Here is a 57,671-nt window from a genome sequence, read left to right on the forward strand (position 1 = left end):
GCTTCGGACTGCGCAGCATCGCCGAGATCAGTCCTTCGACCTTTCGCGCGACGGATTTCCGATCATAGAAATAGTTGTCGTTCTTGTAGAACTGCCAGGCATTGTGGAGCGTGGAAGTTGCAAGCTCAAACCGCTCCTTGCGGGCGAACTCGTAGACATCGACGAGCTGATCGACATTTTCGTCCTGAATGACCATCGCAAAGCCGAGATCGGTGCCACCCGCCTCGCGAAGCATGCGCAGTCCCGCGACCTTGGTGCTATAGCCATCCTTCTCGCCGCGGATCCTGTCGCTCGTCTCCTGATCGCCCTCCAGCGAAAAGCGCACCTTGATATTCGGATACTTCCTGATGATCGGAACCAGACGCTCTGGGTGAAGACCATTCGACGAGATCTCTGTCACTCTTGCCTTGGGATAGAGAATATCGATCATTTCCCCGAGGTCTTTGCGAAGCGTCGGTTCACCGCCTGACACATTGAGGTTGTCGAATCCGGCAGGAAGTTTCGATAGCGTCTCGAGCGACACCTCTTCCCTGGGCTCGGTCGGGTTCTGCCAGATGTAGCACATCTGGCACTTTGAGTTGCAGCGGAACGTCGAAATGACAGTAAGGTCCATTTTACAATCCGACTCTCTTTGAGTTCGCCGATCCAACCAGGCTTTCGTACAACGACAGCAACGCGGCACCGTGCGCCTGAAGTGAATACTCGGCCTCGACGATGCTTCGTGCACTCCGGCCGAGCGCCGCGCGTCGATTGCGATCGGCGAGAAGCGCCCTGACGCCTTCTGACAGATGAGAAGCGCTGCCAGGACGGACCAGGAGTCCCGTCGTGCCGTCCCTGACCAGCTCCGGGATTCCGCCGATACGTGACGCAACAATCGGCTTTCCGTGGGCCATCGCTTCAAGAATCGAGAGCGGATTGTTTTCGTGCCATTCCGAAGGGACCGCGATCAGCGCCGCACCTGCGATCGTCCTCGCCAGGTCGACACCCGTCAAATGTCCTTTAAACTCTGCAGCCGGGTACTTTCGCTGAAGCTCTTCCAGCAGCGGCCCCGTACCGGCGATCACAAGCCGCCAGGCTCCGTGGTCGGCCGCATGCGCTCGGAGGAGCGTCTCAACGCCCTTTTCCGCCGACAACCGTCCGAAATAGAGCACGTACCCCTCATCGTGCGTAGCAACCTCGATACGAGAGGCGTCTATTCCGTTCGGTATATGAACCACCTTGTCTGCAGCAAACCGGCGAACGATGGCCTGGTACATGAATCTGCTCGGCGCGATGAACTTGTCGACGCGATGGTAACTTCCCGCCAACGCGTGATAGCGCGCCTCCGCCCAGAGCAATGAGCTACGGCCGAGTGACCCGTCGGCGCAGCGTTGCGCGAGAATCGCCTCGAAGCCACCATCCGCACATCTCGTGCAAACCTTTCCATTGCTGAGCTGCGTATAGACAGGACACACGGGCTTGTAGTCGTGAAGCGTAAGGACGACTGGAACGCCCAGCCGGGCTGCAGCCGTAATGATAGAGGGAGTGAGCTGGTGGTAGATGTTATGGCAATGCAGGATGCTCGGATTTTCGTCCCGGATCAGACGAGTGATGTTTGCGACAGCCTCAGGCGAGTGAAGAAGGGAGAGCGCAGACTTCAGCTTGTCGCTTCGCGATGCAGTGCGGTATGATTTTTGCGATACGAAATAGGACCGAAAGCGCGACGGAACGTTTCGGTCGTCGTTCATGGAGAATTCCACTACGTCGACGTTCCGCCTTCGCATCAGCTCCATCTCGTCGAACATGACGACTTCCGAACCGCCGTTGCGAAAGAGGAATTTATTCGCAAACAGGACTTTCAGGGTACGCCGATCCGGATGGCCGACCTGACGCAGGCTGGCGTGTTGAACATCTTGTTCGCGCCTTGATCGCTCGGTCGAAAAGGCGACTTGCCCTTCCGCGCTGAAATTGAATGAAGATTCCGTCATTGCCGCGTTCCCAACCGAGAGGTCAGAACGAGCCAAACTGCGGTGCAAATGCCAAGTGCAGTTGGCTGGCGTTCGGTTGAGCGGTACGCGGCTGCTCTCGTTATGACTGTGACCATGCAAGAAATGATAAGCGACCGCCTTCTGCCAATATTGACAGCCGTCAACTCGCTTTCGAGGCGCTGCATTAAATGAGGTGATGGCCCGTTATCGCGTCGGATTGCTGCCCTAATCGGCAGATACCGGATTGCGTCTGGCGCTACGCGCAACACCGGAACGACGCACCTCATGATGGAAATGCTCTGCTACAGAGATTGCCGGGCCGCAACTGCGTGATGCAGCGCGGGGTGCAAATGCACGAGCAACCTGGGCCAATTGGCGCAACCCCCGATCAGGGATTGATCGCACTGGTCATGATCCTCCGATTTCACGGGGTCGCAATAGATCCAGAGCGAATCCGCCATCAGTTCGGGGCGGTCATCAGGATTCCCGAGATCCTGCGCTGCGCCAAGGAGCTGGGACTGAAGGCCCGCGTCCTTAGAACGCATTGGTCCAGACTTCCCGGGCTGCCCATGCCGGCACTCGCGATCCTGCATGGAGACAAGTTCCTGATCTTGGGAAAGGCGGGTGAGGACAAGGTCATCGCTCTGGAGCCTGGCCGCCCACAGCCGGTTATGATGTTGCGGGCCGAGCTCGAGACCACTTGGGACGGCTCGGTCATCCTGATGACTCGCCGGGCGTCTCTTTCCGACCTTGCACGCCGCTTCGACATCACGTGGTTCCTCGGTGCGATTCACAAATACCGCCGATTGCTGACCGAGGTACTGGCCGCATCGCTCGGGCTCCAGCTCTTTGCGCTGGCATCGCCCCTCTTCTTTCAGGTGGTGATCGACAAGGTCTTGGTTCATCGCAGTATGAGCACATTGGACGTGCTTGCTGTTGGGCTCGTCGCGATCGCGTTGTTTGAAACGATACTTGGCATCCTGCGCACTTATGTATTTTCTCACACCACGAACAGGATTGACGTAGAACTTGGCGCCCGGTTGTTTCGTCACCTGTTGGCGTTGCCGATTGGATATTTCCAGGCACGGCGGGTCGGCGACTCCGTTGCAAGAGTGCGGGAGCTGGAGAACATTCGCAATTTCCTGACGAGCTCCGCACTAACGCTCGTCATCGATCTGCTTTTTGCGACGATCTTCATCGCGGTGCTTTTCTTCTACTCGCCAGCTCTGGCATGGATCGTTCTCCTTTCGCTTCCCGTCTATGTCGCAATATCCGCAGGCGCCACCCCCCAGTTTCAGCGGCGGCTCGACGAGAAGTTTCAGCGCGGGGCCGAAAACCAGGCTTTCCTGGTGGAAAGTGTGACTGGCATAGAGACGCTGAAGGCGATGGCCGTCGAACCTCAGATGCAGCGCCGTTGGGAGCAGCAGATCGCCGGATACGTCGCCGCGAGTTTTCGGGTCACCAGCCTCGCGAATGTGGCAAGCCAATCCGTTCAATTTGTGAGCAAGCTGGCGAGCGCAGCAATCCTCTATTTCGGCGCGAAGCTCGTCATAAGCGGTGACCTTACCGTTGGAGAACTTGTTGCCTTCAATCTGATCGCCGGTCGCGTGAGCGCGCCAGTGCTTCGATTGGCTCAAACTTGGCAGGATTTCCACCAAGCCAGGCTCTCAATCGCGCGCCTCGGCGATATCCTGAATACGGAGACCGAGCCGCTGTACAGTCCCAGCAAGATGGCGCTGGCTGCGGTTCGAGGTCACATCACCTTCGAGCACGTGACCTTTCGCTACCGAATCGACGGCCCTGAAGTGCTGCGAGACGTCCACCTTCATGTTCCAGCGAACCAGGTCATAGGAATAGTGGGGTCCTCGGGATCCGGAAAGAGCACGCTGGCAAAGCTCGTGCAACGACTTTATGTACCTGAACGCGGCCGGGTGCTGGTCGACGGGATCGATGTGGCCCAGGTCGATCCTGCCTGGTTGCGCCGTCAGATCGGCGTGGTCCTCCAAGACAGCATTCTCTTCAACTGCTCGATCAGGGACAACATTGCATTCGCAGACCCCGCCACATCGACGGAACGCGTGATCGAGGCGGCCACAATGGCCGGCGCACACAACTTCATTTTGCAACTCCCGAATGGTTATGACACGACCGTGGGGGAGCGCGGGAGCAGCCTGTCGGGCGGACAGCGTCAGCGCATTGCGATCGCGCGCGCGCTGGTCACCGACCCCCGGATTCTCATTTTCGACGAAGCCACCAGCGCCCTCGACTACGAGAGCGAGAGCATTGTTCAACAGAACATGACGAAGATCTCGCAAGGCCGAACCGTACTGATCATCGCGCATCGACTATCAGCCCTGCGAATAGCCGATCGCATCATCACGATTGAAGATGGCCGCCTGATCGAGGACGGCTCCCACCAAGACCTGATCAAGAGCGGCGGGCGGTATTCGAATCTCTATCGTCTGCAGGCAGGATTCCATGACCTTCGATAGCACGTCCTGCTTTCACGACCGTGCCAGGACGCGATGCGACCTCGCCCATTCGCCTCCAACGCTCTATTGGAGCCAGTGAATCCCAATGGAGCGGACAGCGCCGCAGTATATCGAGGACCCGGGGCTTTTCGTCCTGGACGTGCTGCTTCGCTTGCGCGGCGCCGAAAGCAATCTCGATCAAATTCGCCGGTGGTCAGACTACACTCCGATTGGCATTTCGGAAATGCTTGCTTATGCCAGAGAGGTCAACCTCTCCGCGCGCTGTGTGCTGACCGATTGGGACGGATTTTCCAAGCATCCACTCCCCGGCATTGTCCCGCTTCGCGGCGGAAGCTTCGTGGTGCTTGGAAAAGTGCACGGCAATGAAGCGGTAGTTCTTGCTGCCGGCGCCGAACGACCCTCCATCATCCCCAGGTCTGAACTGGAGGCCAACTGGGACGGACGGCTGATCTTGATCGTCCAACGCCGCGCGATCACCGCCTGGCTCCTGCGCCTCTCTCGGAACTGCCCACGCCTGGTTCGGGATCTCAGGGCTTACTCGCGAGCCTCGACCTCTCGACTGGCCGATTTGTTGTCCAGTCAGGCCGGTCGAGTGCTTGCAATAGCCAAGCGGTGGTCGGCGGAGCCGACGGAGGCGGCGCCGAGCGGCAGCACCGGAAATGCGGTGATTGTCTTCGCAGATCATGCACGCAAGCTCGGACGTTCGGTTGCAAGGCTCGGGCCGACCGATCGGGTCCGCCCGAGCGACGAGCTTGCTTTCCTTCCCGCCGCGCTGGAGATCATTGAAACTCCTCCTTCCCCGGCGGGGCGCGCCATTGTCGTCAGCATTCTGGCGGGGCTGGCTATCGCACTGGCCTGGGCCTGCGTCGGCAAGGTCGACATTGTTGCCATTGCTCCCGGCAAGATCATTCCAAGCGGCCGTACCAAGACCATTCAGCCCTTTGAAACCGGCGTTGTCCGCGCGATCTACGTCCGCGACGGACAGGCTGTAACAGCCGGCGAGCACTTGATCGATCTGGACGCGACCATATCGGAGGCCGAGCTGAGCCACTTGAAGAGCGATCTGATGAGCGCGCAGCTCGACGTTGCACGTTCCAAGGCGCTGCTCGCAAACAAGACCGACCCCGTCTCGGCCTTCGAACCGCCAACTGGTACGCCGCCTGCCATGGCCGAGATGCACCGTCGCTTTCTTCTCAGCCAAACGACCGAGCAGAACGCGAAGATCGCCGCCATTGATCGCCAGATCGCGCAGAAGGAAGCCGAGCGAGCAACCTCCAAGGCGTCTATCGACAAGCTGATGGCAACCATTGGGCCCCTTCAGCAACGCGTCGAGATACGAGAGCAACTGTACCAGAGGGAGTTGGGCTCAAAGCTGCTGTACTTGACAGAATACCAGGAGCTGCTCGGCCAACGTCAGGAGATCCTCGTTCAGCAGAGCCGTTTCGGCGAGGCTGACGCCGCCATTGGCGTTCTCGTCGAGACCCGGAACAAGACGATTGCCGAGTACGAGCGCAACCTGTTCGAAGAGTTCGCCAAAGCGGACCAGAAGGCCGCCGGGTTAACCCAGGACGTCATCAAAGCCGAACGCCACACTGGTCTGCAGAGCCTGACCGCTCCAATTGGCGGGGTCGTGCAGCAACTCGCCGTTCATACGGTTGGCGGCGTCGTCACACCTGCGCAACAATTGATGCTGATCGTGCCAACCGACAGCAACCTCGAGGTCGAAGCGATGATCTCGAACCAGGATATCGGTTTCGTCGAAGCAGGCCAGGAAGCCGCGATCAAGATCGACACCTTCAACTTCACCCGCTACGGGCTGCTGCACGGCACAATTATCAGCGTCTCCCAGGATGCCATCCCCCGCAACAAGCCTCCGGACAGCAGCAATACAAAGCCTCTGGGCGCGGACACAACCAGCAGCGAACCAAAAGGTCAGGAGCTCGTGTACGCCGCACGGGTATCGCTCGACAGCAGCTACATGGACATCGACAACAGGCGTGTCAATCTTTCCCCGGGCATGGCCACCACTGTTGAAATCAAGTCGGGTTCGCGCAGGATCATCAGCTATATCCTTTCACCAATCATGAGGTACAAGCAGGAAAGTCTACGCGAGAGGTAGCCGGAAGCCTGCCTATGCCACCCGAGACTATGGCCGGCGCTGATGGAAAGGTCCTTACGATCAGCCAGGAGGCTTCGCCAGCAGCGCAAGACGGACTTCGATCCGATCTAGCCAGCTCGCGGCCAGGCGGCTGAGGCCGACGCCGCAGACTCCTCCGATGGCCTTCACAGATGCATCGAGCACGCGGGCATGCCGATCCGGTGTCAGTAACTGCAGGCTTTCGAGAACGACGGCAGCCGTGATCGTCATGACAGCGATGGCTATCGCATGTCGCCGCGCACCCGAGGCGAACGCGAATCCCATGAAAGCGAATGCCGCGAAATGCTCCAGTTGCAGACCGGCAAGCGCTGGACGATTTTGGATCGGAGACAGCGTAACAAAAGCGATGAAGGCAAGAGCCAGCCAACCGACAGTGAAAAACAGCCGCTGGATCATGACTACTCGCCAGTCTGTATCCGTTTCAATTCAAGCCTCGCAGCGGCCACCTCCTCGACGATGGTAGCTCGCCATATCCTTGGGAGTCGCATTCTCATCACTGTCCGATCCAGCAACGAGCGTGACTTTCGAAGCGGTTTATCCCCCACGGGTCTGATCGCACCAATCGTCCGTTCGCTGGGCTAACGTTCAGGCGAATATTTTCGACTATGGAGACCGCGGACGGATCGTCGCCCGTCAAATCCGTGGCCTAGTACGTTCCGGCCCCAAGCGCGCGTGTGCACACCTCCATTGCACCCCATCTAGTTCGGCTGGCTCGATCTTATGAGGCCAGCTCCGCTCAGCGCGTCCGCCGCTTGTTTGATCGTTCCCCAAGGTAGGCGAGCCCGCGCGGCGATATCGAGAAGCGAGTTCGCTCCGTCAGACATATTCAGAACCCACAGCAACCCCATCTGGAAGTCTCCGGCCGCAAGTCCGCCGAGTCCACTGTAAAGGCCGTAGTCGCCCAGCCTCGGCTCGCAAAATGGCTTCTCGTTCTGGTAGTACACATTGTTCTCGATGATATCGATGGTCGCAATTGCCTTCGACAGCGTGTCGCGCAGGGAACGGGGACGAACGAAGTCCAGGTTGTCTGCCGAGCTATGGTACTCCGCGAATTTGCCAAAGGGCGTTCGCATCACGGTCCCGATCGGAAGGTCGAAACCAGGCGAACAGTACTGCCGTTCGTCGTAGCCATAGGGTGAGAAGTCCTCGATCTCATACGGCTCGCCACTCTGTTCGAGGACGTAAGACCATGCCCTGTCGATCTCCGTGTTTCCGCGGCGGCTCCTCTTGTAGGTCATCGTCCCCGGATCTCCGACGCAAGTCAGTACAAACCCATGTTTCACTCGCCCAACGCGGGCCTCGTTGAGCGCCAGCCAGGTGATCGAACCGATCGTGCCCGGGACAAAGACGAAACGATAGGTGTACCTGAGTTCCATCTTCGAAAGGTATTGCGCAAGTGCCGTTGCAACCGCAATGCCGGACAGATTGTCATTGCACATCGACGGATGACAAATGTGACAGGAGATCAATACCTCTTCCGAAGTTCGACCAACGACTCTCAACTCGCCGTATGTAAGATGACCCGGACCGAGACTGGAATCGACACGCACCTCATAGTCGTCTTCCTGCATTGCAAGCAATTGATTGTGCGGCATACAGAAGCCCCAAGTCGCCTTGTAGTAGCTCGTACGATAGGGCGTCCAATCGGGCTTCTCCGGATCCGTGTAGAGATGCGGCCTGAGCTCGTCGAGCGTCATCTGCGCCCGTACAGGAATGCTGTAGCCGAGGAGATGCAGGTTCGATTTCTTGAAGTCGACCACGCGCTCTCCAGCGCTATTTTTGATGTATGCGTCCCGAACATTCCATTCCGGCGGAACGGTCCAATCGAATACCTGCAGGCCCGATGGCACCTCACAGGTCGTCAACGCAACGTGGTTTCTGATCAAGTCGATCGTTCTCCGAACCCCGTCGCCCGTGATGCTTCGACAGATCGGATACATTTGAGCAACGAACTGATAGAGCGCCTGTCCGCTTTCATCAGCCGATAAATCTACCACTGCCTCGCTTTCCCTGAGGCTTACGACGTCTACATTCCGCGCAATGTCGTCCATATCTCGCCTCGCCGAAAGACTTCTATCCGGTCATTCCACAAGCCTTGGCTCCGGGATCGGCACCACGAACTGAGCTCCCCAGCCGCGGGCGAACGACAGTTGGTTGACAATCTCCCGCTTCAAGTTCCAGGGCAAGATCAATATGTAATCTGGTTTTGTCACATTGATCCTCTCGGGCTCGAAGATCGGAATATGGCTGCCCGGCAGGAGACAGCCCTGCTTGTGCGGGTTTCGATCAACCGTATACTCGATGAGGTCGGTCGTAATGCCACAGTAATTCAAGAGGGTGTTGCCCTTGGCTGGAGCGCCGTATCCCACTACTCGTTTGCCTTGACGTTTTGCCTCCTCGAGAAACGCGAGCAGCTTGCGTTTGATTTCCAGCGCACGTTCTTCAAACGCATTGTAATGATCAAGATTGGCGTACCCGGCGCCGATCTCGCGCGCCCTGAGATCGTGCACCCGGTGCGAGATTGGATGCCATCCCTTGTTGCTATGCTGAGCATAGATCCGCAACGACCCACCATGCGTCGGAATCTCTTCGAGATCAAACAAGGTCAAGCCGTGGGCCGCGAAGATCTTCTCCGCCGAGACGAGCGAGAAGTACGAGAAGTGCTCGTGATAGATCGTGTCGATCTGACATTCGTCAAACAGCCGCATCAGATGAGGGAATTCCATCGTGATGACGCCCTGGTCGTCGAGCAGGATGCTCATGCCTTTGACGAAGTCGTTCAGGTCCGGCACGTGGGCCAGGACGTTGTTTCCAATCAAGAGAGACGCCCGCAATCCTTCACGTCTCAAGGTACGGGCCGTGCGTTCGCCGAAGAACTCTACGCGGGTCGGAATCCCCTTTGCCCGCGCCACAGCGGCGACGTTTTGCGCTGGCTCGATCCCCAAAACTGGCACCTCCGCCTCGACCAAATATTGCAACAAATACCCGTCGTTGCTCGCGATCTCCACAACCTTGCTGTTGGGGCCAATTCCAAATCTGTCAATGACTCGGGCAACGTAAGACTTGACGTGTTGCAGCCACGACTCGCTATACGATGAAAAATACGCGTAGTCGCCGAAGATGTTCTCCGGCGCTTCCCACTCCTCCAACTGAACAAGGAAACATTCCCCGCAAACATACGCACGCAAGGGAAAGAATCGCTCGTCCGCTTTGGCTCTTTCATCACGCAGATAGGAATTGGCCAGCGGCGACAACCCGAGATCGAGGAAGACGTGCTCGAGAGGCGTATTGCAGAAGCGGCAGCAGCTCGGCTCCGCCTGTGCGGATGGTGCTGCGGCGCTGAGGGGGTGAGCGGCTTCCTTCAACATTTTACGGCTCCTGGCGGGTAAGCAACGATGGTTGCCTACACGCTAACTTCCGGCGGCGCCGAGCTATTGACGATCGTCAAGTTACGTTTGAGCTTTCGGTGCGGCATCTCGTTGAGCAAGTGGTGCGACTTCGTTTTCAAGAACTCGAGCCGCCGGTCTAGACACCCTCACGCGCGGCGAGGCTCATTCGCGCCTTCAACTCGGCGCCGATCTCGCTATGGCGCTTCCATCCCCTGTCGCGCTTCGAGATCACGCGCACCGCGACCGGCCAAGTGATTGCGAGCGCCGGATCATCGTGCGGCAGCCCGCCCTCCGCGCCCGGTACGTAGTAGTTGCCAATCAGATAGGTCAGCTCGGTATCGTCCGTGAGAGTGATAAAGCCGTGCGCAAAGCGCTCCGGTATGTACAGCCCGCGCCCATTGTCAGCCGACAGGTTGACGGTGATATGGCGCAAATAGGTGGCTGACTCCGGCCTTAGATCAACAATGACGTCGACGACCGCGCCCTTAGTGCAGCGCACATACTTGGTTTCCGCCGCCGGCGGATACTGGAAGTGCAGGCCCCGTAACGTGCCGCGTTTCGCATTGTAGCTGACACTTCCTTGCGCGACCACCGGCTTGAGACCGTGCGCCAGAAATGTATCGGCGCAGAACATTCGGGCAAAGTACCCTCGGTCATCCTGATGCCTGTCGATGTCCACGGTGTAGGCGCCGGGAAGGATCGTTTCCAAGAATATCATGCGGGAGGAACGGTTATGGGTCCGGCTTTCTAGAAGAGCACGATTCGGCAAAGTTGAACTGCAAGCCACAGTAGAACGAGATCCCACGCGAGCACGCAAATCAGCGCAAGCGCGATACCGAGAACGGGCCAGCTAACGGCTTGCGTCACCGTTTTAGCGGTGCCGATTACCGATATGTATCTTGCGGTCCTGAGTTGATCGACTTCGGACATTGTTCGCCTTTCAACCTGAGACAGTGACGCCTCTCAGGCTAGCTGACGCCGCATTCAACAATCTGACGAATCTCAATAACGACGGTTGCTCTCCTTCGCCCGCGCCTCGAAATGATTTCGCAAACGTTTGCAGCGCGAGAGCCCGAAATTTGAGAATCCTCAACTATGCGGCATTTTGGCATCATCAAATGAGCTAGCACGCACCACGCAGGTGCGGGCCGTTGATCCTTAGAAGTGCGCACAGAGAGTGTTGGTCATGAGGATGAGTTCTCGTCGTTTAGGTGGGACTGTGCGGGCGGGTCTCGAGACGTTCAAGATGTCCGATGAACTGCGATTTCGAGCACGCTGCGCAATCCCTGGTGGAGCACACACCTACGCGAAGGGCGATGATCAATATCCGCTCCGAGCGCCTGGCTTTATCTCGAAGGGCCTAGGCTGCCACGTCTGGGATGCGGATGGCAACAGGTTCATCGAATACGGAATGGGATTGCGTGCGGTGTCGCTGGGGCATGGTTTTCCCGCCGTGGTAAAGGCCGCAATCGAGCAACTGGCGCTAGGGACGAACTTCACACGGCCCTCACCGCTGGAAGTCGAATGCGCGGAGCGCCTGATCGAATTGGTACCCGGCGCCGAAATGGCAAAGTTCACCAAGGACGGATCGACGGCGACGACGGCTGCAATCCGGCTTGCCCGTGCCTTCACCGGCCGGGACATGGTGGCACTATGCTCCGATCACCCCTTCTTCTCCTACGACGATTGGGCGATCTGCACGACACCGATGGACGCCGGCATCCCTCAGGATGTGGCGCGGCTGACGCTCGGCTTCCGGTACAACGACTTGGCTTCGGCCGAAGCGCTTTTCGCTCGGTATCCCGGCCGGATAGCAGCGCTGATCCTCGAAGCCGAAAAGGATGTGCCGCCCGCCGTCGGCTATCTGACCGGCTTGCGCGAGCTCTGTCATCGCAACGGCGCTCTCTTCATTCTCGACGAGATGATCACGGGCTTTCGATGGCCGAAGTGCTCTGCGCAGCGCTATCACGGAATCGAAGCCGACCTCTCGACGTTCGGCAAGGCGCTGGGCAACGGCATTGCCATCTCCGCACTGCTGGGCAAGCGTGAAATCATGCAGCTCGGCGGCCTCGAGCATAATCGTGACCGTGTTTTCCTGCTTTCAACCACGCATGGAGCCGAGACCCACGCCTTGGCCGCAGCATTGGCGGTTATGCGCACCTATCGTGACCAGCCTGTCGTCGAGACGCTTCACCGCCAGGGAAAGCGCCTGAAAGTTGGGGTTGACGCTTGCGTACGTCGTCGCGGGCTGACCAAGCATTTCAAACTGGCAGGCCGTACGTCCAACTTGATCTACACGTGCTACGATGGCGACGGCGTGCCGTCGCAGATCCTTCGCACGCTGTTTCTCCAGGAAACAATCCGCCGCGGCTTGCTGGCGCCCTCGCTGGTCGTGAGCTACTCGCACTCCGACGATGATATTGACCATACCATCGAGGCCATTGATGGCGCACTCGACGTATACAAGAAGGCTCTGGAGGACGGACCAGAAGCTCACCTGATTGGGCGACCGGTTCAACCGGTATTCCGTCGACGAGCCACCGGATCGCAGAAAAGACCGGCGCGTGCATCAGGCGACGCAAAAGCCAGTGAACCGATCAAAACCTGACGCTTGGTACGCAAACAAACCTCGTGCGATCGCCAGTTCACCACGAGCAGACCCGCCGCTGGCTGACAGGGCAGTCACAGCGAGACGCTCGCAAGGTGATATCGAATCAATCGATAGCCCGCCCGTTGGAAACCCGCGCCAGACCTTCCAGATTCGTGAACCTGATGGTCTTGCGATTTGGAAGATCAATGAGCTTCTTCGCTTTGAACTCGGCGAGCGTGCGGCAAACCGTTTCGAGCGACGTTCCGACGTGATCCGCGATATCGGCTCGGGGCAACTGAAGCCGAAGCGCCTCCGGACGTTTGGAGTCGGCCGGCAGGTGCGGTCGAATGCGGAGTAGGAGCCATGCGATACGCGCCACGCAATTCTTTTGGCTCATGGTCATCACCAACGTGAGGGTGTCCGCCAAGACCTGGTGCGCTCCGCAGGGTTGGTCGCTGCGGCACACTCCGGACACCTTCGAACGAACCACGCGGCAATCTGTCACAGCCTCTGCTGTAAATTGCTGGTGGGTCGAATGAGTCGGCATGACCACATCACCAGGCCAATAGAAGGCCAGGATCTGGCGATTTCCGTTCTCAAGAAGTCGGACTGCCCGAACGACGCCTTGGACAATTTCGATCTTATGAGCTTCTTCCTCTCCCTCCCAGAAGAGGGCCCTGCCGCGAGGTATGAAGGAAGCGGAGGGTCGTCTGATTTCAGAAACGTCGTTGCGGGTTAATCTATTGTTTAAAGAAAGTAATTTACCCTCATCGAGGGAAGCAGATTCCGTAAGCATGTCTGATCACCTCAGCACGTAATCAATACACCGAAGTGTAAGCGCTCCGGCTCCGAGCGGTATTCAGGCTCTTGCGTTAGGATTTTGCGAGTTCCGAATAAGCCGGCCGATCTAGTCCATCTGACGACAAAACTATTCGCTGCACACGCCGCGCCCAACCGGGCAAAATATTCGTGCAAACTGTTGAGCAAAATGCTCATGCGGCAGGCGCCCTAGTTCTGCATCAAAGGTCCGTTCGCGATATCCGCGATAGCATCGGCCCACCACTCGAGGTGGATCATGCAGAAATGCAACCCTGCCAGTAGATCTTGACGGACGAGGTGTCCAGATGGGCTCGCGGCACTATCCACATCAATGGGGAGTGATCCTGCGATGCCGCGCATCCGGAAGAGCGGGGCTCCAGACGCATCCATGAGGCCTTCGTCTCGACAGCCGTGTGGGCGCGCTTCACCGCAGCGTCACCTCGGAGGCTGTTCTTGCCGACGGCTCACACCCGGACCAGCTTCAGCTTCGGAGAGTTCCGTTGATGCTTCCGGGCGCAGGGTAGGTTCATCTGCGTTCACTTCAGGAGACGGCGATCGCTCCGCAAATCGTCCAAAGAATGGTTCGACCAACGAGGGCTGGACAGATGACTCAAACCTTGGGCGCCATTGGGTCCGTCTATCACGAACCTCTTGCTCTTAATTCTCGTCGCCAACCGGTCCTTGGACCCGACCAGTTTCGCGGCCATGAATGCCGCCTCGGTTCGATTGCGAGCACCGAGTGCGCGCAGAAGCGCAGCCGTATGAATCTTGCTGGTTCCCTCTGCGATATTGAGTTCGCGCGCAATCTCCTTGTTCGACATCCCCTGAGCCAGCAGCGGAAGAATCTCGTTCTGCCGGCGCGTCAATCGCAGCGCTTCAAGGTCAAAGTTGACCGACTGAATAGGCTCCGGTTGCCCAACATCGTCATCAGCCAGCCACCGCGGAACGTAGATTCGTCCCGATAACAAATCCCCAATCGCGGACAGCAATTCCTCATCTGATTGAAGCTTGGGGACGAAACCATGGAAGCCGGCTGAAAGACAGCGCAACACGTCCGCACGGGTGTTCGAGGTCGACATCACGGCAATACGAGTTGTAGGCCTTATGTCGAACAGTTCGGCAAGGACGCCAAGCGAACGCTGAGTGAGACAACCATGGTCGATCAATATCAGATCGAAACTTATCGCCAGATCGAAACCTTCGAGCCGTGAGGCATCCAAAACTCGAGACTTCTTGAACCGGCTTTCGATCACATCTCGTAGGCCGCTCCGATAAACACTGTGCTCGTCGACTACTAAAATAGCAGACACTGCTCAAACCCCGAGCAATCCCGTACTCTTACCCCGGGATTCTCATATCCTGGCAGCGAGACAGATACAAAAGCGAGCAAACATCGCTCGTAAAAAGCTTCTCGATGTTGCTCTTCGTTATCGCCGCCGGGCATTTTGCCGCTGGTACAACCAATCTGAATATCGCAACGCAAAAAAAGATATCGCGGGCGCTGGAAAAGTCAACAGTTTGAAGCAATCTAGAATGGTTCTGCGGTGGGGGTCGCAGCCCAGGAGCGTCACACGGGCGACACATCTTGCCGCCGCTTTTCAGCGGCGGCCAACGATTACGCGTTGGCAATCGCTGAAATGAATTCGCGAATTGGCGTCCATCGTAAGTGGGAATCCAACTGCTCCGTGTTCTGCAAGTGGCGGAGCTCGGAAAGGCGGGTAAAGGGCGCAGCATTGAACGTGGCTTCATCCAGCCGAATGCGCTCGAACACAGTCCTTAGTTGCCCAGCGCCTCGCTCTGCATTCCATTGGCAGCGGAAGCTCGGCATGTGCGCCTTGATCTTCGCGAAGGACACGCGGTAGCTGCGGTTGTCGGGGCCGCTCTGGCCGAATGACAGCTCACAGCCCGGGAAGGTGTCGTTCACGATTTCTGCGATTTCACGCACCGTATAGTTCTGAGTTTCATCGCCGACATTGAACGCCTCGGCACAGACCGCCTCGCGCGGCGCCTTGAGGGCGCACAAGATGGCCTGGCAGATGTCCTCGATGTGAACCAGCGGACGACAAGGCGTGCCGTCGCTCATGACGCGAATCTTCCCGGTCGTGAATGCCCAGCCAGAGAGATTGTTAAGTACAAGGTCAAAGCGCTGTCGCGGCGATGCCCCAAAGGCCGTCGCATTGCGCAGAAACACCGGCGTGAAGCGGGAGTCCGTCAACTCGAACAGATCACGTTCGACCAGCACCTTGCAGCGCGCGTAGGCGGTTTGAGGATCGCACGACGACGTTTCGGATTTCAGCTCGGCACCGCCGGCCGCACCATAGATACTGCATGACGATGCATAGACAAATCGCTCGATGCCGGCCGCCTTGCATTTGCGTGCGAACTCCACCGAACCGCGATGGTTGATCTCCATTGTAATCGCGGGATCGTTCTCCCCGAGCGGATCATTCGACAATTCCGCCAGGTGAACCACGGCATCGAAGCCCACCAGGTCGGATCGCAACAGTTGCCGCGTATCACGCGACAGCACCATGGGACGCGTCCTGACGTCATCAAACAGCCAGCCGCGGCGGTACAGACCGGTGTCGATGCCGATCGCATCGTATCCGTTTTCGAGCAGTTTCGGGCCGAGTACCGCTCCGATATAGCCGTCGGCTCCTGTGAAGAGAACGCGCATGTGATCATCTCCTCAAAGCGTGGCTCGACCGGCAAAAGCTGGCTCAGGTGCCTTGGCGATCGCGCCCGCCGCAACGCCATCCTTGCTCCACACGCACCAGGGCGGATCTCCCCTGTCCCAGAGCTCCTGCAGCACCGTCTTGTCGCGCAGCGTATCCATGTTCTGCCAGTAGCCGCGGTGCCTGTAGACGGCGAGCTGGTCCTGCTCGGTCAGCCGCGCGAGTGGTTCGCTCTCCCAGCTCGTGCCGTCGCCATCGACCAGATCCAGGGCTTGAGGCTCGATAACAAAGAAGCCTCCATTGATGATCTGGCCGTCACCCGCGTCCTTCTCGCGGAAGCCCGCCGCTCGCGGCCGGTCCGAGGAGAGATTGATCGCGCCGAAGCGGCCGGGCAACTGGACCGCAGTGACCGTCGCGAGTGCGCCCTGCTGATGATGAAACCTGATCAGTTCGCGGATGTTGACGTCGCTGACACCATCCCCGTAGGTCATGCAGAAGGTCGAATCCCCCAGATGCTCGCGCACCCGCTTGAGCCGGCCTCCGGTCATCGTCTTCTCGCCAGTATCGACCAGCGTCACCTTCCATGGCTCGCAGCCGTTTCGATGCATTTCAACGCGATTGCGTTGAAGATCGAGCGTGAAATCTCCCTGGTGAGACAAGTAACTCATGAAATAGTCCTTGATCACCGTGCCCTTGTAGCCACAGCAGATGACAAACTCGTTCAAGCCGTGATGAGAATAGAGCTTCATGATGTGCCACAGGATCGGACGACCGCCGATCTCAACCAATGGCTTTGGAACCACCGAGGTGTGCTCGCTCAATCTCGTTCCGTAGCCGCCGGCGAGAATGACAACTTTCATGGGACTCTCCTGTCACAAGGGCACCGCTGGCTATCCACATTCACAATTTGCGGATGGGTGGGTCACATCGAACCGTAAGCCGCCGCTGCAGGACCAAGTTGATAACCGTCAACTCGACTAGGTGCATTTAGCGAGCGGCCGCCGCGCCATCACGAGCGCTCGCGTCGACGATTTGACACCTGTCAACTTGCCTGATCCTCACCGCTCATAATCAACGATCAAACGCGTCTGACCGTGGCGAGACCGAACGATGACATCGATCGATGACAAGTGGAAAGCGTCGAACGGCAGGCCCGCAGGTTTTGACCTCCTGCGCATCACATTGGCGATCGCAGTAATCCTCTGGCATTCCGTCGCGGTCTGCTATGGTCTGCCTGCCGAGCAGTGGTTCTATGGCGGCTCTCTGAAGCCGCTCGTCTGGCTGATCGTCCCGGCCTTCTTTGCACTGAGCGGCTTCCTTGTGGCGGGAAGCCTGGAGCGCAACGATCTTCCGTCATTCGTCACGTTGCGCGTCATCAGGATTTTTCCCGCCTTGACTGCGGAAGTCGCCATTTCCGCAATACTGATTGGTCCGTTCCTTACGAACCTTCCACCGGCGCGATATTTCTCGGATCCGGACTTCTTTCGCTACTTCCTCAACGCGATCGGCGACATCCACTTCTACCTGCCGGGCGTCTTTTCCGATCTGCCCGTGTCGAACATGGTGAATAGTCAGCTCTGGACCGTCCCACATGAACTCGAATGCTATCTGGCGATAAGTTCCGCCGCGTTGATCGGCCTGGCCAAGCGCCACCGGAGATTCTTTTTCGCGGTACTGTTCATCATTCTGGCGTTTGCGATACGCGACATGCTCAGCGGCAAGCCAGGCGCGCCGGCGGCACCGCCGGGCCGCCTGCTCGTACTCGCCTTCCTGTGCGGGGTCGCGCTGTTTCTCAATCGAAGCCGGATCGTGTACTCGCACTGGCTCCTCCTGATCAGCGTCACCGGCTTTGTCGTCGCCGTGCTCACATCAACCCGAGCCGGCGAGGATCTCGCCGCCATCTTCATCGCCTACCTCACGGTGTATCTCGGACTGCTCAATTTCAGCATTGGACCGATCACCAAGGTGGCCGACTACTCGTATGGCGTATATCTCTACGGATTCCCCGTTCAGCAGACAGTGGCTCAACTGATGCCGGGCCACCGCATATGGTACATCAACTTCGGGATCAGCCTCGCCGTGACATTCGTCTTCGCGATGGCGTCCTGGCATCTGCTCGAATCCAAGGTGATGACGAGAAAGAAGCGGGTTCTCGTTTTCGTCGCCGCGCTCAAGGTTCGCTTGCGAAATCTCGTTGCGCTCTCTCGGGGCCCGTTGGTTCGTCGCTCCGCGGAAGCGCGCGCAGCGCCTCCTAGGTGAAGCAGCGCCTACAACTTCTCTCCCGCAACAAGGTCCGTGCCGTTCGACGTCCAGCGCAAGGCTTGAGGCCCATCGCGCGGCGGTCGAACGTCGCTCAAACTCTCGAGAAGTGACGGGCCAGCCGGTGCAGTAAGCGCATCCGCCCGTAGGCGGCCGGATCGGGGCCAATCCGTCCATCAGGGCGGTCCAGCCCCGCAATGACGGCGTGGTCATGGCTGGTCAACTCAAAACCGAACAGACCGATGTTGTCAGCCATGCGGGTCGGGTTAGCCGATTTCGGTATCGCGATAGAGCCACTCTCGAGGTGCCAGCGAAGAATTACCTGCGCGGCGCTGCAGCCACAGCGCTCGGCAATGGCCTGGATCCTCGGATCGTTGAGAGCCCTGCCCTGCCCCAGCGGGCTCCAGGCTTGGGTCGCGATACCATACCGCTCATGGACGCTCCGCAGCGCGCGTTGCTGGAACGCGGGATGTAGTTCGATCTGATTGACCGCGGGTACGACACCTGTCTCGCGCACGATGCACTCCAAATGGTCGGCCGTAAAGTTGGACACCCCGATCGACCTGACGCGCCCCTGTTTCTGAAGTTCAATGAGCGCACGCCAGGTCTCGACGTAGGCTCCACGTTGAGGGCACGGCCAATGAATTAGGTACAGATCGATGACGTCCAACTGCAGCCTGGTTGCGCTCGCGTCGAAGGCGCGCATCGTCCGATCGTATCCTTGATCTTCATTACGGAGCTTCGTCGTGACAGAGTACTCGCTTCTCGGCAGGTTCGCCCTCTTCAAGGCCACGCCAAGCCCGGCTTCGTTCCCGTAGTTCGCAGCTGTATCGAACAAACGATATCCCGCATCGATCGCGGTGGCGACGATGTCGGGTGCATTGGCATTGTCGATCTGCCAGACGCCGAAGCCAAGTTGGGGCAATGAATGACCGTCATTCAGCAGCACCATCGGGACGTTTGCAGCGGCCGCCCCATGTCGCGCCTGCAGAGACGCGACTTGCATCGTCAAAGGGCTGCCGGCGTCGGAAGACTGCAAGAGAGGCTTTGCTCCTGCACCTGGAATCGTCATCGCTGGATCTGATGTAGGCGAAGGTCTCATGGCGGTGCCGGCAATCGCTTCGGGACGAAGCATGCGACCGCGTCCCGCAATGTCGCGCAACATGGTGCCGTTCAACCAATCACGCGCCGCCGACGTGCGGCTTTCGAACACGAAATAGAAGACGCAAGCGGCGCTCAGGCAAACAAGGATGAAGCTCGCGTCGAGTCCGACCGACGCGAGCGTGAAATCCTGACGACCGCTGGCAACAGTAACGTTGAGAAGCAGCAGGATCGGATAGTGAATCGCGTATAATGAAAAGCTGAATTTCGCAAGCTCCCGGCCGGCGCGTAGCCATGAAGGTAACGGCACCTTCATATAGTCTATGCCGACGACGAATGCGGCTGTGACCAATCCAATGGCCAGACTGGATGCCGCCCACTGAGGGGGCAGGCCCTTGGACATGAGAACATACAAGCCAGCTACGCTCACGAGAAAGCCGCAACACCACGCCCAGATTGGTGCAATCACGGCATAGGCGATCACACCAAGAGACCAGATGGCAAAGAAGAATAGGAGCTTCATGCCGATGTGCGTGCCGCTCCTGTCATGAAGTTCCGCCAACACGAACAATCCGAAAACTGCGACGATCAGCAGAAGATAGGCCGGAGTCCTGCGGACCGAAATCAACGCAAAGAACAGCACGTAGTACCAGAACTCGTTCGATAGGCTCCATAGGGCTGCATTGCCGGCGAATTCCGGACAGACGATGGTCTGGAGGAACAGGCTGTTGCAGATTGCGGTGACAGCCCCGATGGGCGCGTGGAAAATCGCTGCGCCATCGTAGAGGTCCTGATGAGAGGACACATAGGGCTGCCAGCCTGCAGATTGCCGCGCTGAAATATAGATGCAGAACGAAAGTGTCAGCGCTGGCAGGAGCACAACATAGAGGCGCGCCAACCGCGCCGAGAAATAGTCCACCGCATGCAGCCGTCCACGCAGGCTTCTGACCAGCGCGGGGCCACCCACCAGGTACCCGCTCAAGACGAAGAAGACCAGAACGGCAGCGGGACCATGCGCGCTCAATGTCCAGAGGATGGAAAAGACCATCCTGGTCGCCGGGCCATGGCTCTCGTCCGGGAGCTTTTCCATGAACATCAACTGATAGGAATGGAAAGCCAGAACCTCGACGGCGGCAAGTCCACGCGCGAGGTCGAGCCAATCCGACAAAACGGTAGACACTCCCGTGTCTGCGCGAAAAGCGATCACGACATACCTTCCGTTTCGATCAACCGGTTAGCCCGAGAGAGGTGAAGTCTTGTGCTTAGTCTTGATTTCCGCAGTCGAATTGACGCCCCTCAATAATGCGAGTGCAGGACGTTTAGCGACGAGGTGCTTCACAGGCGCTCATTGATGTCGCGCGGTTGCCGAAGGGACTGAAACGCCGATCCGCAAGATCGTAGTCTCGGCGACGTGCACACTTCCGACGGCAGCGGGACAATTCGACGCAAGCTGCCGAATGCATGATCACTGCACCAGAGGCCAAAGCAAAATATGCTTACAATTCCGAGCTGTAGCGATTTCTGCGACCAAGTGACTTTGCTTTTCGCAAGGGCAAATGTGTTTCATCCTCCGCTTTCATCGAAGAACGCCGCACTCTCGTACCATTCGGCAACTTCTCAATCACATTGGCGACAAATTCTGTTGCAAGCGTCGGCTCTCGTAAGGGGACGCTTGCACTGCACCGGTCGTCTCGATCGACGGCCATCGCACAAAATTCGCGCAAGTCCGCAGGCTCTATAACGAGTTCGATGCAACAAGGTCGATTGAACTTTGCGTTGGCATGGTTCATCTTTTGGGGAGAGGCGCAAACGTGATTCGACAAGCTTGATTTCGGTGGCGCTCGGATGCTGGCTGCATGACGCGCAGCCCATACTTGCGAGTATCTCGTCTTAGCAGAAATTGCGTTCAGTTGGCGTGAGCCGCATGAAGTCGGTCATGCTTCGAGGGACTGGGCGATGGCCTCGCCCAGTGAGCGCTGACTGCTGTCTCACGACATCAACCCATACTGATCACCAGGAAAGTGAAATGGCAATTTCGTTGTCGGAGCTGATCAAACAGAACACGCTTGGGCAAAGCGAGGCATTCCCTGCCGGCGTGCCGCATAGCTATAGCTGGTACCAGGGCTGGAATCCCGGCGGTCAGTTGACTCCGCCTGCGGACTTCACCGCTCTCGAGGGCTGGGGGCAGGTCTACACAGAGGAAGGGGCTCCGGCCTCCCCGAACGCAGACGTCGAGGTCGCGAACGCGAAGACCTATGTACACATCAAGGAGACCGGCCAATGGGTGCTGGTTCAGGACCAGTCGAAGCTCGGACTGGGAGGGGGGCATTTCGTCGCTGATTTCGCAGGCAATTCAGCCTATCCGATGTCAGTGACCAATCTGTCAAATGGGACCGCGAGTTTTGATGCTCCCGTGGACGGGTACAATGATCATTTCTGGTATGGGGCACGAGGGACGTACGCCGCAGGAACGGTCGACGGCGTCTACGTCCAAATGGACATGAGGACGACAGATCCGAACGCGAAACTGGTTGGCATGGTCGGCGTCGATTGGTGGCGCAACGCGACGGCTCCTTTCCTCGCTGACCACAGCAACAATCCGGGCGTCGGCGGAAGCAACTGGGTTGAGCTTTCAACGCAGTGGAAGACGATTGGCTACTATTCCATGAGCACTGCGGCCTTCACGGCAGACTTGCCTCCGCCGCTGCTCGGATCCTCGGAAACACCTCCGGTCGTGCCAGCGGATACGCTGGCGCCAGCAGCACCCAAGATCACGGCGTTCACACCGGATACCGGTACTGTCGGTGACGCGACCACAGACGCTCAGCAATTGACGTTGAGTGGCACAGCGGAAGCGGGCAGTACAGTAAAGGTATTTGAAGGGACCACCGTGATCGGCACGGCGAAGGCCAATGCGAGTGGCACCTGGAGCGTGACCACGGCGCAACTGCCGAGGGGGGCCCACGCCTTTACCGCAACCGCCACCGACGCTGCAGGTAACGTCAGTTCTAAATCCGCTGCCCTGAGTGTGACAGTGAGTTCTCCCGTCACCACTCCACCGGCACAGGGCGAGAACCTGTTGGTCAATGGATCGTTCGAGGCGACGACCTTGGCACCCTTCGCTGACGGCCGCTGGGGAGCCTACCGGTCCGTCTCCGGCTGGACGGCGATCACCGGCGGCATGATCGAGCTTTGGAACAACCTTGACGGAGTCAAGGCCAGCGATGGCGGCAATTTCGGCGAACTCGACTATGCCGGAGCTCAAGATGGATTTTATCAGGACGTCAAGACTGTTGTGGGACAGGTCTACAACTTGTCTTTCGACGCACGCTCACGGCCCGGCTTCACCGCTTCAACCTGCTCGATCCAGGTGTTGTGGAACGGCTCAGTCGTTGCCACCGTCCCTCCCGGCGCAGCATGGGAAACCTACGACTTCAAGGTGGTCGGGACCGGTGGCCAGGATCGCCTAACCTTCCGCGAGGTGGGGAGCCAACGTAGCGACGGACTCGGCGCCCTCTATGATAACATCGAATTGACCGCCGCGACATCTCAACCCGTCACGCAACCACCGACGGCAGGCAGCAATCTGCTCACAAACGGGTCCTTCGAATCGTCATCGTTGGTACCCTTGCTGGACGGTCGTTGGGGGGCCTTCAATTCCATTACGGGCTGGCACGCCATCAGTGGCGGCACCATCGAACTCTGGAACAACCTCAACGGCGTGAAGGCCAGCGACGGAGGAAATTACGGCGAGCTGGACTATGCCGGAGCTCTCGATGGCTTGTACCAAGATGTAAAGACCACCGCCGGCCAAGAGTACGTACTCTCCCTCGATGCCCGTTCGCGACCGGGATTCACAAGCTCCACCTGCTCAATCGAGGTGTTGTGGAACGGCTCGGTCATTGGCGTGGTTCCACCAGGAAACACCTGGCAAAGCTACGATTTCAGCGTGGTCGGCACCGGCGGACAGGATCGCCTGACACTTCGCGAGGTGGCGAGCCAGTCTAAGGACGGGCTGGGTGCGCTGTATGATAACGTTTCGCTGGTCGCCAAGCCAACAAGCGCCGCTTCGGCATCACTGCTGAGTGTTGCAAATCAGGCGGCGGCACTGATGACACAATATGCGGCAACGGACGTCACCAACACCGGTGCAGAGACCAGCAGAGTCGTGGCCAGTGATCCCAACTCTTCTGCAGGTCAAACGCTTTCCTTGCCGGCACAGCACTAGCCCACCGCGATCGAGGGACTACAGCTTCAGGGTGTCGCGCAGCGGCACCCTTTTTCGTCGGCCACACGGACCGCGGCAATCCCACGCACGCACACAAGTGCACGCAAGAGGCAGACTACCGCCCTCAACCAGGTCGCCTGACGTGGAGAACAGCAAGCGGAAATTGATAATCGTCAACTCGGGTCGGCTCGGGTGGCACTAGTTGACATTGGGCGTGCCCCAACGATGCCACTCGCCGTCCGTGCGCGCCTTTGGTGCGATCAATTGTGGAATGGAGACGGTCGTGCACGCCATCAGGTCCACTTCTGATCAGGTACCTCGGAATAGTCGGTCGAATGGCTGGCGGCCGCCGCGATTGCTGCCGCGCGACGTCCGGTAATCCTGATCCATGACAGCTTCGGCGAATATCACGGAGAGCGCGCCCCTGAATGGCGCCCAAACGGTCGCGAACCGCTACTTTTCAGATGATCAGACCTATCCTTTCGTAACGATCGCCATTCCTACGTATAATCGGGCTGCGCTCTTGAAGGGCTGTATTGCGTCGGCGTTGTCGCAGACCTATCCCCATTTCGAGATCCTCGTCTCGAATAACGCCTCGCCGGACGATACTAGCCGGGTCTTGAGTGCCTTCAGCGACTCGAGATTGCGAGTCATCAATCAGGCGACGAATATCGGCTTGCTCCCCAATTGGAATGCCTGTCTCGCAAACGCCAAGGGCGACTATATCGTCTTCGTTTCCGATGATGACAGGATCATGCCATGGCTGCTCGAGCGATGCGCGGCTCTCATCAGACAGCAGCCGCAACTTTCGAGCGTGATCACACTGAGCAATCTTCACGCAGCCTCACTCGGGCAAACAAGGCCCCCCCGCGCCAGCCGTCTCTGCAATACGGGCGTTCGGGACGGCGCGATAATTCTGAAGGACTTCTTGACCGATCAGATCACCGTCAACATGTGTGGCGTGGTGATGCGTACCGAACTGCTGCGGGAGCGAGGAGGCATTCCGCTTGATCTTCCGCACACGGCCGACGTCGCCGCTTGGGCACCGCTTCTGCTGTTGGGCCGAGCCGGGCTGATCAATGAGGCCTGCGCAACCTATACCTATCACGATGATTCCGAGACGGCTCGGTTGGGCGTCGAACAGCTTCTGGACGACGGGCGCCGGGTGGCCGACTTGATCGCACAGACAGCAGAAGCTCACGTGCAGGACTCAGAGCTGCGCACGACCATCCAAATCGAGGCCAAGCGCTGCTTCGCCCGTCGCGGACTGATCACGCTGTCCGATTTTCGCAAGAGCGGCGGCACTCTTCAGGAGATACTGGAGGTGGCCTGGCGATTTCGTCACGACCTTTACGGCGCGAGCCTGAACGCCGTTTTCCGCTTCGTCGTTCTCTCCCTTTGCCCGCGATCGCTCGCCGCCCGGCTGCGCCGACTAAGGCACAGCACACCGGAGCAACTTGCCTGAACGCGCGCTTGGCCGCGCTTATTCACTATCGCCCGGTCGCACTCCCTTCTCAGCCACGCCATTATTGATACCCCTCAAATTCCGGACCTCCTGCATATGTAGGCTTCTCAGGGAAAGAGAGTGCATGATCATCAGTTTTCATAGAAGACCTGTTCCTGCCGATCGAAGGCCTGGAATCGGGATGCGTTATGGCAGGGTGACCGCAGGAGGCACTGGTGGTTCATTGTGCCTGATTCATCATCTGCATTGTGAGCACCGCACGCATGTCCGCTACACTCAATCAATTCCTCACCGCTCTGATGGTCATCGCCATGCGGGCCAGCATCATGAGCTGCAAATTCGGCCTTGCCCTTTTTATTGCCCGCTATCTCGATCTGTCGTCGCTGGGCTTGTACGGGCTTGCCGCAGGCGCCATCGCCGCCGTTCCAATCGTCGTCAATCTCGGGATGAATCATCTGCTGATGCGCGACGCTGTTACGGCCTCCGCGGCGGAAATGATCGACGGCATGCGCCACTATTGGAGCTTCGTGATCTCGGCGTACGTCGTACTCTTGCTGATCGTTGCTCTGGTCACCATCGCCCTTGGCACTTCCACCCTCTGGATCCTGATCGTTGCCGTAATCATGTTCGAACATGTCGGAAACGACATCTTCTATCTACTTTCGAGCCTGCAGCAGCACCTCTCGGCGAACGCTATCGGCTTCCTACGTGGTGCGGCGTGGATTCTCGCTTACGTTCCACTCGCCATCTGGGATTCGAGCCTTAGGGCACTCCCCTATCTTTTCGAATTTTGGCTGGCCGGGAGCATCGTCTCGGTAGCGCTTTTCGTTTTCCTGAGCTGGTCCTGGCCGTGGCAGGCATGCTTCTCCCTTCCGTTTAGGCCCTCAGTGATTACCCAAGCGATCCGGAAGTCCTTCCTCATGCTAGTAAGCGATCTCGGCTTCATTGCGAGCCAATACATCGATCGCTACCTTATCACCTTGTTCTTGGGCCTGAGGGTCGCGGGCATCTACTTCCTGTTCTGGACCGTAGGCAGTTCCGCAACTACCTTCCTTGCGTTGGTCCTTCAGCAGAAACAGCGTCCTCTCCTGATCAGCGCGTATCGGACCGGGGGGCCCTCCGCACACCGTGAGCTGGCTTGGCGCTTCATGCAGACGACGGCTCTTGCCACGGCGGCGCTCAGCATTGCGATCGGCCTAGCGTTCCAGGTGCTCCTGCCGTGGCTGGAGCAGCCTGCTCTCGCTGCGCAGTGGTCGGCATTTTGGTTGATCGTCACCGGGCTAGCGGCTCGCTACATGGCCGATTTCGGTGCCCTCAGCCTGTTTACGGCACATCGCGATCGGTTGACGACGGTCACGAATGTCGCTTCGGTGTGTGTGTTGGTCTTGGCGCAGTTGGCGCTGCTGCCTATTGCCGGCCTCCATGGAGCTGGCGGAGCGATCCTGCTGACCTCTCTCATCATAGCACTTTGGCGCTATTGGCTCTTGTTCGGTCTCTCGCTCAAGAATGTCGAATCCGGCCGGGTGAGAGTCTAGACGCGACCGGAAACCTTTCGCGCTGCCCGGGTCCGGCAAATAGCTCACATCCGGCCGCCGACTATTCGTAGTGTCGCCGCACCGAGAATCGGATTGCGGCGGGCAGGATGGCGAACGCGACGAGCGCGCAGACCACGATCGCAAACGGGACGATCGGGAGACCGTAGCCCGCCAATTGGAGCGCCCGGCCGATCCAGGATCCGCCCCTGGTCTCATCGAAGTCCCCCGAGCGGAGCGGGGCGATGGGGCCACCGCCGACTGGCGCGATTCTCCGGTGCTCAACATCCGCGATGAATTTTCCGTTCAAATCGATCTACGACGAGAGGCCTTTTGTCTCCCGTTCCGCAGTTGATTGAAAAGACTTTGTGTCCCGAATGTCAGTGGTACTTGATCTCGTCGGAGGCCTCAGTCCGTTTGAATATGCAATCGACCTCGAGCAGCGAGACAGGATCCTGAGAATAGTAGGTCACAGGTCGCATCTGGCTTAGCGTGAATCCGGCCTCGCGCATGAAGAGGAGCGCCTCGTCAAACTTCCAGGTGCCCTCGTAGAGGTGGACGAGCGGCAATTCCAGTTGGACGCCAAGAAGGCGACGAAGCGAGTTCCCGCCACCTCGCAAAACGTGCTGTTCGAATCCCTGGGTATCGACCTTCAGAAACACGCGCTCGTCGGCAAACTCCGAGTATATCGAATCGAGGGTCGCGATGCGCACCTCTTCGACGCGGATCACGTCCGTCGCATAGATGCTCTTACGACCGATCTCTGTCTGGTTGGCGATCGAGCTCATCGCCGTATTCTTGCTGACGTTGATCTCGATAGTGCCGATCGTCTCGCCGAGAGCCACGTTTCGACAATGCCAATTCTTGTCGGTTGCGCAGTTCTTCTCAAGTCGTTCGAACACGTCGGCGACCGGTTCGAAGGAGACTACCTTGCCTGTGTACCCTTTTGACCTGATTTCCTGCACGAACTGGCCCTCGTTCGCGCCGACATCCAGCACCAAGTTGACAGACCGCGAGTGGAGAAACTCCACCAAATTGGGATGATGACGGCGGATCTCGTACCCCGCTGACTTGATGATCGATTTAAGCCGGTCCTTCACCATCATGTCTGTGCTCCCGTGAGTTCTGGTTTTGCCGCTGCCAATGCGGTGCGCGTGGAAGACAATCATCGTCGCCAACCGAACTGGCGCCAATGCCACCTGAGCATCGGTGACAATATCGTCCGCCCCATGTGGGTCCGCCGCAGGCCAACCTTGACCAGATCGACGGCCGCCGATGGAAGTGCAGGCATTAGATCGTCGCGCGTGGGAAGAATCCCGTCTCCCCGATCTACATCACATTCGGTGGCCTCTCTCACGCGATCACGCCAAGAGGCTGTCTCATGCATCGGGGCCGGGCCTTCCTCTGCCCAGTCGGGCTGCAAACCCTTCGCGAGCATTCGATTGGCTTCGTGCTTGAATAGCGCGGGTTGCCTTTGCCTTATTTCCAGCCGGTTCGCTATCTGCATCGGAGAACGATACGGGAAATGCTTCAGCCGGATCCGTGACGGATATGTCCGGCTGCGATTATGAGGCCATATCAGCCCGCCCCAGCGGAGATCGCTCTGATGGCGGACGAATCGCGGCTCACTCCAATTGTTCTGATAGTACTTGAGCCTGTCTTGCACTGGTCTTCTTAGCCAATCCGATGGACTCTGTTCGTAATCGCGCAGATCAACATCGGTGAAGTAGAAATTGAACGTCGCCGAGAGGACGAAGCCGTAGCTGCCGGGCACCCGCGCGAGAAAGCGAGCTGGGTCGTCAATGTAGATCTCATCGGAATCGAGCCTGCACCACCAGTCTCCCGGAGACGCTATGCTCCGACGCGTTTCGAATATCTCCCCGCGGAGTTCGTCAGTGAACGTGCGGTCATCATGACCAACGATCTCGACCTTGTCACTGCGGCTCGCGAAGGACTGAACCGTCTCCCAAGTCCCATCGACGCTGCCATTGTCGAAGACAAAGATCTTATCGCTCCAGCGCAACGCTGCCTCGAACGTCTCGCTGACGATGTCGTTCTCGTCCCGAACGCAACAGATGCTGAAAATCTTCATGCGGATGTCACACTCGTTTGGCACCGATGCCGCCGCGCCCCTAGAATGCAAGCCGGTCGCTTCAGGCTCACCCTGTCAGCGGAGGCATTCTGGGCGATCTGGCTACCGGGCCTATGGCGGCGTCTTCCCTCAGGTCTGCCCATCCGGCAGGTTGAGGGTCTTTCACCGCTTCCTTTCTTTGCCGAGCGACCAGCAGCAAATTCACTGGATCGTCCTCCCCCGCGCTCGCTTCGGAACTTGGCGGGGCGTGCATTGTGCCTTTTGCCAGTTCCGGCCCGAAAACGCCTCCGAGGCCGAGCAGAAAACCGCCGGCAAGCGCCAGGGCCACGAGGTGCGGGACTTGAGGAAATACGGGCGCCGTTGGCGTTATCGCTCTCTGCACCACTCTGAGGCTGGAGAGCTGGCTCTTCTTGGCGACCTCCGAGCTTATCTGCTCCTCGAGGATCCGGCCTGCATACTGTGCCGCGGCTGCCGACGCTGTCGTGAGAACGCGCTTCAATCTGCCGTATTCGGCCTCCTTTGCAGAGAGCGATGCCAGCTCCTTGTTCACATTCTCAAGCTCGGTGCCGAGTTGATTCAGGAGCTCGGTCTGCCCGTTGAGATCGGCATTCAATTTCATAAGGGACGCCATGTTGTCCTGATAGACCTTGATCAGCAGCAACGGCGGTTGCTCCTCAAATTGATCCGGCGCCTTGGCAGACGCATCAAGGGTCCTTCGAGACTCCTGCCCGGCGAGCGTGGTCACCATGCGATTCACCGTTTTGTTCTGCGTAACCGGCCGCAGGACCGCCAATTGGTCTGCGATCGCAAGCTTCTGCCCCCTCTTGTCCTCGATTGCACCCCGTGTGGTGGAGATCTGTGCGGCCAGATCACTGGCGCGCTTGAGCAGGAGTTGGCGCTGATCGTCGACGGCATAAATCGAGGCCTCGACAGAGAATCGCTTCAGATTGGCAGCCGCCACTTCGGACTCCTCCTCGAGGCGCTTCGTCTGCTGCTGGAAGAACTCCTGCGCGCCAGGCATTTGAACGTCCAGATTCTGAACGGCGACCAACGCGTTGGCGAGCTCGTTCAAATAGCTCGCCGCGATCGATGGATCCTTGTGGCGGAACGTTATCCTCAACAGATCGGATCGGCCCTCCTGCTTGGCATTGATGCGATCCCGCAAACTGAGAATGCCGGCCTGATTTCGCTCGATGTCTTCTTCCGCCTCTGCCTGCTCCTGCGGTTGCGCGTTCGGCTGTGACTTCGGTTCCGGCCGTTGTCTGCCGAACACGTCCCGGAGATCGATTTCCTTTCCCCATGCCATAGCTCTTGCCAAGAGCGTCGGATTTGAATCGGAAGAGAGTCTGTCGTAGCCGACGTTCTTTGCGGCCTCCAAGATAACTTGGTCGATCTTGGCGATGCGTGACAATGATTCCATACGGCTTTGCAGGTCGACGCCCTCTCCGAAAGGCGAGGCGGCGGCGCTGGATGAGCGCTCCTTGATCCCCTGCCCGGCACGTAGCAGCACATATGCTTCGTAGCGGTCGCCAACAGCCGCGTAGTAGAGAAATGCTACGCCGGAGGTCAGCAACATGCACAGATAGATGACCCACTGCCGTCGCCATAACAGACCGAACGCTTTAGCGAATATAGTGCTTTTGCCACGTTCCACCGCCGACTCCACTTCTTCTGACGCTGCAGCGTCCATCGAAGCGAACCGACCGGTATTGACGGACGTCAACTCGGATACGGCAATCGTTGACATGTTGACCGCTCGGTCTCCGGTCGACCAGGGCTCAGCGCGTTCGAGCAGCGCGTCGCAGGAACCGCACAGCCAAGGGATGTGAGTAAGTTTGCCGTGAAGGATCTAACTTTAGGACGAGAGAAGACATCGGAACTCGTCTACGCGTCGACGACCGTCCAGGGACGGTTCTTCGTGGTGACCTGTTCTGGCCTCGTATTCCTGAATTGCCTTACGTTCATCTACCACTTCACCGGGTCGAGCGTATTCAACGTCCTGAGCAATTCGATAAGCCTGTTGCTCATCTCGTGGTCCGCCTATCACGCGCTCGTAGCGACGGAACGCAGCGGCCCTTACACGATCCTCCTGATGCTCGCCTGTGCGTTCACGGGCACGAGCTACCTGGTGAATTTTGGCGCGTTCGAACTTCCGGATGCTTTGAAGCTTCTGTCAATCTACTCGTTCTTCCTAGCAGGGCGGAGCACACCGGAACGGCTCCACCGGTCCGAGAAGCGGTGCATCTATGCGCTCGCCGCCCTGCCTCTATTGTTCAAGGTGGTTGGCCAGACGAAGGTCTACACCGGCATCGAATATCCAGACGTGTTCTCCTATTTCCCGAACACGAATACGGCAGCACTCTACTTTTCTGCGCTGTTCTTTGCGTTGTCGCCGTGGTTCGGAACCAGGGTCCTGATAGCGCAATTCATGAATGCTGCAATCATGAACCGGGTTGGTCCTGCATTGGCGACCATCATCTCCATTGGTCTCTGGTCCTTCTTCCCGTTGAGGCCGCAGGTATTCGTCGCTCTTCTCCTATTGGCGATCGCCAGCTTTGCCGCCTATGCGATCGGCGCACTGGATCGACTGATGACCGGCTTGAACGCGATAGCGCTCATCTGGAGCCTCGACCCGAGCACCGTTGCGCGGATGTCAACTAAGCAATTGATCGACCTGACCGGTACGACGGACATGTCGGCATTCTTCCGCATTACCCACTGGACGAACATATGGCAGATCTATTCGTCGCTGGGGATCGGAGGAATATTGTTCGGCTACGGGGCAAGCCAGACCGGCCTACTGACCGTATTGCCGCTGCCGCCACACAACGACTACCTGCGTGTCCTCGCGGAGTATGGACTGCTGAACGGCGTCGTCTTTGTGATTTTCGTGTTCAGCATTGCCTTTTCACTGAAGGAGCGGTCGGCGAAAACCATGTACACGGTGCTGCTCATCTACTTTCTGTCCGAAAACCTGATCGACAATTTCACGTCGATGACGCTGTTCTTCTCCTACGCGGGCCGATTTACATCGCCGAAATGGATGATGCGTAGCTCAACCACGGCGTGAAAGGAACGGCCAATGGACTTCTCACTGTCCGAGCTCCTCACACAGAATACCCCCGGAAATAGTGAAGGATTTCCGGCGGGCGTACCTCCGAGCTTCAACTGGTACCAGGGTTGGAATGATGGCGGACTGTGGTCGCCGCCTGCGGATTTCAGTGCGGTAGAAGGCTGGGGGCAAGTCTATCCGAAAGTGGGAGCACCGCCGTATTCGAATCCGAATGCCGCGATCGAGGTTGCCAACGCGAAGACCTATGTTCGCCTCAAGCAATCGGGCGAATGGACGCTGGTTCAGGACCAAGCGAAGGTCCAACTGACCGGAGGACATTTCGTCTCGGACTTCGCAGGGAATGTCGCCATTCCCATGAGGGCGACCTCTCTGCCCGGCGCAACCATTTCCTTCGATGCGCCTCCGGTCGGCTACAACAACCATTTTTGGTACAAGGCGCGAGGTGTCTACCCGGCGGGAACTGTTGATGCCGTCTACGTCCAAATGGAAATGCGGGTAACCGACCCGAACCTGCATCTTGTAGCTATGGTAGGTGCCGACTGGTGGCGCCACGCCACAGCTCCCTATCTTGATGATCATAGCAACAATCCCGGCGTTGGCGGCAGCAACTGGACAACGCTCTCAACGGAATGGAAGACGATCGGCTTCTATTCCACGAGCGCCGAGGAGTTTCGTGCAGGTCCCGCCCCGCCGCTTCGCGGCTCCGCGCCCAAAATGCAGCCCCCGAACGCACCTTCGTCCCCTCCGACGCCGCCGCGCAGCGACTACAATCTCATGAGGGGTGGTTCGTTTGAGCCGACACCTGGTTCGGACGAGGGGAGCATTGCGATCGGCAATGACGGATCCCATCAGACGGGCAAAGGCCACCAGCGGATGGATGCTGGTTCGGGGCCCGCCGCCCCTGCCCGCCCGATCACGGTGACCGACGCCTTTTCGAACGACTCTCTCGTGATCCTCGCATTGGCCTTGGGCGCGCTGGTCAAGATTCGTCGCGAAGGCCCGTCGGTCCGAGCAAGAAGGCGTTGGAGCGACCCGTTATGACGACAAATTCGTGGAACGTGCCTGCGCTTCGCGTTGCATCCGACAAGATGCTCCACTTGGATCTGCTGCGATTTGTTGCCTCAGCCGGTATCGTCGTTCGTCATTCTTTCGAGTTCTTTTTTCCACCCGATGTTCGGTCCGCGCTGCCGAGCGGCCTCGCATTGTTCGTTGACCTCTTCTTCGTGATCTCCGGATTTGTGATCGCGCACGTGTATTGCGCAAAGGTCGATTCCCTCTCGGGCTATGGTTCATTTCTTCAGAGGCGCGTAGGGCGGCTGATGCCGCTTCACTGGCTGACGCTTCTGGTCTCCATCATCGTTTGGTCCGGATTCGTCGTACTTGGCAGGGCCGGCAACCACGAGCCGTCGTTCGAATTGCGATGCATCGCGGAAACTGCGCTCCTCCTGAACGCAATGGTGACCTGTGGTAACGGGATTTCGTTCAGCAGCGTATCCTGGTCGATTGGCGCCGAAATGGTGATGTATCTGATATTCCCGCTTTTCGCCTGGATCGGCATGAGATCAAGGCTCGGACTGCTTCTGGTAACAGTCCTCTCTCTCATCGCTGCCATCATTGTAGATCTAGCTCAGAACGCCATCGATCGCTCGTGGGTCGACCTGTCGCCACCCTTCAGAGCGCTACCGTCGTTCATGATTGGCGTCTGCCTGCTTTACTTTCGGGACAAGGTCCGCATGATTTCAGCGACGGGGCCAGTCTTGCTTTTTTCGCTGGTTCTCACGCTGGCTTCCATGATCTCCTACACCCATCATCTCTTTACGCTGGGGCTCGTCTATATCGTCGCAATCACCGCCGTCGCTGCCGATGCCCGGCAGATCGTGCCTGTTTTCGTGAAACGCCTTGCTCCGCTTGGGCAACTTACCTACTCGATGTACATGTGGCATCCCGTCATCGTCTTGATCCTTATGAATGTCGTGGCCGACAAGCTGGTCCACGCCTCCCCTGGCTTGATGTCCGTGTTCTGCGTGATTTGCTATGCCATTATCTTCGTCGTCGCGTACCTCTCGTACTTCTTCATCGAAAGCCCGGCACGGCGCTACATCGATAGTCTTGGCTCCGGGCGCGCATTCGGCTCTACCGATGCCGCGGTATTCGGTCACGAACCACTTCTACGCATCCGACAAGCCGAGAGCGACACCACGCAACTGAGCAATGACGCGCAATGGCCCGATAGCAGTCGAATTGACGCTCGCGTCTGTGCTTTCCGAGCGCGCCTTGGCTTGCCGAAGAACTCAATGCAAGACGTCCAGCCTCGCAACTCCGATTGGCCGACGGCATCGTCATGATCTCAACGCCGCACGGGCTATTTTGAGGTTCGTCAAGTCTGGCCCGCCCCCAAACTCCTACAGTGCAGGCGGAGAGGCTCAACTGGTTATGGGTCGGTGCCTATGTCTGACGCGCCCTGTTCTTCCGCTCTGTGCTTGCTGCTCGCAGCACCCGGATACGCCGTGCACATCGTCTTGCGAACACTCCCGCCCCTGCTCTTGCCAATGGGAACGGCGGCGATTCTTGCCGCCGCTCCAGAGAACGTCCTTGCGGCGGGCGAGCCATCAAACGGAGCCACTGCGCTGAGCGTAGTCGAGCAAAACACCCCAGGTTACAGCCAAGCGTTTCCGGCCGGAGTTCCCAACACATCCTCCTGGTGTAACGGCACTTCGAAGCCCGAAGCCGGCGAGCCTCCAGCGGGGTTCACAGCCGTCACCGGATTGGCTTCAGTCTTTCCCAAATTTGGCACGACCGCGTCCGCCAATCCTAACGGGAAGATACTCGTGTCAAATGGCAAGACCTATGTGCGCCTCCGCGCGACAAAGGAATGGATCCTCGTACAAGACCAGAGCGAAAACGAGATCGCAGGAGCCCACTTCGACGCTATGGCTCCCAAGAATCTAGCTACCCAGATGAAGTCGGAGGCGCAAGCCGACGGCGGCACTCTTGTCGATGGTCCTCCGGCCGGTCGCAACGATCTGATGTGGATGGTGAGACGAGGCAGCTTTGCTGCCGGAAGCGTCGATTCCGTCTATGTGCAGATGGACATGAAGACCACCGATCCGAACATGAAAGTTGTCGCCAATGTGGGAGCCGACTGGTGGCGCACCCCGGACTCGCCGCACAATGGCGCCAACAATCGAGGGGCCGGCAATAGCAATTGGGTGGAATTGTCACCAGACTGGTCCACGCTCTATTTCTTTTCAGGCAGCACCACCCAATTCGCAGCAGACCCACCGCCGCCATTGGCCGAGTTGCCGCTTCCGGCACAACCGACGAGCACGCAGCGTGCCGCAAATTCCCCATCGCCATGCCTACGCGTCCTGGCGCCCCGATAACTCTCGCGTCACGCAACGGGATACTGGAATTGAACCACGATGGACATCGGCACCTGACACACCCACGGCTAGCGGCCTTCTGCCGTCGCCCGGTTCTCACCGAACCCGTGTTAGCTCGTCATGGAGCTTTCTACTTTCAGACAGTGCATTGCAGCGGCTAAACTTTTCAAAGAGGCTTATCATGTCCTCAGTCATGTACGGCTCGAAGCACGCATCCTCGATCGCCATCGGTCGCGGCGGCTCGCTAGAGACGCCACTTCCGATCGTTATCATGGCAGGCGATTTTCTTCTGGTTCTGGTCAGCTATGTTGGTGCCGCCCTGATTTATCGCAGGCTCATTGGAACTCCGGCCGACGCGGACCTGTCAGTCGGCGTCGGCTTGATCGTGTCGATCGCGTTTTGCACGATCGCATTCATTCAAGGCGGCTACGACCGTCACAATCTGCTCAATGCGAGCTGGCAATCGCGTAAGGTTCTTCTCGTTTGGATGTTGTCACTGACGATTCTCGCATTTACTGCTTTCCTTCTGAAATCGACCGCCCTTCTGTCCCGTGGCACCATCATCCTGTTCGCAGTGATGGGCCTCGTTGGTCTTGGCGCGCACCGCGCGATATGGCGGCTTACCCTGGCCTCATCGTCTGCCAGAGGCCACTCCTTCAGACGGCGTGTTGTCTTACTCAGCCAAAAGCAACCCGATTTCACGTCCAACCGATTCAAGGACCTGCGTAAGAACGGCTTTGAGGTCGTGCGTCACGTCGTTCTGGACCTGACGCTGGAGGATGACGATACGAAGTGGGATCGAGATATCCTGAAAATCGTTCGAGAATCCCGTTCGGCAGACGCAGACGAGTTTCTCCTTGCCTTCGACTGGACCGAGCTCCCAATGTTGAAGAAGCTGAGCCAACATTTGCGCCAGGTACCGAATGCTGTTCGCTTGCTGCCGGATTCCACTATCGCGGACGTCGTGTCGCGCCCTTTCGTCCCCATCGGGGAAACGGTGGCAGTTGAAATTCAGCGATCCCCTCTTTCGATCGGTGAACGTGCGCTGAAGCGTGGCCTCGATATTGGACTGGCCTCTCTGGGGTTGTTGCTTCTGCCACCTCTGTTCATCGTGACGGCAATTCTGATCAAGCTGGATTCGCCGGGCCGCATTATCTTTCAACAGACACGCCGCGGCTTCAACGGCAAACCATTCAGCATCTGGAAGTTTCGTAGCATGACGGTGTCAGAGAATGGTCCCGAGATCACGCAGGCGAGTAAACAGGATGCGCGTGTCACCAAGGTCGGGCGTCTCTTGCGCAAGACCAGCATTGACGAGTTGCCTCAGCTCTGGAATGTCCTGCGTGGAGACATGTCGCTGGTGGGTCCGCGCCCGCACGCAGTCGCACACGATAACTATTACGACCAGTTGATCAGCAACTATGCTTATCGCCGTTACGTAAAACCTGGTCTGACTGGCTGGGCCCAGGTGAACGGTTTCCGCGGCGAGACACCGACCATCGACTTGATGAAAAAGCGTGTTGACTACGACGTCTGGTACGTGACCAATTGGAGCATTTGGCTCGACCTTCGCATCATAGCGCGGACCGCGATAACGCTCTCCAGTCAGGAGGCTTATTGAAGTCGCTTTTCGCTAGGCGAGCATTTCCTGGACATACCGGAGGGATTCGCGCCGGAATTAGAATGCAGGAGTAACCGCGCGGGGCGCGCCCTCGGTGATCTCATGAACACCCGCTCGATATATCAGGCACTGCAGAGCGGGAGATGCGACGCTAACGTACACAATGCCCGAGTTGACGGTCTCGGCCACGTATGCGCTCCCATCAAGCCACCAACTCGATTTGGCTTGGTCTCCACCTTCTTGCATGCGGCCCGAGCCTAAAGTTCTACCTGTCCTTTTCGAGGCTGAGCATGAACGGCGCACGTTCGCGAGCGGCAATCTGTCGCCGAGCTGATCTTGATACTCATCAAGTTTCTATGAGCCGAATTTCGTACCACCGGCCCGCAATCGATAGCGGTATTCTGGAAAGTGACCTGGGCGGCGCACACCCATTATTGGACGCTGTTAACGGGCGCCTCGGTCTGGCTGACGACTAGTACCAAGCTGGAGCGCTTTCCGCCGGCCGGCACCGATCTGCCTATCCTTTTGGGAGACGCTACGATCATAAACAGCACAGTGCGGGCCTCGTCACCCTCTGCCATCATTATCGAACTGGATAGCGGCCATCTTCGGCGACTCGTTCCGGCAAATTGCCCTTCATCTGCAGCGCAGGGTTCAGAATGGACTGTGCAGCGGCGCGTCTGAAAAGACGCCTTCACTTGCTTTCTCTTACCAACGTACGTTGGCCGGCTTTGAACAGCCGCGGCACGATGCCGCTGACGAGGCCTCATACAATCCTTGGCAAGAGGCGGTTTGAGCAACGCGGCGGGCTCAGCTCCTACATTCTCGGAGACGTACGCTGAGAGACGAGGAATACCAGGGCTCGAACCTGGGACCCGCTGATTAGGAGATAGCGACGAGTAGAGGACAATCAATGACTTGCTGGTCGCCCTCTGGGCTTATCCGGCCGAAAATGGGCATTCGTCGCACGCGCATGGTGTTTCGTTGCACAGCCTGCGGCGTTCGATCAGTCGCCAAATGTCACCTATCTTGTGCTGTTCAACTGCGGTTTCGAATGGTGCCGAATAGGTTCGAATTGCGGAAGCGTAACACCCCCAGGCGTGCGCTTTGCGCCAAAGGGGGCTCCGGAGAATTGGCACTGAGGCCGTGGATCCTAAGATCGCCGCGCTGAGTCGCGAGCCGCTCGAGACAGCTCGCGAAAGGGAGTGGCGCAAATCTGAAGGGTTGCGACGGACAGGTGAACGTAGTTCACCGATGCTTGCAAAGTTCTCGTTTGTCGGGCAGTTCCGTCACAAAGCAGACTAACCCCAAAATCAAAGCTCTTGAGCGTTTTGGGGAGGATATGCGCTTCTACGAAGCCAACTCGCGCTGGTTCGGATTGGGGCGGTACGGCCGTCCCGGCGACGCGCTCGCGCGGCAAACCTTAACATAGATGAATCGAGTTAATTCGGCCCGCCTGTCGGTGGCGACATGGTCTGTTGACGTCCACGGCTGGTCGCTTGGCCAAAGGTCACGTGCGGAGCGTTCCGCAGCCGATTTGCGGCCCGCCGACGTTCAGGAGAGGAGGAAGAAGGAATGAAGTTCAGGACGTTTCTCGGCGCAGCCGCTGTCCTAGCACTCACTGGTGCTCGGCGCCTGCCGCTGATAAGGACGCTGCCGACATCGCGGTCGAAGCCGCAAAGAAGTATGCGGGCACGACGATCAGCATCGTCTGGGAGGCCGGCCTCCAGTCGCTCGATCCGCTGAACTATTCGGGTCCGAAATGGGAGAAGCTCACCGGGATCAAGGTGAAGGTGGTCGAAGTGCCCACCGACCAGATGTTCACCAAGATCATGCAGGATTTCAAATCGGGCGCCGGCGCCTATGATGCGCTGAACGTCATTCCGTCCTGGATGCCCGACCTTGCGCGCGCTGGCGCGCTCGAGCCTCTCGACAAGTATGTCGACAAGTTCAGCTATCGTGACGAGTTGCAGGACATCGCGGCGGCCTACCGTGACAACCAGATGCAGTATTGACGGGAAGATCTACGGCTTTCCGGACGATGGCGACGTGATGTTGCTCTACTACCGGAAGGACATCTTCGAGGATCCGAAGATGAAGGAGGAGTTCACAGCCAAGTTCGGCTACGAACTGGCTCCGCCAAAAGACTGGAAGCAGTTCGACGAGATCGGCCAGTTCATCACCGACAAGATGGCGCCTAAGGTTTACGGCTCCGGCTTCTTCCGCACAGCGCCCTATCCGCAATACATGTTCCAGGAGCGTTTCCGCATGGAGGGCGGCAAGTTCTTCAATGCGGACACCATGAAGGCGACCGTGAACAGCGACGTCGGCCTCAAAGTGTTCAAGCAGATGCTGGCGGAAAACAAGTTCATGCCGCCGGGCGTGGAGCAGTGGAATTTCGTCGACAATCTCGCGGCGTTCCTGCAGGGAACGACCGCCATCACGATCTCCTGGCCTCCTTATGGTCGATGGGCCGCGGGCTATGGCTCGGGTGAGGAAGCGTTGAAGTGGGTGCCCAAATCGCAGGTCGCCGGCAAGGTCGGCTACGCACTCACGCCTCTCGGCCGCCCGGAGCTCGGCGTCGGCTTCGACTTGTCGGTCTCGGCTACCAGCAAGAACAAGGAGGCCGCTTATCTCTTTATCCAATGGCTGAACAGCAAGAAGACCAGTCTCGAGCGCGTCCAGCTCCCCTATACGCTGCGCGATCCGTTCCGCCTGTCGCACTACGCGAGCGAAAAATACCGTGCGCTCTGGCCTGAGGCTCTCGCCTATCTCGATACGATCAAGACGTCCGGCGAGAAGGGCCTGCTCGATCTCTCCCTGCTGCAACAGGACAAGTACGACGAAGCGATGACCAAGGCGATCTCGAGCCTCTGGGCTGGCGAAGATCCCAAGGCAATTCTCGACCGCCTGGCGCAACAGTTCGACGCCATCACCGAGAAGGTCGGCATCGACAATCAAAAGGCCGTCTACAAGGCCTGGGCGGCCAAGCCCGGCGCCTATCCGCAATAGCTCGCTTGGACACCGCACGGGGGGCGCAGCCCTCCCGTGCGGCGCCGTTTCCTGGACTGATGATGACGCTTTCCGCAAGTCTCAATGGCGCCGAACAACGTCGCCCGAGCCGGCTTGGGCGCCTGCTCGAGGACCGCCTGCGCTACCTCATCGTCGCGCCGGCAATTCTGATCCTTCTCCTGGTCGGCCTGTTCCCCCTGATCTACTCGCTGATCGTGAGCTTCCAGCGCATCACGATGACCGAGAACAACACGTCTTTCGTCGGCCTCTTGAACTACGCGGAGCTGTTCAGGGATGCTCGCCTCTGGGTCTCGCTTGGTCACACCGCCATCATCACCGCAATCGCCCTGCCCCTCGAGCTGCTGATCGGCTTCCTGATGGCGCAGCTCTTCATCGATCGCATGCCCGGACGTCAGCTCTTCGTCGCGCTGCTGGTCCTTCCCACGGTGATTTCTCCGATTGTCGCGGGAGCGACCTGGCGTCTGATGTTCGACGTCCGCTTCGGGCCGATCGGTGAGATCCTCAGCTTCTTCGCCGGTGAGCCAGTGCGGATTTTGTGGACGGTCAATCCGGCTTACGTCTATCCGGCGATCATCATCTGCGAAGTCTGGCAGTGGTCGCCGTTCATGTTCCTGCTGCTGCTAGCAGCGCTCTCGAATGTCGACCAGTCGCAGCTCGAGGCTGCGGAGATCGACGGCGCGTCGTACCTGCGCGTGCTTCGCGCAATCATTTTGCCAGCGATCGCGCCCGTGATAGCCGTTGATACGGCCGCGATCTCCTTCCTGGTGATTGCGGTGCTCACGCGGTCATCATCACTTTGGTCCTCAAGCGCATGGAGCTTGCGCGATGAGGGTCGGCAAGCTTCCGGCGAGAAAAGCCCGCACCCTGGCGCTTCGCTATCTCGGCGCCGGCGTCGTGACCCTGCTGTTTCTGTTTCCGGTCTACTGGCTCTTCATGATTTCGTTCAAGACGCCGGACGAGATCTACCATGTGCCGCTCTTGTGGATTCCCGGTCAGATCCAGTTCTCGAACTATTACGTCCTGTTTAGGGATGGTGACGTCGTGGCGATCCTGAACAGCCTGATCGTCGCCGGCGTCAGCTCGGGCATCGCGATCGTCCTGGGCACGCTCTGCGCCTATAGCCTCGCCCGGTTCGGCACGGGCGGTGAGAACCTGGCGATGTGGATCATCTCCCAGCGCATGATCCCGCCGATCGCAGTCGTCTTCCCGATCTTCCTGATCTACGTCTATTTCGGCCTAGTCGACGGCTACTTCGGGCTGATCCTGCTCTACACGGCATTCAATCTCCCTTACGTCATCTGGATGATGCGCGGCTACATCGTCGACGTTCCGCTGGAGCTCGAGGAAAGCGCACTCGTCGACGGCCTGAACCGATGGGAGGTGATCTGGAAAGTCGTCTTCCCGATGGTCCGTCCGGGGCTCATGGCGACGTCGGTCTTTACCTTCGTGTTCGCCTGGAACGACTTTCTCTTCGCGCTGGTGCTCACACGCACCGAAGTCATCACATTTCCGGTCATGCTGACACACTACTTCGGCGGTCAGTCGAACTTCTGGGCAAAGATCGCGTCGATGTCGGTCCTGTGGACGTTGCCGATCTTCGTCGCAGTCTCGGTGATGCAGCGCTATCTCGTGCGCGGCATCTCCTTGGGCGCAGTCAAGGGTTAGGGAGAGCGGAGTGGCTGACGTCAAGCTGTCCGGGGTGCACAAATACTACGGCAATGTGCACGCGGTTCGGGGTGTGGATCTCACCATCGCCGATGGCGAATTCGCCGTGCTTGTAGGGCCGTCCGGCTGCGGAAGAGCACACTTTTGCGAACCATCGCCGGTCTTGAGGACCCGGACGACGGTACGATCGCGATCGGCGGCGCAGTCGTCAACGATCTGCGCCCGCGCGAGCGGAACATCGCGATGGTGTTTCAAAATTATGCGCTCTACCCCTATTTGACGGTCAACGAGAACATCGGCTTCGGTCTGCGCGCGCGAAGGACTCCTGAGATCGAAATCAGGAAGCGGGTCAGCGAAGCCGCCGAGATGCTCGGCATCGGCAATCTCCTGCAGCGCTATCCGCGTCAGCTCTCGGGTGGACAGCGTCAGCGGGTCGCCATCGGCCGCGCCATCGTCCGCAAGGCGGACCTGTTCCTGTTCGACGAACCGCTCTCGAATCTCGACGCGCAGCTGCGCGACGAGATGCGGACCGAGATCAAGCGTCTGCATCACGAGATCACGACGACCATGATCTACGTGACCCACGACCAGGTCGAGGCGATGAACGCTCGCCGACCGCATCGTACTGCTGCGCGACGGAAACATCGAGCAGCAGGGGGTCCCTCTCGAGCTGTTCGAGCAGCCTCGCACCGGGTTCGTGGCCGGCTTCCTCGGCTCTCCCTCGATCAACCTCATCCCAGGAACCCTCAAGACGAACGGCGCCGGTGCAGCAGTCGTGTTTCAGTCCGGCGGTGCGCTGACCCTGCCGAGCGCGAAGGCCATGTCACTAACCAATGCGGAGGGGCGACAAGTTCTCGTCGGCATTCGTCCCCAGCATTTCAGCCGGGCTGGCGGCGGACCGCTCCGCGACGGAGTGGTCTCTTATTCGGCCGTCGCCGATCTCATTCAGCCTACGGGGACCCGCACATTCACCACCATCAAGATCGGCGGAGTGGATGCGGTTGCCGAGCTGCAGGCTTACGACGTCAGCAGCCATGGCGAGCGGATCGACCTCGCCATCGACCTCAATCGCGTGGTGCTGATCGATCCGGCCAGCGGCCTGGTCATCGCCTAACGAGCGCCGACAATCTGGAGAACGGGAGAAAAAAATGGCGTCGAGACTGTTTGCTACCGGAATCGGAGCGCCCGAGGGCCCGGTGTGCCTGCCGGACGGATCGATGTATGTCACGGAGATGTCAGCATCGACCCTCTGCGTCACGCGACTTGACCCTCGCGGCGATCGCAGAGTGATCCGGACAACGGGTGGCCGTCCGAACGGACTGACGACCGATGGCCACGGCCGGATCTGGATCGCAGAAGCAGGCCTCCAGGCGCTGATCTGCGTCGACGAAAGCGGAAACGAGATCCGGCGCATGCAGGGCGGAGGTGCGGAGCGTTTTCTGTTTCCGAACGACCTCTGCTTTGGTCCGAACGGACTGCTCTACATGACTGACTCCGGAATGGCCGCCGAGGACTTCATCAATGGCCAGGCCTTCGTCGACGGCTATATGGACCTTGATTGGGACGGCCGCGTGTATGAGATCGATCCGGCAGCGATGAAGGTGCTGCGCGTGCTCGATCGCAAGATTCGCTTCACCAACGGCATTGCCTTCGGTCCCGACAATCACCTCTATGCCAATGCATCCTTTACCGGCGAGATCTACCGATACGACGTGCTCGGCGAGGCCACGCCGAAACGCGTGATCTTCGGCAACGTCCTGCAACCCGATACCAATCCCGATTTCAAAGGGCCGGATGGAATGGCCTTTGGCACGGACGGCCGGCTTTATTGCACTATTGCACTGTCTACAACCAGAAGAACGTCACGGTGCTGGACCGCGGGGGTGAGGTCGCCGATCGTCTGATCCTGGACGGACCGCAGCCGACGAATTGCGCCTTCACGCTCGAGGGCAAGAAGCTGCGCGTCACTGAGGTCGGCAAGGGCCAGGTCGAGGAGATCGATATGCCCTGCGAAGGTCTGCCGCTGCATCTGCCGGAATTCGCCTGACGAGGTGCCTCGCGGTTTTGTCCCGCGAGGCGTCCAGCCATGACGTCAAAGGAAGCCGATTGATAGCCACGGCACGGCTGCGACGATCAGTGTGCCGATCAAGAGCGCAATCATATAGCCCACGATGGGTTTCATTCCCTCGTCCGGATTGATGCGACTGATGGCGCAGGCCGCGTAGTAGCCGACGCCGAAAGGCGGAGCAAACAGGCCGATGCCCATGGCGAGAACGACCACCATCGCGTAGTGGACATCGTGCATCCCGACCTGCCGCGCAATCGGGAACAGGAGCGGACCGAACAAAACGATGGCCGGGATCCCTTCCAGCACGCTGCCCAGGATCACGAAGCTCACGATCGTCACCGCCAGGAAGACAGGTACTCCGCCGGGAAGGCTGGTCATGAACTTTGCAAGAGAAGCAGAGAATCCCGACTGGGTCAGCGCCCAGGCCATGCCTGTCGCCGCGCCGATGATGAGCAGAATCGCCCCCGACAGCGAGGCTGTCTCGACCAGCATCGGATAGATGCGGCGCCAGTCGAACTGGCGGTAGATGAAGAGACCCGCACAGGCCGAGTACAAGATCCCGATGGTCGAGACCTCCGTTGCCGTCGCGACGCCCTCGACGACGGCGGTCCGGATCACGAATGGCAGCGCGATGGCCGGAATCGCGATGACAAAAGCACGGCCGATCTCCCGCCCAGTCGCCCTTTTGACGTGGGACAGGTCCTCGCCGCGAGATCGCCACCACACGACGGCCGCGAGCATGACCGCGAGCACTACGCCCGGCAGCAATCCGCCGGTGAACAGCGCGGAGATCGAGACACCGGTCACCGAGCCGATCGTGATCAGAACCAGTGACGGCGGGATCGTCTCGGTCTGCGCGCCCGTTGCGGCCAGGAGCGCAACGAGATCGCCGGGCTTTGCCCCGCGCTGCCGCATCTCGGGAAACAGGACCGGCGCGACGGCGGCCATGTCCGCCGCCTTGGACCCGGAAATGCCCGATACCAGATACATCGCCCCGACCAGCACGTAGTGCAGCCCACCCCGGACGTGGCCCAGAAGGCTGGCCAGGAAGCCGACCATGGCACGGGCCATGCCCGTCATCTCGATCAGGAGGCCGAGAAAGACGAAGAGCGGCACCGCGAGCAGGATCAGGTGGCTCATGCCCTCATCCATTCGTCCGATCATTACCACGTCGGGCGTGCTGGTGGTCAGGGCGAGATAGCCGACGGTGGCGAGGCCGAATGCGAACGCGATCGGCACTGCCGCAAAGACCATCGCTCCGACCACGAAGACGAAGAAGATCAGAAGATTCAGATTGCCAAGCGGCTTCAAGATCGGGCCCAGCAGAACGAACGCCCCGATGATGCCTGCGACGATCGCGAGCGAAGCCAGCAAGCTGCGCAGGCTCGCGATGCGGATGAGCCGGAGGACCGCTGCGATCAGCATCAGTCCTATCCCGATCGGCAACGCGGCCGCACGCCAGCTGTTGACGATCTCGAGCGCCGGCGTCGTGACATAGGCCTCGTCGGCCGCGAATTCATAGGCGGGCCAGACGACGAGCACGAGAAATGCCAGCGATGCCGCGGCCGCCACGACATCCAGGAACGCGCGAACTTCCGTACTGAGAACGCCGACGATCGCGGTCATCCGCATATGCTCGCCGCGCCGGAACGCAATCACGGATCCGAGCATGGCGAGCCAGAGGAAGAGAATGCCGGCGAGCTCGTCGGACCAGACGATCGGCGAGCGGAACACGTATCTGCCCACGATGCCCGCGGACAGCACCGCGATCTCCGCCAGTACGAGCAGTGCTGCCGGGACAGCGACTACGTGGCCGAGCACAGTGTTCGCTGTAACCACCCAACTGCGCGAGCCCGCTTGAGACTTGCCGGCCGCCATGCCGGCATCGACGTGCGGCGTATGGCTCATGCTGGTCATGATAGCTGGCCCGCGGCTTTTTCGAGTTGCGACCATGCCTCCTCACCAAACTTGCCCTTCCAGTCGGCGTAGAAGCTGGTCTTGGACAAGGCCTGGCGGAAGGCGGCACGATCGACGTCGATGAACTTGAGGCCCTTGGCCGAGAGATCGGTGCGCAATGACTGGCTGAGCTTTGCGATGTCGGCGCGCTGATCGACGGCAGAGCGGTCGAGCTCGCGAGTCACGATCTCCTGCACGTCCTTCGGCAGGCGCTCAAAAGCGCGCTTGTTGCCGAGGATCCAGTAGCCGTCCCAGACGTGCCCGGTCAGGCTACACGTGCTCTGCACTTCGTAGAGACGCGCGGTCGCGATGATCGGCAACGGATTCTCCTGGCCGTCGACGACCTTGGTCTGCAACGCGGAATAGACCTCGTTGAAGTTGATCGGCGTCGGCCCGGCTCCGAGCGCCTTGAAAAGCGAGGTCAGCAACGGCGCGGGCGGAACGCGGATCTGGAAACTCTTCAGATCATCCGGCGTCCGGACCTCGCGGCCGGACGAAGTCACCTGGCGGAAGCCGTTGTCCCAGGCCTTCGACACCGCCAAGATCGGCGTCTTGGCGATCTGCGCCCGGATATAGGTGCCGAGATCGCCGTCCATCGCTTTCCATACGCTGTCGTAGTCGGCGAATGCGAATCCGGTGTTCACGATGCCCGCACTTGGCACCAGGGTGGCAAGGATCGAGGACGATTGATTGAAGAACTCGACACCGCCGCTGCGAACCTGGGTCAAGAGCTCGGTATCGGAGCCAAGCTGATTGGCCGGGAACAACCTGATCTCCAGCCGCCCACTGGTCGCTTCCCGAATGCGATCGATTGCCTCCTGCGCCCGGATATTCACCGGATGCGTGGGATCCTGTCCGGTCGCAAACTTGTAGACGAACTCGGCGGCAGACGCTGGGCGGGTCAGAATCCCGCAGAGAGGTACGGCCGTGGCCGCCATCAACAGCGAACGGCGGCTGATGCTTCCGGGCTTCAAGATGGTCATGTTTTCCTCCTGATCCTGCATTGACATTGGCGCCGCTGCATCAGCCTGCGCTGGCGTGCAGCTTTCCGGTCTCTTCATTCACCGGCTCTCGACCGCCGGCATTTGGACGAGAGCCATCGCTCGCCGCCGCAACATGCGGCGGGCGTTGCTTTTCACTAGAACTTGGCTTGATTGGCGCTTAGCGCCGGTGCACTAAAGCCACTGCTTGATCTGCCTTGCGACCTCTGCGGTGGAAATCCCGTACCGGTCGTGCAGTGTCGGAAGTGCGCCGGCGTCAAGAAATTCATCCGGCAATGCAATCTGGCGGAAAGGCGGATGAACGCCTGAACGCATCAGGAGTGCGGCAACTGCCTCGCCAAGGCCGCCGATCACTGTGTGATTCTCGGCAACGACGACAAGGCGCCTGGGCTTGCCCGCTTCGCGCAAGATCGTCTCGGTGTCGAGCGGCTTGATGGTCGGGACGTGCAGAACCGCGGCGTCCACGCGGTCGTCCTTCAGGACCTCTGCCGCCTCGAGCGCACGCATCGTCATGATGCCGGACGAGAGGATCAGGACGTCCTTCCCGTCACGGATCGACTTGGCTTTGCCGAGCTCGAACTTGTAACCGTACTCGTCAAGCACGACGGGCACCTGCCCGCGCAGTAGACGGACGTATACCGGCCCCCGATGCGCCGCGATCGCGGGCACTAGCTGCTCGATCTCATGAGCATCACAGGGGTCGATGATCGTCATGTTCGGCATTGCGCGAAACAGCGCGAGATCCTCTGCGGCCTGGTGGCTCGGACCGTACCCCGAAGTCAGGCCCGGCAGGGCACAGACGATCTTCACGTTGCGATCTTCCTCGGCGATCGTCTGGTGGATGAAATCGTAAGCCCGCCGCGAGGCGAACACGGCGTAGGTGGTCGCGAACGGCATGAAGCCTTCGGCGGCAAGGCCGGAGGCGGCGCCGAACAGCAGCTGCTCGGCCATGCCCATCTGATAGTAGCGGTCCGGAAATTCCTTCGCGAAGATGTGGAGGTCGGTGTATTTGCCGAGATCGGCCGTCATGCCGACCACCTCAGGGCGGCTGCGAGCGAGCTCGACGAGCGCGTGTCCAAAGGGCGCCGGTTTGGTCTTCTGTCCCTCCGCCGCGATCGAGGCGATCATGGCTGAGGTGGTTAGGCGCGGCTTGCCCGGCTGCGGTGCCGATCTCACGGTCTTCATGCCTGCCTCCCGGCTTCCAGCGCGGCAAGCGCGAGCTGCCATTCGTGCTGCTCGACGCGAATGAAATGGTTCTTCTCGCGCTGCTCGAGGAAAGGAACGCCCTTCCCCATCAGCGTGTCGGCGACGATCATCCGCGGCTTGGGCTCGCGATGGGACTTGGCCGCGTCGAACGCGGCAACCACGGCGTCGAGATCGTTGCCGTCGATGCGCTGTACGAACCAGCCGAAAGCCTGAAGCTTGTCGACCAGCGGCTCGAACGCCATCACCAGTGTGGAAGGACCGTCCGCCTGCTGATTGTTGACGTCGACAATGCCGATCAGATTGTCGAGCTTGTAGTGTCCTGCCGACTGGATCGCCTCCCAGACCGAGCCTTCGTCGAGCTCGCCATCGGAGAACAAGGTGTACACCCGCGCCTCGGATTTCTTGCGCTTGAGGCCGAGGCCCATGCCGACGGCGATGCTGAGCCCAAGCCCGAGCGAGCCGCCCGACATTTCCATTCCGGGCGTGTAGGAGGCCATGCCAGACATCGGCAGGCGGCTCTCGTCGCTGCCATAGGTTTCGAGCTCGTCTTCGGGGACGATCCCCGCCTCGATCAAAGCCGCATAAAGCGCGATGGCGTAGTGTCCGTTGGAGAGAAGGAAGCGGTCGCGCTCCTCCCAGGACGGATCTTCGGGCCGATAGCGCATCGCGTGGAAATAAGCCACCGCGAGGACGTCGGAGATGTCCAGCGCCTGCGCGATATAGCCTTGGCCCTGGACTTCGCCCATGCGCAGCGCATTGCGGCGAATGTTGTAGGCGCGGTCCGCCAGCTTGGGCGCGTTCGTAAGCGTATTGGTCGGCGTTTCCATCGATCTGGACCTTGTCTCGCTGGCTCAGTGGATGAGCATGCCGCCGTTGACGTCGATCACGGCACCCGTCACGTAGGCGGATAGATCCGAGGCCAGGAAGGTGTAGATGCCCGCGACGTCTTCTGCCGTCCCGAGACGATTGAGCGGGATGCCTTCCAGGATCTTCGCCCTCATCTCGTCAGTCAGCTTGCCTGCGGTGATGTCGGTGCCGATCAGGCCGGGCGTGACGCAATTGACGCGGATCCCGCCGGGGCCGAACTCGCGGGCCATCGCCTTGGCGAGACCAAGCACGCCGGCCTTCGCGGCCGAATAGTGCGGGCCGCCAAAAATTCCGCCGCCGCGCTGGGCCGAAACCGACGACATGCATACGATTGATCCGGATTTCCGTGCACGCATATGCGGGATCACGGCCTGGGAGAGGAACAGAACACCCTTGAGATTGACATCCTGAATGCGATCCCAATCGGCAGGCGAGATCTCCAGGAATTTGACCGGCTGCGTGATGCCGGCATTGTTGATCAGGATATCGACGCTGCCGAACGATTCGATGACGCGGGCGACCGCCTGTTCGCAGGACGATTTGTCCGCTACATCACAGCCCAATCCGATGTGGGACTCTCCCAGCGACGCCGCAGCGTCCGCCGCAGCACCTGCGTCTATGTCCAGAATAGCGACCCGTGCGCCCTCGGCGGCGAACCGCCGGGCGGTGGCAAGCCCGATCCCGCGCGGCGAGGCCGCGCCCGAAATGATCGCCGTCTTACCGCTGAGCAGCATCAGTTCCTCCCGCAATTCGTTCTTTCTTGGTGGGGCTAGGAATGGCGCACGTGTGGGGCACGGACAAGCGCACAGTTGTCACGGATCGATGAATCTGGTTCACTTATGGCATGCTGTCGAATGTCCCCATATCGGCAATTCGCGCCTTTGAAGCCGCGGCCCGCACCGGATCGTTTCGTGATGCGGCGAATGAACTTCACCTGACGCCGAGTGCGGTCAGTCATGCCATCCGCAAGCTCGAGGGCACGCTTCGGACCGTTCTGTTCGAGCGCAGTGCGCGGTCAGTGCGGCTCACGCCGGCGGGCGAAAATCTGATGCGTCACACCGGGGCTGCGTTCGATCAGCTCCGCCGTGGCCTCGAGGAAGTTGCCGCGCGCGGACCGCAATTGGTGCGCGTCCACTCCGCGCCAAGCTTTGCCGCGCAATGGCTGGCCCCGCGGCTGGCACAGTTTCTCGCTGCTTACCCGAAGCTCGAAGTTCGCCTGGCCGCAAGCACGGACTATGCGCGCTTCAGCAACGATGATTTCGATATCGACATCGTCTACGGTCCGCCACGCGCCGAGGGCGTGGAGGTTGTGCCTCTCCCAGAGGAGACGGTCACCCCGCTCTGCTCTCCTGCTCTCGCAAAATCGATAAGAAAGCCGGCTGATCTCCTCGATCAGACGCTCATCCGCTCCGACGTGAAGCAGGTGCAATGGCACCAATGGTTCGCCGCCAACGGGTTGGAAGCTCCTGCGCTTCACGGCATGAGATTCGATAGGAGCTTTCTTGCGATCGCGACGGCTGCCGAAGGTTTGGGTGTGGCCTTGGAATCAACGCTTCTGGCCGAACGCGAACTCGCAAGCGGGCGATTGGTGGCTCCACTGACCGGACGCGCCAACGATATCCGCTACGTCGGTCACCGCCTGATCTACCCGCGTGCCAGCCGACAGAGATCCTCAGTGCGAGCTTTCGCCGACTGGGTCGTGGCGCAACTCGGCGGCGGAGACGCCCGCTCCTCGCAGTGAGCCGCAGCTCTGGTCGAGCAACACCGCAATCAGACAAGTGAACGCCGCCTGGCGCCCCCAAGCTGTCTTCCCCGCGAGGTCGCTGCCTGCTCTTCTGGAACGTGCCGGCCAGGTCCGCATTGCACAACCCTGGCGATCTCGCAGGTCCGCCGCTAATCTGAAGGGGTCGTTGCTAGGAGCTTCACCATCGTCGCGGCGACGGCAGACCAGATTGTCCCTTTCGCTCGCTCTAACATCCTATTCTACGACGAGGACAGGATCGACCTGTACCATTCAGATCTCCGCGCTGTATCGAATGGGGTGTAGTACAGAAGCAAAGGAAAAGTCGTACAGCAATCTGGCCGTGCGACGTCCGCCTGCAAAGCGTCGCACGAGACGCGCTTTGTTCTAACGCCTGAATTAGAAAAGCCCTGCATCGGCAGGGCCTTGGGATGGTGGGCGCACCAGGGCTCGAACCTGGGACCCGCTGATTAAGAGTCAGCTGCTCTACCAACTGAGCTATGCGCCCGAAAGGCGGTCAAAGCCTTGCGAGGCCGGTCGTTTAGCAAAGCAGTTCGGGGATGGCAAGCGATGCGGCGAAGGTTTTCCAAGGCTTCGTCCAGAGCCCCCAAAAAGCGAAAAGCCGCTGGATTCCAGCGGCTTCGCGACGGCTAATTTCCGGGAAATCCCGGGCCGCTCAGAGGCGGCCCTCCCGATCGCTGTCCGGCCCGCCGTCCCGGTCGAAACGGTCGCCGCCATGGAAGCGGTCCATACCGTGTTCCATCATCCGGTCCATGCCGCGTTCCATGAAGCGATGGTGCCAGCCCCCCTCGCCGCCGCCGAACGGGCCCCGGTGGCGGGTCAGGACGGCAAGGCGCCGCTTCTGGCCCTCATCCAGCGTCTTGTAGAGCGGATCGGCGGCATCGGCGATCTTCTTCAGCGCCGCCGAGGTCGCACCCATGTCCTCGGCGCGCTGGCGCAGCCGGGCGACCGGATCCTCCGGCGTAGCGGTCTCCTTGGCGGCATCGCCCGGCCCGGCATTCATCCGCGCGTTGGCGCGGTCGATGCGCAGCTTGGCGAGCTCCCGCACGGCGGCCTCGACCGGCGGCCACAGCTTCTCCTGATCGGCGTTCAGCTTCAGCCCGGCATGGACGGCGGCAATCCGCGCGTCGACGAAGGCGGCGCGGTCTTCCGGGTTCATACGCATGTGGCGCATGTGCTCGGACATCCACGGGCGATGGAATTGGGCATAGACCGCGCCCGAACCGGCGATGCTGAGCACGGCGATGGCGGCGATGGTGAACTTCCTCATACGAACCTCCTCTGGAAGGATGCCCGTGAAGATGGGCGCCGCCCGGCCCGCGCGCAACTTACAACTTGGACAGGGAGGCGCTCTCTGCGCGATGTCATGTGCAATCAGAAATCATTGGCAACAATGGCGAAGGGCTTCCGCGCGATCAGCGTGGAGGCCCTTCATTCATGCGTCATTCACGCTAGTTCGTCGCGCTCTTCGCTTCCTTCTGGAACTCGTCGATCAGCGACTGGCCGACGCGGCTTGCGGCGTCCTTGTAGACCGGCTCCATCGCCTTGCGCATCGCCGCGTCCTGCTCCGGCGTGAGCTTGATGATCTCGCTCTTGCCGCTCTTCTTGATCTCGGCGAGCGCGTCGTCATTCTCCTTCTGCGACTGCGCGTTGTTGAAGTCGGTCGCTTCCTTCATCGCCTTCGAAAGCTGGTCGCGGATGTCGGCCGGCAGATCGTCCCAGAACTTCTTGTTCACGATCACGACGTAGCCGATGTAGCCGTGGTTGGTCTCGGTGATGTACTTCTGCACCTCGTGCATCTTCTGGGTGTAGATGTTCGACCAGGTGTTCTCCTGGCCGTCGACCACGCCGGTCTGGAGCGCCTGGTAAACTTCCGAGAACGCCATCACCTGCGGCAGCGAGCCAAGCGCCTTGAACTGGGCCTGGAGCACGCGCGATGACTGGATGCGGAACTTCACGCCCTGATAGTCGCCCGGCGCGACCAGCTTCTTGTTGGCGCTCATCTCCTTGAAGCCGTTGTCCCAATAAGCAAGGCCGGTGATGCCCTTGGGCTCGAGCAGCTTGAGCAGCCTGGCGCCGAGCGGCCCCTCCGTCACCTTTCGGAGCGTCTTCAGGTCGGGAAGGATGTAGGGCAGATCGAACACCTCGAACTCGCGGATGCCGAGCGGGCCGAATTTCGAGTTGGACGGCGCCAGCATCTGCACGCTGCCGAGCTGAAGCGCCTCGAGCTCTTCCTTGTCCTTGTAGAGCGACGAGTTCGGATAGACCTCGATCTTGACCTTGCCGCCGGTATACTTCTCGGCGAGCTCCTTGAACTTCTCGGCCGCCTTGCCTTTCGGCGTGTCGGTAGCGACGACGTGGCTGAACTTGATGATGATCGGCGATTGCGCCAATGCCGGCCCGGCGAACGCCAGCGCCATGATCGATGCCGCAGCCCAAACAACTTTTCGCATGCTTCCTCCCGCACGTCCCTAAGGGGGCACGGACCGCCGGCCCCGAGACTTTAAATTGAAGACTTGGACGCAGCATTATAGGGAAGCAGGCCTAGACGCTATTGCCTGTTAGCAGGGGTCCTCCTGCAAAAATGCGGTATCGGGTTTGATCGTCGTCCCTGCCAAACAAAAACGCGGCGCCGAGGACGCCGCGTTCTCTTGATGTCTCGAAGCGACAGGCTCAGCTCGCCGCTGCCGTCGTCACCGTGTCGCGCTGGCGCTTCATGACGATCTTGTTGAGCGCGCCGAGATAGGCCTTTGCCGAAGCCACCAGCGTATCCGGATCTGCCGCACGCGCCGTCATCGAACGGCCGTCATGCGACAGCCGGACCGAGACCTCGGCCTGCGCGTCGGTGCCTTCGGTGACGGCGTGGACCTGATACAGCTCGAGCTTGGCCTCGTGCGGTACCAGGCGCTTGATGCAATTGAACACGGCGTCCACCGGACCGTTGCCCTCGGCCTCCTCGATTCTAATCTGGCCGTCGACGTCGAGCTTCATCGTCGCGCGCTGCGGCCCATGGGTGCCGGCGATCACGGTCAGCGAGGTCAGCTTGATGCGGTCGTGCGCGGCAGCGATCTCCTCGTCGAGCAGCGCCTCGATGTCCTCGTCGTAGATATCCTTCTTGCGGTCGGCCAGCGCCTTCATCCGCGTGAAGGCATCTTCGAGCTGGTTCGGACCGAGCTTGTAGCCCATCTCCTCCAGCTTGTGCACGAAGGCGTGGCGGCCGGAGTGCTTGCCGAGCACAAGCGAGGACTGCTTCAGGCCGACCATCTCGGGCCGCATGATCTCGTAGGTCGAGGCATCCTTCAGCACGCCGTCCTGGTGGATGCCGCTCTCGTGCGCGAAGGCGTTCCGGCCAACGATCGCCTTGTTGTACTGCACCGGGAACGAGGTCGCCGCCGACACCAGCTTCGAGGCGCGGGTGAGCTGCGTCGTGTCGATCTTGTTCCAGTACGGGAATTTGTCGTTGCGCACGTTGATCGCCATCACGATCTCTTCAAGCGCGGCATTGCCGGCGCGCTCGCCGATGCCGTTGATGGTGCACTCGACCTGGCGCGCACCGCCGACGATGCCGGCCAGCGAGTTCGCTACGGCCATGCCAAGATCGTTATGGCAATGCACGGAGAACACCGCCTTGTCCGAGTTCGGCACGCGCTCGATCAGCGTCTTCATGAAGTGGGTGTATTCCTCCGGGACCGTGTAGCCGACGGTGTCGGGGATGTTCACCGTGGTGGCGCCGGCCTTGATCACGGCCTCGACGATGCGGCAGAGGAAATCCATCTCGCTGCGGGTGCCGTCCTCGGCCGACCATTCGACGTCGTCGATCTGGTTGCGCGCACGTGCGACCATGGCAACCGAGGTCTCGATCACCTGCTCGGGGGTCTTGTTCAACTTCACCCGCATATGCAGCGGCGAAGTCGCGATCACGGTGTGGACGCGACCACGCTTGGCGAATTTCACAGCCTCGGCGCAACGGTCGATGTCGGCCGGATGCGCGCGCGACAGGCCGGCGATCACCGAGTTCTTGGAGCGGCGGGCGATCTCACTGACCGCCTGGAAGTCGCCCTCCGAGGTGATGGGGAAGCCGGCCTCGATGACGTCGACGCCCATGTCGTCCAAGAGCTCGGCGACCTCGAGCTTCTCCTCGAAGGTCATGGTGGCGCCGGGGCACTGCTCGCCGTCGCGCAGCGTGGTGTCGAAAATGATGACGCGGTCCTTCTCGGACTTGTTCACGGGGGCCATTTCAAATTTCCTTTTGAGCTTTCGCGCCGTTCAGGCCAGTTCTGGGCGCTTGAGGTGTCCGGTGATCTCGTACAACCCCTGAGTGCCCAGGCGCGTGGCGCCCAGCCGGCCCTCAGGGGCAGGTAAGAAGAAGCCCGTCAATAAGGAGGGTGGGCAGGCGCGCGGCCGGGATCGTGGCGGCGGCCGGAGCCACCTCCCCCGAAATCCCATCGATTTGGCCGCGAATCAGCATTGCCAGACCCTTTTGAGCCCAGGAATCCTCGGCCAAAACCATTGACGGTTCGTTGCCGGGTGGCTCGATGGGGCGTTTCTAGACGAGAAACGGCAGCAACTGCAACGCCAAAAGATGGTCAAGAGGACTGACCTAGTTGTCTCGGTGCCGGGGCTGGTGTCCCCTTGTGGTGAAATCAGGACCATAGGCCCTAGGGCGGAGTTTGGCGAACGTTCGTCACCTCGGCGCCGGCACCGTGCACACGATTGCGCGGCGTGGGTCCTGATCGTGGCCACGACGACTCTTGTGGCGGCATTTGGAATGCTGCTTCCCCAAACTCATCATTGCCAGCGCAGCGAAGCAATCCAGACTGCCGCCGAGGAGGGATTCTGGATTGCTTCGCTGCGCTCGCAATGACGGAGTGTGGGCACACGCATTGCTTTTTCAATTCGCATTTCCCTTGCAGACACACCATCGCATTCTCGCGGCGCATTTCGCCCGAGCTATGCTCTTTCCTTCACACCCTCTCCAAGGAAAGGGCGCAGGGAAGACCGGGCGCCGGCCGGCACCCATGAGCCTCTGTGCGGTCAAATGCGCACACGCAAATGCACAGAGGAACGACAGGTGAAGCCGAAAACACCCGGCCTTCCCTGCGCTGTGGCTTTACGGCTTATGCCGCGCTCTCCCCGGAGCCGAGTTCTTCTGGCCTCCGTCACCCCGCAGAATGCACGAACGTCGCCCCGGTTGAAGCAAACATCCGCCTCCGCAAAGGGCTTGACCGTAGCAACGACGGCCAGGACCACACGGTTTCGCCGTACGCAATCAGCGCCGCTCGTCATGCACGGCCTGCGATGCACTCACGAGGTCCAACTCGCCCTGCACGCCACAGACCGCATCGACGCCGCTCGCGTCCACCGCAGCCCGCCCACGATCCGTACGACTCGCGAACCGTCCCTTTCGTCGGGCGGGATGGACCTAAAATACGACAAATCCGAATTTCTGTAAAGGCGAATATTTGAGGCGAGCCGATTGACCCAGGGCTGGCGTGTTTTGCCCGACGGGCAACGCAAGGGATTGGGGATGCGTAGGGTAAGTTAGCGCAAGCGTAACCCACCACTTTTGTGGCCACAGAACAGGCGGGTTACGCCTTCGGCTAACCCACCCTACGAAGGACGAAAGCTGTTTTGCCTGTCGGACGGTCTGGCCGCTATCCGGCGCGGCGGGCGCGGGCCCTGCTCTCCCAGCGGTTCAGCATCTGGCCAAGCTCGCCGACCGGCTGAGGCGCGGCTTCGTTGGTGTTGGCGTGTGCCGCGGTCCGCAGCCAGTCCGGCTGGGTATAGTCGCGCCAGCGGCGGGCTTCCGCGCGCCGTTTGCGCGACATGTATTCGCGCGTGAAATAGCCGGCCGCGTACGCGATCGCGAGCAATATGACGAGTATGACACCACCCACATTGAGCTCCGGCTTTAGGCCCCGGGCGAAGTTCTGCCAGCATCGCGCGCGAGGTCAAGGCTTGACATACACCGGACGCGTTGTCGTTTGAGGCTTTGCCGCAGGCAATTTTTGTTTGAGCGCGCGGAACATTCTTTGGCTTTGGTAACGACGCAATTTGCACACAACCGCGCCGCGGCAACCGATCGGCACGCATGCGAACGTGACCGGATTGCGACGCGACATCACGCGGAGGATGCGATTCCGCCTCTCGCAACCGGCCGCGGACCGCATTAACCTGCTTCCTTGCTGGGCCGGATCAACCGGCCAGCGAACATGATCGGGAGGACGCGATGACACGCCACGAGCAGCGTGACCAAGATGCTGCGCTTTCACGACGAACGCTTGTTCAGGGGCTCGCGCTCGGCGCAGCCGCCACCATGGCCGGAGCAGGTCCCTCACTGGCCCAGACCGGACCTGCCGCGCCGCCGACCACGATCACCACGCCGCCGCGCGATTTCGGCCCGAACGGCGCGCCGACCACCTATTTCTGGGACCCCGACATCATCGCGGTCGATCCGTCCTTCAACGACCTCGCCCAACCAAACACCGCGATCAAGCGACTCTATACCGGCGTGTTGTGGGCCGAAGGTCCGGCCTGGAGCGCCCAGGGCCGGTACCTCTTATGGAGCGACATTCCCAACAACCGGCAGATGCGCTGGAGCGAGGACGACGGCCGTGTTAGCGTGTTTCGCTCGCCGTCCAACAACTCCAACGGAAACTCCTTCGACTTCCAGGGCCGCCAGCTCTCCTGCGAGCATCTGACCCGGCGGGTGACGCGCTACGAACACGACGGCACCGCAACCGTGCTTGCAGATTCCTACAACGGCAAGAAGCTGAACTCGCCGAACGACGTCGTCGCGCATCCCGACGGCAGCTACTGGTTCACCGATCCGCCCTATGGCGGCCAGCTCTATGAAGGCGAGCCCGACGGTCCGGGCGGCCCGAGCAATGCAGGCGGCAAGCTCAATCCGCGGATCGGACAGCCGGCCGGCTTCACGCCGGGCAAGCGCGAGCTACCGACCAACTGCTATCGCATCGATCCTTCCGGCCGCGTCGATCTCGTGGTCAGCGAGGATCAGGTACCCGACCCCAATGGTCTGTGCTTCTCGCCGGACTTCAAGAAACTCTACGTCGTCTCGACCGGCAAGGGGCCCGGCGACACCGGACCGGGCGGCAAGGGCGAGATCTTCGTGTTCGACGTCGGCAGCGACAACAAATTGTCCAACCAGAAGCGCTTTTCCGATTGCGTGATCGACGGCGTGAAGTGCGGACCGGACGGCGTGCGCTGCGACGTCAGCGGCAACGTCTGGGCCTCCAGCAATGCCGGCCG

The 57,671-nt window shown here is 59.7% G+C and carries 43 protein-coding genes, 1 tRNA gene and 2 pseudogenes (2 of these 46 cut by a window edge); 21 read left to right on the plus strand and 25 right to left on the minus strand.

Going from position 1 to position 57,671, the window contains the following annotated elements; translation table 11 throughout:
* On the minus strand, window positions 1-613 hold the 5' portion of the coding sequence (locus MTX21_RS15475; RefSeq protein ID WP_280971066.1) for a radical SAM protein. Its footprint begins 521 nt before the window's first position; 613 of the gene's 1,134 nt are visible here — the first part of the coding sequence; its start codon is at window positions 611-613; the stop codon falls past the left edge of the window.
* 1 nt (window position 614) lies between these two features.
* A complete protein-coding gene (locus MTX21_RS15480; RefSeq protein ID WP_280965651.1) occupies window positions 615-1,967 on the minus strand; it encodes a glycosyltransferase family 4 protein in 1,353 nt (450 codons plus the stop codon).
* A 350-nt stretch (window positions 1,968-2,317) separates the two neighbouring features.
* On the opposite strand from MTX21_RS15480, the gene MTX21_RS15485 reads away from it, so the two are divergent.
* Window positions 2,318-4,459, plus strand: coding sequence for a type I secretion system permease/ATPase (locus tag MTX21_RS15485; protein ID WP_280965652.1), 2,142 nt, complete (start codon window positions 2,318-2,320; stop codon window positions 4,457-4,459).
* 85 nt (window positions 4,460-4,544) lie between these two features.
* The gene (locus MTX21_RS15495; RefSeq protein ID WP_348637478.1) at window positions 4,545-6,578 is read left to right on the plus strand and encodes an HlyD family type I secretion periplasmic adaptor subunit; all 2,034 of its coding nucleotides are present in this window, start codon (window positions 4,545-4,547) and stop codon (window positions 6,576-6,578) included.
* A gap of 60 nt (window positions 6,579-6,638) precedes the next feature.
* Here the strand turns inward: MTX21_RS15495 and MTX21_RS15500 are convergent, their stop codons facing one another.
* From MTX21_RS15500 to MTX21_RS15515, 4 genes are all read right to left on the minus strand, one after another.
* The gene (locus tag MTX21_RS15500) at window positions 6,639-7,013 is read right to left on the minus strand and encodes a VanZ family protein (protein WP_280965653.1); all 375 of its coding nucleotides are present in this window, start codon (window positions 7,011-7,013) and stop codon (window positions 6,639-6,641) included.
* 302 nt (window positions 7,014-7,315) lie between these two features.
* The gene (locus MTX21_RS15505; RefSeq protein WP_280971385.1) at window positions 7,316-8,668 is read right to left on the minus strand and encodes a DUF4910 domain-containing protein; all 1,353 of its coding nucleotides are present in this window, start codon (window positions 8,666-8,668) and stop codon (window positions 7,316-7,318) included.
* Between the two features lie 30 nt (window positions 8,669-8,698).
* The gene (locus MTX21_RS15510; RefSeq protein WP_280965654.1) at window positions 8,699-9,985 is read right to left on the minus strand and encodes a class I SAM-dependent methyltransferase; all 1,287 of its coding nucleotides are present in this window, start codon (window positions 9,983-9,985) and stop codon (window positions 8,699-8,701) included.
* A 157-nt stretch (window positions 9,986-10,142) separates the two neighbouring features.
* Entirely contained in the window at window positions 10,143-10,724 is a 582-nt protein-coding gene (locus tag MTX21_RS15515; RefSeq protein WP_280971069.1) for a dTDP-4-dehydrorhamnose 3,5-epimerase family protein, read from the minus strand.
* A 528-nt stretch (window positions 10,725-11,252) separates the two neighbouring features.
* Between MTX21_RS15515 and MTX21_RS15520 the strand changes: the two genes are divergently transcribed.
* Window positions 11,253-12,614 carry a glutamate-1-semialdehyde 2,1-aminomutase gene (locus MTX21_RS15520; RefSeq protein WP_280965655.1) on the plus strand — a complete coding sequence of 454 codons (1,362 nt, stop codon included), beginning with the start codon at window positions 11,253-11,255 and terminating at the stop codon, window positions 12,612-12,614.
* Window positions 12,615-12,720: 106 nt separating this feature from the next.
* Here the strand turns inward: MTX21_RS15520 and MTX21_RS15525 are convergent, their stop codons facing one another.
* The 4 genes from MTX21_RS15525 to rfbF all read right to left on the minus strand — a co-directional run bounded on the left by MTX21_RS15525 (window position 12,721) and on the right by rfbF (window position 16,950).
* On the minus strand, window positions 12,721-13,392 hold the full coding sequence (locus MTX21_RS15525; RefSeq protein ID WP_280965656.1) for a helix-turn-helix domain-containing protein: 672 nt from the start codon (window positions 13,390-13,392) through the stop codon (window positions 12,721-12,723).
* Between the two features lie 559 nt (window positions 13,393-13,951).
* A complete protein-coding gene (locus MTX21_RS15530; RefSeq protein ID WP_280965657.1) occupies window positions 13,952-14,725 on the minus strand; it encodes a response regulator transcription factor in 774 nt (257 codons plus the stop codon).
* A gap of 305 nt (window positions 14,726-15,030) precedes the next feature.
* A complete protein-coding gene (locus MTX21_RS15535) occupies window positions 15,031-16,092 on the minus strand; it encodes an SDR family oxidoreductase (RefSeq protein WP_280965658.1) in 1,062 nt (353 codons plus the stop codon).
* Between the two features lie 12 nt (window positions 16,093-16,104).
* Window positions 16,105-16,950, minus strand: coding sequence for a glucose-1-phosphate cytidylyltransferase (gene rfbF / locus MTX21_RS15540; RefSeq protein ID WP_280965659.1), 846 nt, complete (start codon window positions 16,948-16,950; stop codon window positions 16,105-16,107).
* A gap of 250 nt (window positions 16,951-17,200) precedes the next feature.
* Here rfbF and MTX21_RS15545 point away from each other — a divergent pair, with 250 nt between their 5' ends.
* Window positions 17,201-18,349, plus strand: a complete 1,149-nt coding sequence (locus tag MTX21_RS15545) for an acyltransferase (protein ID WP_280965660.1) — start codon at window positions 17,201-17,203, stop codon at window positions 18,347-18,349.
* A gap of 94 nt (window positions 18,350-18,443) precedes the next feature.
* Here the strand turns inward: MTX21_RS15545 and MTX21_RS15550 are convergent, their stop codons facing one another.
* Together MTX21_RS15550 and MTX21_RS15555 are read right to left on the minus strand one after the other, a co-directional pair.
* Entirely contained in the window at window positions 18,444-19,355 is a 912-nt protein-coding gene (locus tag MTX21_RS15550; protein WP_280971070.1) for an aldo/keto reductase, read from the minus strand.
* Between the two features lie 243 nt (window positions 19,356-19,598).
* A pseudogene (locus MTX21_RS15555) lies at window positions 19,599-20,657 on the minus strand (acyltransferase); the annotation flags it as partial.
* A gap of 819 nt (window positions 20,658-21,476) precedes the next feature.
* On the opposite strand from MTX21_RS15555, the gene MTX21_RS15560 reads away from it, so the two are divergent.
* From MTX21_RS15560 to MTX21_RS15570, 3 genes are all read left to right on the plus strand, one after another.
* Window positions 21,477-23,678, plus strand: coding sequence for an Ig-like domain-containing protein (locus MTX21_RS15560; RefSeq protein ID WP_280965661.1), 2,202 nt, complete (start codon window positions 21,477-21,479; stop codon window positions 23,676-23,678).
* A 388-nt stretch (window positions 23,679-24,066) separates the two neighbouring features.
* Window positions 24,067-25,143: a glycosyltransferase family 2 protein gene (locus MTX21_RS15565; RefSeq protein WP_280965662.1), complete on the plus strand. Its 1,077-nt coding sequence runs from the start codon at window positions 24,067-24,069 to the stop codon at window positions 25,141-25,143.
* Window positions 25,144-25,406: 263 nt separating this feature from the next.
* Window positions 25,407-26,678: a polysaccharide biosynthesis protein gene (locus MTX21_RS15570; RefSeq protein ID WP_280965663.1), complete on the plus strand. Its 1,272-nt coding sequence runs from the start codon at window positions 25,407-25,409 to the stop codon at window positions 26,676-26,678.
* Between the two features lie 377 nt (window positions 26,679-27,055).
* Here MTX21_RS15570 and MTX21_RS15575 read toward each other — a convergent pair whose 3' ends face one another.
* The 3 genes from MTX21_RS15575 to MTX21_RS15585 all read right to left on the minus strand — a co-directional run bounded on the left by MTX21_RS15575 (window position 27,056) and on the right by MTX21_RS15585 (window position 30,514).
* Window positions 27,056-27,781, minus strand: coding sequence for an FkbM family methyltransferase (locus tag MTX21_RS15575; RefSeq protein WP_280965664.1), 726 nt, complete (start codon window positions 27,779-27,781; stop codon window positions 27,056-27,058).
* Window positions 27,782-27,840: 59 nt separating this feature from the next.
* A complete protein-coding gene (locus tag MTX21_RS15580) occupies window positions 27,841-28,767 on the minus strand; it encodes a glycosyltransferase family 2 protein (RefSeq protein WP_280965665.1) in 927 nt (308 codons plus the stop codon).
* 67 nt (window positions 28,768-28,834) lie between these two features.
* Complete coding sequence (locus MTX21_RS15585; RefSeq protein ID WP_280965666.1) at window positions 28,835-30,514, minus strand: hypothetical protein; 1,680 nt, start codon at window positions 30,512-30,514, stop codon at window positions 28,835-28,837.
* A 78-nt stretch (window positions 30,515-30,592) separates the two neighbouring features.
* Here MTX21_RS15585 and MTX21_RS15590 point away from each other — a divergent pair, with 78 nt between their 5' ends.
* The 12 genes and pseudogenes from MTX21_RS15590 to MTX21_RS15645 all read left to right on the plus strand — a co-directional run bounded on the left by MTX21_RS15590 (window position 30,593) and on the right by MTX21_RS15645 (window position 43,589).
* The gene (locus MTX21_RS15590; protein ID WP_280971386.1) at window positions 30,593-31,837 is read left to right on the plus strand and encodes an O-antigen ligase family protein; all 1,245 of its coding nucleotides are present in this window, start codon (window positions 30,593-30,595) and stop codon (window positions 31,835-31,837) included.
* 12 nt (window positions 31,838-31,849) lie between these two features.
* Window positions 31,850-32,881 carry a hypothetical protein gene (locus tag MTX21_RS15595; RefSeq protein WP_280965668.1) on the plus strand — a complete coding sequence of 344 codons (1,032 nt, stop codon included), beginning with the start codon at window positions 31,850-31,852 and terminating at the stop codon, window positions 32,879-32,881.
* The gene (locus MTX21_RS15600) at window positions 32,878-34,185 is read left to right on the plus strand and encodes an acyltransferase (protein WP_280965669.1); all 1,308 of its coding nucleotides are present in this window, start codon (window positions 32,878-32,880) and stop codon (window positions 34,183-34,185) included. The genes MTX21_RS15595 and MTX21_RS15600 overlap by 4 nt, the downstream gene beginning before the upstream one ends.
* A 162-nt stretch (window positions 34,186-34,347) precedes the next feature.
* Window positions 34,348-35,223 carry a hypothetical protein gene (locus MTX21_RS15605; protein WP_280965670.1) on the plus strand — a complete coding sequence of 292 codons (876 nt, stop codon included), beginning with the start codon at window positions 34,348-34,350 and terminating at the stop codon, window positions 35,221-35,223.
* 181 nt (window positions 35,224-35,404) lie between these two features.
* Window positions 35,405-36,844, plus strand: coding sequence for an undecaprenyl-phosphate glucose phosphotransferase (locus tag MTX21_RS15610; RefSeq protein WP_280965671.1), 1,440 nt, complete (start codon window positions 35,405-35,407; stop codon window positions 36,842-36,844).
* 1,499 nt (window positions 36,845-38,343) lie between these two features.
* Complete coding sequence (locus MTX21_RS15615; protein WP_280965672.1) at window positions 38,344-38,859, plus strand: extracellular solute-binding protein; 516 nt, start codon at window positions 38,344-38,346, stop codon at window positions 38,857-38,859.
* Complete coding sequence (locus MTX21_RS15620) at window positions 38,837-39,856, plus strand: extracellular solute-binding protein (protein ID WP_280965673.1); 1,020 nt, start codon at window positions 38,837-38,839, stop codon at window positions 39,854-39,856. Before MTX21_RS15615 ends, MTX21_RS15620 begins: the two co-directional genes overlap by 23 nt.
* Window positions 39,857-40,092: 236 nt before the next feature.
* Window positions 40,093-40,905, plus strand: coding sequence for a sugar ABC transporter permease (locus MTX21_RS15625; protein WP_280971387.1), 813 nt, complete (start codon window positions 40,093-40,095; stop codon window positions 40,903-40,905).
* The gene (locus tag MTX21_RS15630) at window positions 40,811-41,542 is read left to right on the plus strand and encodes a carbohydrate ABC transporter permease (protein WP_280971408.1); all 732 of its coding nucleotides are present in this window, start codon (window positions 40,811-40,813) and stop codon (window positions 41,540-41,542) included. The genes MTX21_RS15625 and MTX21_RS15630 overlap by 95 nt, the downstream gene beginning before the upstream one ends.
* Before the next feature lie 10 nt (window positions 41,543-41,552).
* Window positions 41,553-42,656 (plus strand): annotated as a pseudogene (locus tag MTX21_RS15635) (ABC transporter ATP-binding protein).
* A 34-nt stretch (window positions 42,657-42,690) separates the two neighbouring features.
* Entirely contained in the window at window positions 42,691-43,446 is a 756-nt protein-coding gene (locus MTX21_RS15640; RefSeq protein ID WP_280965676.1) for an SMP-30/gluconolactonase/LRE family protein, read from the plus strand.
* A complete protein-coding gene (locus MTX21_RS15645) occupies window positions 43,410-43,589 on the plus strand; it encodes a hypothetical protein (protein WP_280965677.1) in 180 nt (59 codons plus the stop codon). The genes MTX21_RS15640 and MTX21_RS15645 overlap by 37 nt, the downstream gene beginning before the upstream one ends.
* A 45-nt stretch (window positions 43,590-43,634) precedes the next feature.
* Here MTX21_RS15645 and MTX21_RS15650 read toward each other — a convergent pair whose 3' ends face one another.
* The 5 genes from MTX21_RS15650 to MTX21_RS15670 all read right to left on the minus strand — a co-directional run bounded on the left by MTX21_RS15650 (window position 43,635) and on the right by MTX21_RS15670 (window position 49,374).
* Window positions 43,635-45,488, minus strand: a complete 1,854-nt coding sequence (locus MTX21_RS15650; protein WP_280971071.1) for a TRAP transporter large permease subunit — start codon at window positions 45,486-45,488, stop codon at window positions 43,635-43,637.
* 35 nt (window positions 45,489-45,523) lie between these two features.
* On the minus strand, window positions 45,524-46,549 hold the full coding sequence (locus MTX21_RS15655) for a TRAP transporter substrate-binding protein (protein WP_280965678.1): 1,026 nt from the start codon (window positions 46,547-46,549) through the stop codon (window positions 45,524-45,526).
* 192 nt (window positions 46,550-46,741) lie between these two features.
* Window positions 46,742-47,752 (minus strand): transketolase family protein, encoded by a 1,011-nt coding sequence (locus tag MTX21_RS15660; RefSeq protein ID WP_280965679.1) that lies wholly within the window; start codon window positions 47,750-47,752, stop codon window positions 46,742-46,744.
* Window positions 47,749-48,600, minus strand: coding sequence for a transketolase (locus tag MTX21_RS15665; protein WP_280965680.1), 852 nt, complete (start codon window positions 48,598-48,600; stop codon window positions 47,749-47,751). Before MTX21_RS15665 ends, MTX21_RS15660 begins: the two co-directional genes overlap by 4 nt.
* Before the next feature lie 24 nt (window positions 48,601-48,624).
* Window positions 48,625-49,374 carry a glucose 1-dehydrogenase gene (locus MTX21_RS15670; RefSeq protein ID WP_280965681.1) on the minus strand — a complete coding sequence of 250 codons (750 nt, stop codon included), beginning with the start codon at window positions 49,372-49,374 and terminating at the stop codon, window positions 48,625-48,627.
* Between the two features lie 110 nt (window positions 49,375-49,484).
* Between MTX21_RS15670 and MTX21_RS15675 the strand changes: the two genes are divergently transcribed.
* The gene (locus MTX21_RS15675; protein ID WP_280965682.1) at window positions 49,485-50,381 is read left to right on the plus strand and encodes a LysR substrate-binding domain-containing protein; all 897 of its coding nucleotides are present in this window, start codon (window positions 49,485-49,487) and stop codon (window positions 50,379-50,381) included.
* A 432-nt stretch (window positions 50,382-50,813) separates the two neighbouring features.
* Here the strand turns inward: MTX21_RS15675 and MTX21_RS15680 are convergent.
* From MTX21_RS15680 to MTX21_RS15700, 5 genes are all read right to left on the minus strand, one after another.
* Window positions 50,814-50,889 (minus strand) — tRNA-Lys (locus MTX21_RS15680).
* 168 nt (window positions 50,890-51,057) lie between these two features.
* On the minus strand, window positions 51,058-51,672 hold the full coding sequence (locus tag MTX21_RS15685; RefSeq protein WP_280965683.1) for a Spy/CpxP family protein refolding chaperone: 615 nt from the start codon (window positions 51,670-51,672) through the stop codon (window positions 51,058-51,060).
* Window positions 51,673-51,853: 181 nt separating this feature from the next.
* Window positions 51,854-52,855 (minus strand): TRAP transporter substrate-binding protein, encoded by a 1,002-nt coding sequence (locus tag MTX21_RS15690; RefSeq protein ID WP_280965684.1) that lies wholly within the window; start codon window positions 52,853-52,855, stop codon window positions 51,854-51,856.
* A gap of 220 nt (window positions 52,856-53,075) precedes the next feature.
* The gene (locus tag MTX21_RS15695) at window positions 53,076-54,638 is read right to left on the minus strand and encodes a 2-isopropylmalate synthase (protein WP_280965685.1); all 1,563 of its coding nucleotides are present in this window, start codon (window positions 54,636-54,638) and stop codon (window positions 53,076-53,078) included.
* A gap of 1,418 nt (window positions 54,639-56,056) precedes the next feature.
* Entirely contained in the window at window positions 56,057-56,299 is a 243-nt protein-coding gene (locus tag MTX21_RS15700; RefSeq protein WP_280965686.1) for a hypothetical protein, read from the minus strand.
* 332 nt (window positions 56,300-56,631) lie between these two features.
* Between MTX21_RS15700 and MTX21_RS15705 the strand changes: the two genes are divergently transcribed.
* Window positions 56,632-57,671 carry the 5' portion of an SMP-30/gluconolactonase/LRE family protein gene (locus MTX21_RS15705; protein WP_280965687.1) on the plus strand. Its footprint extends 184 nt past the window's final position, so only the first 1,040 of its 1,224 coding nucleotides appear in the window; the start codon lies at window positions 56,632-56,634; its stop codon lies beyond the right edge, outside the window.

Source organism: Bradyrhizobium sp. ISRA430 (assembly GCF_029909975.1).
In the GTDB taxonomy this organism is placed as follows: domain Bacteria; phylum Pseudomonadota; class Alphaproteobacteria; order Rhizobiales; family Xanthobacteraceae; genus Bradyrhizobium.

What these genes read in the sequence shown, in the direction of transcription:
- MTX21_RS15570 (WP_280965663.1), top strand. Translation starts at nt 25,407, where the DNA reads ATGTCCGCTACACTCAATCAATTCCTCACCGCTCTGATGGTCATCGCC.
- MTX21_RS15600 (WP_280965669.1), top strand. Translation starts at nt 32,878, where the DNA reads ATGACGACAAATTCGTGGAACGTGCCTGCGCTTCGCGTTGCATCCGAC.
- MTX21_RS15670 (WP_280965681.1), bottom strand. Translation starts at nt 49,374, where the DNA reads ATGCTGCTCAGCGGTAAGACGGCGATCATTTCGGGCGCGGCCTCGCCG.
- MTX21_RS15560 (WP_280965661.1), top strand. Translation starts at nt 21,477, where the DNA reads ATGGCAATTTCGTTGTCGGAGCTGATCAAACAGAACACGCTTGGGCAA.
- MTX21_RS15650 (WP_280971071.1), bottom strand. Translation starts at nt 45,488, where the DNA reads ATGGCGGCCGGCAAGTCTCAAGCGGGCTCGCGCAGTTGGGTGGTTACA.
- MTX21_RS15690 (WP_280965684.1), bottom strand. Translation starts at nt 52,855, where the DNA reads ATGCGAAAAGTTGTTTGGGCTGCGGCATCGATCATGGCGCTGGCGTTC.
- MTX21_RS15585 (WP_280965666.1), bottom strand. Translation starts at nt 30,514, where the DNA reads ATGTCAACGATTGCCGTATCCGAGTTGACGTCCGTCAATACCGGTCGG.
- MTX21_RS15510 (WP_280965654.1), bottom strand. Translation starts at nt 9,985, where the DNA reads ATGTTGAAGGAAGCCGCTCACCCCCTCAGCGCCGCAGCACCATCCGCA.
- MTX21_RS15685 (WP_280965683.1), bottom strand. Translation starts at nt 51,672, where the DNA reads ATGAGGAAGTTCACCATCGCCGCCATCGCCGTGCTCAGCATCGCCGGT.
- MTX21_RS15565 (WP_280965662.1), top strand. Translation starts at nt 24,067, where the DNA reads ATGACAGCTTCGGCGAATATCACGGAGAGCGCGCCCCTGAATGGCGCC.
- MTX21_RS15575 (WP_280965664.1), bottom strand. Translation starts at nt 27,781, where the DNA reads ATGATGGTGAAGGACCGGCTTAAATCGATCATCAAGTCAGCGGGGTAC.
- MTX21_RS15640 (WP_280965676.1), top strand. Translation starts at nt 42,691, where the DNA reads ATGGCGTCGAGACTGTTTGCTACCGGAATCGGAGCGCCCGAGGGCCCG.
- MTX21_RS15675 (WP_280965682.1), top strand. Translation starts at nt 49,485, where the DNA reads ATGCTGTCGAATGTCCCCATATCGGCAATTCGCGCCTTTGAAGCCGCG.
- MTX21_RS15505 (WP_280971385.1), bottom strand. Translation starts at nt 8,668, where the DNA reads ATGGACGACATTGCGCGGAATGTAGACGTCGTAAGCCTCAGGGAAAGC.
- rfbF (WP_280965659.1), bottom strand. Translation starts at nt 16,950, where the DNA reads ATGAAAGTTGTCATTCTCGCCGGCGGCTACGGAACGAGATTGAGCGAG.
- MTX21_RS15545 (WP_280965660.1), top strand. Translation starts at nt 17,201, where the DNA reads ATGACATCGATCGATGACAAGTGGAAAGCGTCGAACGGCAGGCCCGCA.
- MTX21_RS15480 (WP_280965651.1), bottom strand. Translation starts at nt 1,967, where the DNA reads ATGACGGAATCTTCATTCAATTTCAGCGCGGAAGGGCAAGTCGCCTTT.
- MTX21_RS15525 (WP_280965656.1), bottom strand. Translation starts at nt 13,392, where the DNA reads ATGCTTACGGAATCTGCTTCCCTCGATGAGGGTAAATTACTTTCTTTA.
- MTX21_RS15515 (WP_280971069.1), bottom strand. Translation starts at nt 10,724, where the DNA reads ATGATATTCTTGGAAACGATCCTTCCCGGCGCCTACACCGTGGACATC.
- MTX21_RS15610 (WP_280965671.1), top strand. Translation starts at nt 35,405, where the DNA reads ATGTCCTCAGTCATGTACGGCTCGAAGCACGCATCCTCGATCGCCATC.
- MTX21_RS15580 (WP_280965665.1), bottom strand. Translation starts at nt 28,767, where the DNA reads ATGAAGATTTTCAGCATCTGTTGCGTTCGGGACGAGAACGACATCGTC.
- MTX21_RS15695 (WP_280965685.1), bottom strand. Translation starts at nt 54,638, where the DNA reads ATGGCCCCCGTGAACAAGTCCGAGAAGGACCGCGTCATCATTTTCGAC.
- MTX21_RS15550 (WP_280971070.1), bottom strand. Translation starts at nt 19,355, where the DNA reads ATGCAAGTCGCGTCTCTGCAGGCGCGACATGGGGCGGCCGCTGCAAAC.
- MTX21_RS15495 (WP_348637478.1), top strand. Translation starts at nt 4,545, where the DNA reads ATGGAGCGGACAGCGCCGCAGTATATCGAGGACCCGGGGCTTTTCGTC.
- MTX21_RS15500 (WP_280965653.1), bottom strand. Translation starts at nt 7,013, where the DNA reads ATGATCCAGCGGCTGTTTTTCACTGTCGGTTGGCTGGCTCTTGCCTTC.
- MTX21_RS15665 (WP_280965680.1), bottom strand. Translation starts at nt 48,600, where the DNA reads ATGGAAACGCCGACCAATACGCTTACGAACGCGCCCAAGCTGGCGGAC.
- MTX21_RS15520 (WP_280965655.1), top strand. Translation starts at nt 11,253, where the DNA reads ATGTCCGATGAACTGCGATTTCGAGCACGCTGCGCAATCCCTGGTGGA.
- MTX21_RS15660 (WP_280965679.1), bottom strand. Translation starts at nt 47,752, where the DNA reads ATGAAGACCGTGAGATCGGCACCGCAGCCGGGCAAGCCGCGCCTAACC.
- MTX21_RS15625 (WP_280971387.1), top strand. Translation starts at nt 40,093, where the DNA reads ATGACCGAGAACAACACGTCTTTCGTCGGCCTCTTGAACTACGCGGAG.
- MTX21_RS15655 (WP_280965678.1), bottom strand. Translation starts at nt 46,549, where the DNA reads ATGACCATCTTGAAGCCCGGAAGCATCAGCCGCCGTTCGCTGTTGATG.
- MTX21_RS15485 (WP_280965652.1), top strand. Translation starts at nt 2,318, where the DNA reads ATGCACGAGCAACCTGGGCCAATTGGCGCAACCCCCGATCAGGGATTG.
- MTX21_RS15535 (WP_280965658.1), bottom strand. Translation starts at nt 16,092, where the DNA reads ATGCGCGTTCTCTTCACAGGAGCCGACGGCTATATCGGAGCGGTACTC.
- MTX21_RS15595 (WP_280965668.1), top strand. Translation starts at nt 31,850, where the DNA reads ATGGACTTCTCACTGTCCGAGCTCCTCACACAGAATACCCCCGGAAAT.
- MTX21_RS15630 (WP_280971408.1), top strand. Translation starts at nt 40,811, where the DNA reads ATGATTTCGTTCAAGACGCCGGACGAGATCTACCATGTGCCGCTCTTG.